We start from the raw sequence: 56,981 nt of genomic DNA on the forward strand, positions 1-56,981 counted from the left end.
AGTGAAACGCAGCTGCGCCGATGGTAGTGTGGCCTAAGCCATGCGAGAGTAGGTCATCGCCAGGGTTTTTACCCCGAAAACCCCGCTGCTCACGCAGCGGGGTTTTCTTTTATTGCAGGCACCTGGTTTTTGCAGGTATCTGTTTCTCGGAAGAGACCTCTGCTGAGCTGGCGCAACGCGCTGCTCCAACCGTCTCCCTGGTGAAATTAGCGCTGTGGCACCACCCGATCCCATCCCGAACTCGGAAGTGAAACGCAGCTGCGCCGATGGTAGTGTGGCCTAAGCCATGCGAGAGTAGGTCATCGCCAGGGTTTACACCCAAAACCCCGCTCCTCACGCAGCGGGGTTTTTTTTGTCCTTCTCCCAACGGAGGAGAGCGTCTCATTTCACGTGCCACAGCAGATGAGCACGGTCATGCGTATGCGGCCAGTGCGGCGGTAGGTTCTGTGTTTTGGGAATGGTGGCGTCTCCGCTTACATCCTCCGCGAGCGTGAGGACCCCGCAGCGTTCGGTAGGCTCCTCGGCAAATGTCCCCCGGCCGACGCCTGCAGGCGACGCCCTCCTCCTCGATTTTGCCCAGGAGCCTACCGGCCGCTACGGGGCTGCGCGTGCGGTACGCGCACCGCTGACCGGAGCTCGCTTTGCGGCGCCAGTGGTCTGCACACGTGGGTCGCGATGCCCTTGTGGGCGAAATCAAGGAGGAGGCCGTCGCCGCAAGGCGGCGGCCGGGGGGACATTCGCCGGCAAGGGTATCGCGGCCCACCGCCCGGCCAACCTAGCCGCCGCCGCACTTGGAAAGCTGCCGCGCTTCATGCTCGTCACGCGGAGGGGAAAAGAACCAAAAAAAACGGCGCCCCGAAAGGCGCCGTTTTCATGAAGCAAAGATCACGTCACAGCAACCAACCGCTTAGCGCGCAGACTCCGGGGCCGGCGTCTCAGCGCCCTTGCCCTTCATCATCGCATCGCGTGCCGCCTTGAACGGATTGCCTTCGTACCAGTTCGGCCAACGATCGCCGCCAGCCAGTTCCTTGCCAACCCCATACAGCAGCTGCAGATCCTCAACCGTGCCATCCAGCTTCCAGGTGGCCGGATCGAACTCGTCCTTCGGGCCGTGGTACCGGTGGCTGCCGTAGTCCTCGGCGGCCTTGCGGCCCGCTTCGACACCGCCGTCACGCAGATCCTCACCCCCGTCTGCATACAGCGCTGGCACCCCCGCCTTGGCGAAGTTGAAGTGATCCGAACGGAAGTAGAAACCGCTCTGCACTGCGGTCTCGCCGTGCAGGGTACGCCCCTGGTTAGCGGCCAACGGCTTGAGGATGTCTTCCAGCTCGGAGCTGCCGAAGCCGGTCACGGTCATGTCCTTGGCACGGCCCGCCACCGACATCGCATCGATGTTGATCACACCGGCGATCTTGTCCAGCGGGAAGGTCGGGTGGCTGACGTAGTACTTCGAGCCCAGCAGGCCGGACTCTTCCAGCGTCACTGCAAGGAACACCACCGAACGCTCCGGTGCCGGCTGCTGGTGCACCATCGCATCGGCGACTTCCAGGATGCCGGCCACGCCGGTCGCGTTGTCGACGGCACCGTTGTAGATGGTGTCGCCCTGCTCACCCTCGTGCTTGCCCAGGTGATCCCAGTGCGCCATGTAGAGCACGGCTTCATCGGCCCGCTTGCTGCCCGGCAGGACGCCGACCACGTTGCGCGACTTCTTCTCGGCGATGGTGCTCTTCAGATCGAAGGACACCTTGGCCTTCAGCGGCACCGGCTTGAAGCCGCGCTTGCTGGCGTCCTTGTAGGCCTTGTCCAGATCCAGGCCGGCCTCGGCGAACAGCTGGCGTGCCGCCTCGGCGCTCAGCCAGCCCTGTGCGGGCAGACGCGCTTCCGGGTCATCCTTGGCCGGCAGGTCGTACTGCGGGCCGGCCCACGAGTTCTTGACCACGTCCCAACCGTACGATGCACCGGCGGTGTCATGCACGATCAGCGCGGCGGCGGCGCCCTTGCGTGCGGCCTCTTCGAACTTGTACGTCCAGCGCCCGTAATAGGTCATGCGCTTGCCGTCGAACAGCGTCTCGTCGTTGACGTGGAAGCCGGGATCGTTGACGAACATCACGACCGTCTTGCCCTTCCAGTCCTGGCCGGCATAGTCGTTCCACTTCTGCTCCGGCGCATCCACGCCGTAGCCGACGAAGACCAGGTCGCTGGCCTCGACCTTCACGTCCGGCTGGCCGCTGCGGGTACCGATCACCATGTCGGTGCCGAACTTCAGCTCGCGGGTCTTGCCGGCCTGGTCCAGCGTCAACACGGTCGACTCATCGGCCGTGGTCTCGGTCATCGCCACGTCCTGGAACCAGCTGTCGCCGTTGCCGGGCTGCAGGCCGATGCGCTGCATCTGGTCGCGGATGTAATTGACGGTCAGCTCTTCGCCCTTGCTGCCCGGCGAGCGGCCTTCGAATTCATCCGAGGCCAGGGTCTTGACCAGCTCGGCGAAGTCGCCGGCGTTGATCTCGGGCGAGAAGGCATGGCCCGGCGCGGTCGGTGCCGCGTCAGTGGCGGGTGCCGCGGTGGGCGCGGCGGATTCGCCCTTGCACGCGGTCAACGCAGCGGCAGCGGCAAGGCACAACAGAAGTTTGCGGGGCATCATCGGTTCCTGGAACGGGAAAGGCGGGTGCGCACGGCACCAGTCACCACCATATCAATCCTGCGGTGCGGTGTCGGTATCGAAGGGCACGGCCACGGCGCCGCTGACCGGGCCGATGCGGGCAGTGCGGTGTACATACAGGGTGACCTCGCGCTCGAACTGCAGCGACCCGTTGACTGCCGCGTTCGGTCCGATGATCACGCGCGGCTTGCGGCCGGGGGTCAGCGACAGGTTGAAGTTCGGCTTCTTGACCTCGATCCCGCCTTCGACCTGCGAACCCACGCCCACGGTGATGTCGCCGTTGACGGTTTCGATGCCGCGCGCCACGCGCGTTTCGACCAGCCCGATGCTGCCGTTGACCGTTTCCAGCCCGCCGTCGATCTGGGTGCCGCGATCCAGGAAGATGCCGCCGTTGACGGTGTCCACGCCGCCACTGGCAACCACTTCGCGCCCGACCCGCACGCTGCCATTGACCGTGGAAATGCCGCCGGTGCGCGCGCGATCCGCCACGCGGATGCCGCCGTTGACGGTTTCGATGCGACCGGTGACCGCACCTTCGGCGACCTTGATGCCGCCGTTGACCGTCTCCAGATTGCCGTAGCTTTGGCCGGCCTCGGCAGAGATGCTGCCGTTGACCTTGCTGATGTTGTCGCTTGCGAAGGCCGGCGCACAGGGCAGCGTCAGGGCCAGCAGCAGCGGAAGCAGGGAGCGTTTCATGGGAACCTCGATGGTGGAGCGCGGCTGGCAGGCCGCCTGCAGGAATGTCACCATGCATCGTTGCAATCCGCATCTGCCTGAAGTCACTGGAAAGCCCTTGCGCCACAACGCCTTTTCCTCACGCCGGGATAACAATCCGACCGACGGACGCGGTCGCACGCAGTGGCTGACCCCGGCGTTGCGTGCGCTGCTGCTGGCCGTGGCCGTTCTCGGCGCCAGCCCGCTGGCTGCGCAATCCTCCAAGGAAGCCGAACGCAAGCTGCAGAAACTGCGCAGCGAGCTCAAGGGCGTGGCCCAGGAGCGGCGGAATCTGGAAGGTCAGCGCGGGCAGGCGTCGCGCCAGCTGCGCGATGCCGATGAGAAGGTCGCCCGCACCGGGCGCGTGCTGGCCCAGACCGAAACCGCACTGCAGCGCGAAACCCGCGCCATGAACGAACTGCAGGCCAAGCGCGATGCGCTGCAGGCCGGCCTGCAGCAGCAGCGCGCGGAACTGGCCTCGCTGCTGCGCGCGGCGTACCGCATCGGCAACAACGCACCGTTGAAGCTGCTGCTGTCGCAGGACCGTGTCGCCGATGCGAACCGCAGCCTGGCCTATCACCGGTATCTGCAGCGCGAGCGCGCGCAGCGTATCCAGTCACTGACGGCTGATCTCACCGAACTGCAGCGCGTGGAGACGGAAATCGTCGAACGACGCAAGGCACTGGAAGGCACCCGCCAGCAGCAGAAACAGCAGGTTGCCACGCTGGCCGACGATCGTCGCGAGCGGGCGGCCACGGTCGCCTCGCTGGACGAGCGGTACAAAGACCGCAGCGAGCGCGAAAAAGCCCTGGGCCAGGATGCCAAGGCATTGGAAACACTGCTCGCGAATCTGCGTGCGGCCGCCGCCCGTGCCGAGGCCGAGCGCCGTGCTGCCGCGCGACGTGCCGCCGCGGAGAAGGCGGCCGCCGAGAAGGCTGATCGCGCCGCTGCTGCGAGCGGCACGCGCCCGCCGCCGCGCGCGACCAAGACGCCCCCTGCGGTTGCCTCCGCGCCCGCGCCCAAGGTGGGCGGTCTGGGCTGGCCGTTGTCGGGCAATCTGCTCGCCCGCTATGGCGGCAAGCTGCCCGATGGCCGCACCAGCAGTGGCGTGCTGATCGGCGCGCCCGCCGGCAGCACCATCACCGCCGTGGCAGATGGCACGGTGGTGTTTTCCGATTGGATGACCGGTTACGGCATGATCCTGATCGTGGATCACGGCAACGGCTACATGAGCCTCTATGCGCACAACGACACGCTGCTGCGTGATGCCGGCGCCACGGTGAAGAAGGGCGAGGCCGTGGCCAAGGTCGGCAATTCTGGTGGCCAGGGCGTGACCGCGCTGTACTTCGAACTGCGCCGCAATGGACAGCCGGTGGACCCGGGCAGCTGGCTGCAGCGGCGATAAACCGCGCCCAACACGGGGGCACCGCCAGGCACGGGGTTCAACGGGAATTTATCGTCGCTTCGCGCATAATCGGGCGACGCACCCCCGTGCGTGGTCAACCGTCCCCCGCTCATCCTGGAGTGCTTCATGCGTGTAGCCCGTTCCGCCACCTTGCTGCTGGCCCTGTTGCCCGCGGTGTCCTGGGCGCAGCAGACCGCCGAAGCGCCGGCACGCGGGGCCGATGCGGCCACCACGGAAGAAGCGGTGACCTCACGGGTTCCGTTGGAAGAGATCCGCCGCTACGTCGCCGTCTACAACGCGGTGCGCGCCGCCTATGTGGATCCGGTCGACGACAAGAAGCTGATGCAGTCCGCCATCCGTGGCCTGCTGCTGGACCTGGATCCGCACAGCACCTACTTCGACAAGGAAGACGCCGAAGCCTTCGATGAGCAGGCCAACGGCGCCTACGACGGCATCGGCGTGGAGCTGCAGCAGCAGCCCGACAACAGCAGCCTCAAAGTCATTTCGCCGATCGACGATACCCCGGCCGCACGCGCGGGCATTCTTGCCGGCGATCTGATCATCGCCATCGACGGCAAGCCGATCAGCGCGATCGAAGCCACCGAACCGCTGCGCGGCGTGGCCGGGACCAAGGTCGTGCTCACCCTGGTGCGCGAAGGCAAGCCCAAGCCGTTCGATGTCACCGTCACCCGCGAGACCATCCGCGTCACCAGCGTGCGCAGCAAGATGCTGGAGCCTGGTTATGGCTACATCCGCCTGAGCACCTTCCAGGCCGACACCGGTGCCGATTTCCAGAAGCACGTTGCCCAGCTGCAGCAGCAGGCCGGTGGCAAGCTCAAGGGCCTGGTGCTGGATCTGCGCAGCAACCCGGGTGGCCTGCTCACCGCCGCCGTGCAGGTGGCCGACGATCTGCTCGAGAAGGGCAACATCGTCAGCACCCGCGGCCGCATCTCGATCAGCGATGCCCGTTTCGATGCGACCCCGGGCGATCTGCTCAAGGGCGCGCCGGTCGTGGTGCTGGCCGACGCCGGCTCGGCCAGTGCCTCCGAAGTACTGGCCGGCGCGTTGCGCGACAACGGCCGCGCGCGCGTGGTCGGCAGCCGCACCTTCGGCAAGGGCTCGGTGCAGACCGTACTGCCGCTGGACAACGGTGACTCGGTGAAGCTCACCACCGCGCGATATTTCACCCCGAGCGGCAAGTCGATCCAGGCCACGGGCATCATCCCCGACGTGCTGCTGCAGCCGGAGAAGCGCGCCGGCGATGACGACCTGCCGGCCAGCCTGACCGATTACAGCGAAGCCACGTTGCCCGGCCACCTGCGCGGTGACGAAGAAGGCACCGAAGGCTACAAGGCCGGTGACGTGCTGCCGGGCGATGGCCCGATCAATGACGCGCTGGCCGAGTTGAAGCAGCCCGGTTCGGTGCTGGCCCGGCAGAAGGCAGAGGCCGCGAAGAAGCCGGCGGCCAAGCCGGCGGCGGCAGCGGCAGCGGTGGAAAAGCCTGCCGATGCAACGGTCAAGCCGGCAGAAACGAAGCCTGCAGAGACCAAGCCGGCAGAGACCAAGCCGGCCGAACAGCCTGCGGCTGCACCGGCTACGCCCGCACCGGCCAAGCCGGAAGCCCCGGCCTCGACGGCACCGATCAAGCCCTGACCGGTAGTGCCGGCCGCTGGCCGGCTCTACTCGAATCCAACCCTGCGTGGAGCCGGCCAGCGGCCGGCACTACCCGTTGGCCGATCTGTCGGCCGACCCGCTCCCGGTCATGCCCTCAAAACCCATGCCGCTTGCGCAGCCGCCGCGCGATCGCCGCGCGCACATACACGCCATAGCCGAGCCCGAACACGAAGCCGGCGATATGCGCCCACCAGGCCACCATGCCGAAGGTCGGGCCGATGTAGGCGAACACCACCTGCAGCGCCGCCCAGACCCCGATCAGCAGATAGGCGGGGGCGCGGACGAATTCCAGGAACAGGCCCAGCGGGATCACCACGCCCAGCCGCGCGCCTGGGAACAGGGCCAGGTAGGCGCCGATCAAGGCCGACACCGCGCCGCTGGCACCGATGATGATCTGGTCCGGGTTGCCCATGGTGTAGATGGCGGTCAGATTCGAGATCGCCCCGCCCACCAGGAACAGCAGCATCAGCCGCCACGGCCCCAGCACGCGTTCGGCCGGCAGCCCGAAGATCAGCAGGAACACCAGGTTGCCCAGCAGGTGCGACCAGTCCGCGTGCAGGAACAGCGCGGTGAACAGCCGCAGCACGCTGCCGTCCTGCAGGGTCGCCCACCAATCCAGCGGATGGGTCAGGCCGGTCGAGAGGGCGCCCCAGTCCATCCACAGGCTGCGCCGCGCATCGTCCGGCCGGGAGATCGACCAGAGGAAGGCCACCCACAGCGCGGCGAACAGCAGGGGGGTGGCCCAGCGGTAGGCGGCTTTCTTGCGGGAGGGGGTCGACACGAACATGCGGGCACTAGCCTAGCGCGGAGGCTGACCTGAGGGGGATATGTCGCGTTCAGCATGAATAGCCACAAGGGCGACTTACGTTATTGTTTCATTAACCGCTCTCGGTATACTCGCATACGGCGTCGTATGTCGGGAGGGGAATCCGGCGCGTTGTCCTGACCCATCAAGGGGAGGGGCGGCGCAGGCGCGCGTTGCCAACATCACCGCTTTCCGGAGAGAACCAACAATGCATACCGCTTCCACTCTTGCCCGCGTCACCGCCCTGGCCGTCGGCATCGCCGGTGTCCTGGCCGTGGGCCACGTCAACGCTGCCGCCTTCCAGTTGAAGGAAAACAGCGCCAAGGGCCTCGGCCGCGCCTTTGCCGGTTCCGGCAGCGCCGCCGGCGACGCCTCGATCATGGCCGTCAACCCGGCCGGCATGCGCCAGCTCGAGGGCATGCAGGTCCAGGGCGACCTGAGCGCGATCAGCTTCTCGGCCAAGTACAAGGGCACCGGCCGCAACGGCGCAGGTCAGCCGCAGACGGGCGGTAACGGCGGCGACGCCGGCATGATCGCCCCGGTTCCGGCCGCGTACTTCCACATGCCGATCGGCGAGCAGGCCCACTTCGGCGTCTCGCTGACCGCCCCGTTCGGCTTCAAGACCGATTATGACAATGGCTGGGTCGGCCGTTACAGCGGTCTGAAGACCGATATGAAGGCCATCGACCTGGGCTTTGCCGCGTCCTACGACGTCAACCCGTACGTGTCCTTCGGCGCGTCCGTGTTCGTCGAGCACCTGACCATCGAGCTGAGCCAGGCTGTCGACTTCGGCGCCCTCTTCGCCGGTCGCGTGCCGGGCTACGCGCCGGGCAGCGCCGATGGCAAGTCGACCGTGAAGGGTGACAACAACGCCGTGGGCTGGACCGTCGGCGGTTTGTTCAGCCCGGACGAGAACACCCACATCGGCATCAGCTACCGCTCCAAGGTCGAGCACAAGATCACCGGCGGCGATGCCAACTTTGATCTGCCCAACGATGGTGGCCGTACGGCGACGATTCTGGCAGCGACCCAGCCGGGCGTGTTCGTCAACACCAGCGGCAAGGCCACGCTGACCCTGCCGGCCTCGGCCACCCTGAGCGTCACCCACAACATCAATGACCGCTGGACCGTCATGGGTGATGTGACCCGCACCGCGTGGTCGACCGCGTTCGACACGGTCACCATCGACTTCGCCTCCAACCAGCCGAACTCGGAGCTGAACTTCGCGTACCGCGACACGACCTTCGTCTCGCTGGGTACCGATTACAAGCTGAGCGACACCGTGACCCTGCGTGGTGGTGTGGCGCTGGACCAGACCCCGACCACCGACGCGCACCGCGACGTCCGCGTGCCGGATACCAGCCGCAAGTGGCTGTCGCTGGGCGTGGGCTGGACCCCGTCGGCGAACACCGAATACAACTTCGGTTACACCCACCTGTTCACCAGCGAGCCGAACATCCTGGTCAAGCCGACCCAGGGCAACCAGGGCAACTCGCTCAACGGCAAGTACAAGGTCCGTGGCGACGTGCTGGCCGCTTCGTTCAACTACAAGTTCTGATCAACGCCTGATCGGTTGAACGCAGCAGCAGAAAACCCCGCGAAAGCGGGGTTTTTTGTTGCCTGCAGAGAATGCGGACCGGATCAGCGCAACTGCCGCGGCGTGGCGTTGAGGCGCTTGCGCATCAGCCGGCGCAGCGCGGTGGGATCGCGGTAGCCCACTCGCTCGGCCACGGTCTCCACCGAGTAGCGGCTGTTCTCGAGCAGGGCGCGCGCCTGGTTCAACTGCACGCTGCGGATCAGGTGCAGCGGCCCTTGCCCGGTCGCCTTGCCCACCTGTCGCGACAGCGTGCGCGTGGACATGCCGGCATGCGCGGCGAGCGCGCCGACGCTGACCGTGGCCGGCAGGGTAGCTTCGATATGCGCGGTGAGCGAGGCGATCAGCGCGTTGCCCTGCGCCATCATCGCCGGGACCATGAACGGCGATTGCAGCTGCCGACGATCCAGCAGCAGTGCCCTCGCCACCGCATCGGGAAGCGCCGGGCCAAAGCGATGCCGGAGCAGGTACAGCATCAGATCGGTGTGCCCGAGCGCAGCACCGGCCGTGATCAGCGGCGCGTCGTCGATCACCATGCGGTCTGGATCGACCTGGCACTCCGGAGCTTGCCGCTGCAACGCGCCGGCCAGCCACCAGGTGGTGGTCACGCTGCGCCCGGTCAGCAGCCCGGCGTTGTGCAGCAGGAAGACAGAGGCACAAGAGGCCGCGACACGCCCGCCCGCCGCCACGTGCGCGCGCAGCGCCCGCACCACCCCCGGGATGTCGGGCGCACCCAGCCGCTGTGCGATGGCGTCGGGATCCTCCACGCCCAGCCCTGGCACGATCCAGCACGCCTGCGCATCGGCCACGCGTGGCATCGGCGCGGCACGCAGCTGCAGGTGCGTTCCCAGGCGGACAGCGCTGCGCGCTGGGCTGCAGACCTGCCAGCGCGGCACCGGCAGCCCCAGGCGCGGGGCGAGGGTGGCGGCCGTGGTGAGGATGTCCAAGGTAAGCGCGACGCTGGAGGCGAACGCACCCGGCAGGACGATGACAGTGAAATCATGCATTGGCTGATTGTGCACGAAAGATGTCGGATCGGCCGATGTCGCGCGGTGTGGCGTTCGGCTCCAATGGAGGCCCCTTACGCAACCGGTCGATCCGCATGCCCAACATCACCCTCACCCTTCCCGCCAACGCGTTCGACGCCGCTACCCGGCAACGCCTGCTGCAGGCGGTGCATGACGCCGCCGTCCGCGCCAGCGGCCTGGGTGCCGAACCAGCTCAGCAGCGGCTGTGCTGGGTGATGCTGCAGGAACTCGCGGCCGGCCACTGGCTGTGTGGCGGCCTGGATATCGGCGCACGCGGCATTCCCTGCCAGGTCGAGGTGCGGATTCCGCAGGGCGTGCTGGATGCGCAGCAACGCGCCGACTACGCGCTGCACCTGCACGACGCCATCGCCGGTTGCGTGGCACCGGGCGATCCGCGCGTGCTGCTGAGTTCGATCGTGATGACCGATATCGCCGATGGCCACTGGGCGGCCAACGGCCGACTGTGGCACTTGAACGACTTCGTGCAGGCGGCCGGTTACGCGCATCTGCAATCGCAGGTCGCATCGACATGATCACGCGCGCCGCGCGGCCGGAACGATGAACACTGGAATGACATCCAGCACGACGTACAATCCCCGCCCGGACTGCGCCCTGCCGTCCCGTGCTTACTGACAAGGATCTGTATATGTCGTCTCTGCTGCTGCGCTCCACGCTCGCCATTGGTCTGGCCGGTCTCTCGCTGCCTGCCATTGCCGCGCCGGAGTTCGCTGCCTGTTTCACGTTGACCCCGGGCCTGTCCTGGTCCAACGCCGATGAAACGCTGACCATCGAAAAAGTCACCTTCGCCGGCCAGACTGCCCTCAAGGTGCACAGTGCCGGTGGTGGCATCGGGATGGCCACGTTCCATGACATCAGCGGCCGCCAGCTGCTGGGCCAGGAGCGTTACAGCATGTCCAGCGACGGCCCCACGCGGACCGACACCTTCAAGCCGGCGCCGACGTTCCCGCAGAGCGCCAAGCCGGGCGATCGTTTCGAGCTCACCGGCGCGGGCGAGCGCACCAACCATGTCGACGAAACCGTCGAGCCGATCGACTACGACGGTTTTTCCGATTACACCTTCGTCGGTTTCGAGAACATTGAAGCGGATGTCGACAGCCAGCCGCGCACGTTCAAGGACACCTGCCACGTCACCGCGACCTTCGAAGACGGCCGTATCGAGGCGTGGTACGCCGCCGGTTTCGGCCGCATAAAGTTCGAGCGTTACATGGGTAACGAGCTGCTGATGCAGGACCAGATCGAGTCCATCGAAAGCCCGTGATCCGGGCCGCTGGCCGGCAACGCCAAGCGCGTGCCGGGCCCCACAAAAAACCCCGCTTTCGCGGGGTTTTTCGTTTGCTGCATGACGCCGGAGATCAGTCGCCCAGGGTCAGCAGCGAGGCATTGCCACCGGCCGCCGTGGTATTCACGGTGACGGTCTTTTCGGTGGCGAAGCGCAGCAGGTAGTGCGGGCCGCCGGCCTTGGGGCCGGTGCCGGACAGGCCCTGGCCGCCGAACGGCTGCACGCCGACCACCGCGCCGATCTGGTTGCGGTTGACGTACACGTTGCCGACGTTGATGCGCGAGGAAATGCGGTCGACGGTTTCATCGATGCGCGAATGCACGCCCAGGGTGAGGCCGTAGCCAGTGGCGTTGATCTGGTCGATCACCGCATCGAGCTGGTCGCCCTTCCAGCGGATCACGTGCAGCACCGGCCCGAAGATTTCCTTGTGCAGCTGGTCCAGGGTCTTCAGTTCGTACGCACGCGGCGCGAAGAAGGTACCGTGCGCGGCTTCGTCGCTGAGCGTGGCAGCGGCGATCAGGCGCGCCTCCTTCTCCATGCGCACGGCATGGTCCTTGAGGATCTGCAGCGCGTCGGCATCGATCACCGGGCCGACATCGGTCGACAGCAGCCCCGGGTCACCGACCTTCAGTTCGGCCATCGCGCCGGACAGCATGGTCATCACCTTGTCGGCGATGTCGTCCTGCACGAACAGCACGCGCGCGGCCGAGCAGCGCTGGCCGGCCGAGGTGAAGGCCGAACCGATCGCATCCTTGACCAGCTGTTCCGGCAGCGCCGAGGAGTCGGCGATGAAGGCGTTCTGGCCGCCGGTTTCGGCGATCAGCACACCGATGGCGGCGTCGCGGGCGGCCATCGCGCGGTTGATCGCACGGGCGGTGTCGGTGGAGCCGGTGAAGGCCACGCCGGCCACGCGCGGGTCGGCGGTCAATGCGGCACCGACGGTCGCGCCGTCGCCCGGCAGGAACTGCAGCACGCCTTCGGGCACGCCGGCGTCGAGCAGCAGCTTCACCGCGTAGTAGCCGATCAGGTTGGTCTGCTCGGCCGGCTTGGCGATCACGCTGTTGCCGGCGGCGAGCGCGGCGCTGACCTGGCCCAGGAAGATCGCCAGCGGGAAGTTCCACGGGCTGATGCAGACGAACACACCGCGGCCATGCAGCTGCAGTTCGTTGGATTCACCGGTCGGGCTGGGCAGCTTTTCGGCGTGGCCGAACTGCTCGCGCGCCTGCTTGGCGTAGTAGCGCAGGAAGTCGACCGCTTCGCGCACTTCGGCGATGCCGTCGGGCAGGCTCTTGCCGGCTTCCTTGACACACAGCGCCATGAACTCGGGCATGCGCGCTTCCAGCTGGTCGGCGGCGTGTTCCAGGATCGCGGCGCGGCTGGCGGCCGGGGTGCGGTTCCAGGCCGGCTGCGCGGCGACGGCATTGGCCAGCGCCTTCTCGACGGTGGCGCTGTCGGCCGGTTGCCACTGGCCCACTACCTGGCGCGTGTCGGCCGGGTTGGTCACGTTCAACAGTGCGCCGGTCGGGTTGGCACCCGGCACCAGCGGCGCGGCGTGCCACGGCTTCACGGCGGCGTTGAGCTGCTCGGCCAGGGCGCGCAGATCGTTGTCGTTGGCGAGATTGACGCCCATGGAGTTCTTCCTGTCATGGTTCTGGCTGCGCAGCAGATCGACCGGCAGCGGGATTTTCGGATGCGGGATGGACGCGAACGAGGAGACCACTTCGACCGGATCGCGGATCAGGTCGTCGATGGCCACGTTCTCGTCGGTGATGCGGTTGACGAAGCTGGAATTGGCGCCGTTCTCGAGCAGGCGACGCACCAGGTACGGCAGCAGGTCTTCGTGCGAACCGACCGGCGCATACACGCGGCATGGCACGTTCAGACGGTCGGCCGGCACCACTTCGGCATACAGGTCATCGCCCATGCCGTGCAGCTTCTGGTGCTCGTACTGGCCGCCCCTGGCGATCGCCTGCACCGCCGCGATGGTGTGCGCGTTGTGCGTGGCGAACATCGGGTAGATCGCATCGCTGTGCGTGAACAGACGCTTGGCGCAGGCCAGGTAGGAGACGTCGGTGTTCTGCTTGCGGGTGAACACCGGGTAGGCCGGCAGGCCGTCGATCTGCGCGCGCTTGATCTCCGCATCCCAGTACGCGCCCTTGACCAGGCGCACCTGCAGGCGGCGACCGATGCGACGGGCCAGGTCGGCCAGGTAGTCGATCGTGTACGGGGTGCGCTTCTGGTAGGACTGCACGACCACACCGAAGCCTTCCCAGCCGGCCAGCGAGGCATCGCTGACCACGGCTTCAATGATGTCCAGCGACAGTTCCAGGCGGTCGGTTTCTTCGGCGTCGACGGTGCAGCCGATGCCGTACGACTTGGCCAGCTGCGCCAGTTCCAGCACGCCCGGCACCAGGTCGGCCATGACGCGTGCGCGCTTGGCGTGCTCGTAGCGCGGGTACAGCGCGGAGAGCTTGATCGAGATGCCCGGTGCCGAATTGACGTCGCCATCGGGACGGCCGCCGCGTGCCTTGTGGTCGCCGCCGATCGAGTGGATCGCGCGACGGTAGTCTTCCAGGTAACGCTTGGCGTCCTTCATGGTCAGCGCACCTTCGCCGAGCATGTCGAACGAATAGCGGTAGCTGGAGTTGTCGCCCTTGTGCGAGCGCGACAGCGCTTCGTCGATGGTGCGGCCCATGACGAACTGGTGGCCCATGATCTTCATCGCCTGGCGCACGGCCAGGCGGATCACCGGCTCACCCACGCGGCCGATCAGGCGCTTGAACGCGCCCGGCACATCGGCGCGGGTGGCATCGTTGATCTGGACCAGGCGGCCGGTCAGCATCAGGCCCCAGGTGGAGGCGTTGACCAGCACCGAGTCGCTGCCGCCCATGTGCTTCTTCCAGTCGGCATCGCCGAGCTTGTCGCGGATCAGCTTGTCGGCGGTCTCCTGGTCCGGAATGCGCAGCAGTGCTTCGGCCACGCACATCAGCAGCACGCCTTCTTCGCTGCCCAGATCGTACTGGCGCATGAAGGCTTCGATCGCGCCCTGGTCCTGGGCACGCACGCGCACGCGCTTGACCAGGTCGGCAGCAGTGGCCTGCACCTTGGCCTGCTCGGCGGCCGGCAGGCGTGCCTGCTCGAGCAGCTCGCGCACATGGGTGGCCTCGTCCTTCAGCCAGGCATCGGTGATCGCCTGGCGGAACGCGTTGGGGACGGCCGGCAGCTCGGGGGACAGCAGCGGCGGGCGGGCGGCGCCGGACGATGCCGGGGCAGGGGGAAGGACAGAGGATGCAGTCATGCCGGTCGGCTCGTGGAGAACTTGACCATTTTAATCGTTTTCTGGGGGAGTCAAGGGCTTTTCGTGGTCGCGCCCATGCGGCGCATCGCCTTTCATACAGGGGGATTCGGCGGATTCGACCCGCCCGCCATTTATTGTGCTGTTTTCGTCAAAACGGCCGCCGCAGGCAATGCTGTATTGCAACATTCCTGAAACTGTGAATGGACCCTTGCTACTCGCTGGAGAGCGGGGCTACCATCGAGACGTTTCCCGCGGCAGGAAAAAACGCGGTTGCGACATGATCGAGGTGCTCATCGCTCCGGACGGATCAGGGACGCAACTGCGGCTGCGCCCCCCACGGGCGCTCGATGCCCGGCAGTTCGTCCTGTTGTTTGCGGTGTTGGCGGGGGTGATGTGGCTGGCGGCTGGCCTGGGCTGGTTCACCGGCAATGTATTCGCCCCCGTGTTTGCTCTGCTGTACAGCGTGTTGCTGGCAGTGGCGCTGCGCACGGTGTGGCGCAGTGGAGAACGGCAGGAAGAGATCCGGGTAGTGCCGGCGTGTGTGGAAGTGATTCCCGCACCCGGGCATTCGCCGGTGTTCAGCGCCCACCCGCACTGGGTGAGGCTGATCGCCGACGAGCGCAGAGTCCGGCTGGCATCCAGCGGTCGGCAGGTGGACGTGGGGAGTTTCCTCGCACCGGCCGAACGCCAGGTACTGGCTCAGAAACTAGAAGGCTTGCTCGCGGCCAATGACGGCCGCAACCGACGACGCTAAGGGTCTAGGCAATGAAGCAATGCAGAAAGTGGGGCAGGACGTTCGGGAAGTCAGTGTTGAGCGGGGTCGCGCTGCTGGCGCCGGCCATGGCGTGGGCCCAGGCGGCCGACCCCAAACCGTGGCAATTGAACATGGGCAAGGGCGTGACCCAGAGCTCGCGGTTGGCGTGGGAGTCCAACCTGTTCTCGCTGTGGGTCTGTACCGTGATCGGGGTGCTGGTGTTCGGCGCGCTGTTCTACGCGATCTTCAAATTCCGCAAATCCAAGGGCGCGGTGGCCGCCACCTTCAGCCACAACACCAAGGCCGAGGTCATCTGGACGGTGATCCCGGTGATCATCCTGGTGGTGATGGCCTGGCCGGCCACGGCCAATCTGATCAAGTTCTACGACACCCGCGATTCGGAAATGACCGTCAAGGTCACCGGGTATCAGTGGATGTGGAAGTACGAATACCTCGGCGAGAACGTCAGCTTCACCAGCCGCCTGGACCGTGAGTCCGACCGGGTCCGCCAGAGTGGCGTGGTGCCGACCCGGGACAGCCATCCGCATTACCTGCTGGATGTCGACAACCGCCTGGTGCTGCCGGTCGATACCAAGGTGCGCTTCGTGATCACCTCCGACGACGTCATCCACGCATGGTGGGTGCCGGCGCTGGGCTGGAAGCAGGATGCGATTCCCGGCTTCATCAACGAAGCCTGGACCAACATCGAACAGGTCGGCGTGTACCGCGGCCAGTGCGCCGAGCTGTGTGGCAAGGACCATGGCTTCATGCCGATCGTGGTCGAGGCGGTCTCCAAGGAGGATTACCAGACATGGCTGGCCTCCAAGAAGCCTGCGCCGGCCCCTGCGCCGGAGGCCGCTCCGGCGCCCGCGCCGGCTGCCCCGGCCGAGGCCACCCCGGCACCGGCACCGGCACCGGCCAGCGAGCCTGCCGCGGCAGCAACAGACAGCAACGCCTGAAATCGAGCCGCGTCCGCCAGCCGGCGGATGCGGGTACCACCGGATACAGTGAGGTGTAGTTGCGATGGCGCATTCCGCAGTTGACCACGACGGGCATCACGGGCATCAGCAGGGGTTCTTCGAGCGTTGGTTCTTCTCGACCAACCACAAGGACATCGGCACGCTCTACCTGCTTTTCAGCTTCATCATGTTCATCATCGGTGCGGCGATGAGCGTGATCATCCGCGCTGAGCTGGCGCAACCGGGCCTGCAGTTCGTCAAGCCCGAGTTCTTCAACCAGATGACCACCGTGCATGCGCTGGTGATGATCTTCGGTGGCGTGATGCCGGCCTTCGTCGGCCTGGCCAACTGGATGATCCCGCTGCAGATCGGCGCGCCGGACATGGCGCTGCCGCGCATGAACAACTGGTCGTTCTGGCTGCTGCCGGTGGCCTTCAGCCTGCTGCTGCTGACCCTGTTCCTGCCCGGCGGTGCACCGGCCGGTGGCTGGACGCTGTACCCGCCGCTGTCGCTGCAGGGTGGCTACAACGTGGCCTTCAGCGTGTTCGCCATCCACGTGGCCGGCATCAGCTCGATCATGGGCGCGATCAACATCATCGCCACCGTGCTCAACATGCGTGCGCCCGGCATCGATCTGCTGAAGATGCCGATCTTCTGCTGGGCCTGGCTGATCACCGCCTTCCTGCTGATCGCGGTGATGCCGGTGCTGGCCGGTGCGGTGACGATGCTGCTCACCGACAAGTTCTTCGGCACCAGCTTCTTCAACGCCGCAGGTGGCGGTGACCCGGTGATGTACCAGCACATCTTCTGGTTCTTCGGGCACCCGGAGGTCTACATCATGATCCTGCCGGCGTTCGGCGTGGTCAGCGAGATCATCCCCACCTTCAGCCGCAAGCCGCTGTTCGGTTACCAGGCCATGGTCTACGCGATCGCCGCGATCGCCTTCCTGTCCTTCATCGTCTGGGCCCACCACATGTTCACCGTGGGCATGCCGCTGGGCGGCGAGATCTACTTCATGTTCGCCACGATGCTCATCTCCATCCCGACCGGGGTGAAGGTGTTCAACTGGGTCAGCACCATGTGGCGCGGCTCGCTCACCTTTGAAGCGCCGATGCTGTGGGCGGTGGCCTTCGTGATCCTGTTCACCATCGGCGGGTTCTCCGGCCTGATGCTGGCGATCGTGGTGGCCGATTTCCAATACCACGACACTTACTTCGTGGTCGCCCATTTCCACTACGTACTGGTCACCGGCGCGGTGTTCGGGTTGATCGCCGCGGTGTATTACTGGTGGCCGAAATGGACCGGCCGCATGTACAGCGAGACCTGGGCCAAGGTGCACTTCTGGTGGTCGATCGTGTTCGTGAACCTGCTGTTCTTCCCGCAGCACTTCCTCGGCCTGGCCGGCATGCCGCGACGCATCCCGGATTACAGCGTGGCCTTCGCGGACTGGAACCTGATCAGCTCGATCGGCGCGTTCGGCATGTTCGTCACGCCCTTCATGATGGCCGCGATCCTGTGGCACTCGCTGCGTCACGGCGCGAAGGCCGCCGACCGCTGCTGGGAAGGCGCACGGGGCCTGGAGTGGACGATTCCCTCGCCCGCACCGGCGCATACCTTCACCACGCCGCCGACCATCCGTCCGGGTGATCTGGCCCATGACGACATCACCCATTGAGGCCGCTCATGACCAGCACAACCCGCACGCCGGATGAGCAGGCCCTGCAACGTCGCCGCGCGCATCGCACCGCGTGGGCGGTCGGGATCGTCGCGCTGATGGTCTATGGCGGCTTCATCCTCAGCGGGGTGATCGGGCGATGAGCGATCCGCGCCCGGCACCCGCGCGTCATGCGGGCCTGCCCCGCCTGATCGGGGTGGCGCTGGCGGTGTTCGTGCTGACCTTCTCGCTGGTGCCTCTGTACCGCATCGCCTGCGAGAAGGTGTTCGGTGTGCGCCTGGAGCGTGGCCCCGGCGCGGCGGCAGGCACTGCAGCCGCCACCGGCAAGCGCACGGTGCGGGTGGAGTTCGATGGCGGAGTGAATTCCAAGTTGCCGTGGGCGTTCCATCCCGAACAGCTGACGATGGACGTGGTGCCCGGCGAGCTCAACGAGGCGCTCTATTACGCGCGTAACGACAGCGATCGCGCGCTGGTCGGCAGCGCCGTGCCGTCGGTGGCACCGGCCAAGGCATCGGGCTACTTCAGCAAGACCGAATGCTTCTGCTTCACCGCGCAGACCCTGCAGGCCGGCGAGAAACGCGACATGCCGGTGCGCTTCATCGTCGATCCCGACCTGCCGGCCAACATCACCACGATCACCCTGTCCTACACCTTCTACAAGAACGACGCCTTGTCCGCGCAGCTGGCTCCGGCCAGCCTGCCGACCGGCGCGCGTGCAGCTCCCTGATCCGGACCGGACCCAAGACCATGGCCCAGCAAAGCCCCGATGCGAACGTGTACTTCGTGCCCACGCACAGCAAATGGCCGTTCATCGGTTCCATTGCGATGATGGTGACCATGGTCGGCGTGGCCAGCTGGCTCAACGATTCCGGCTGGGGCAAGTGGACCTTCTACGCCGGCATCGCGATGCTGGTGCTGACCCTGTTCTGGTGGTTCAGCGACGTGGTGCGCGAATCGCAGGCCGGCAGCTACAACCGCCAGGTGGATGGCTCGTTCCGGATGGGGATGGTGTGGTTCATCTTCTCCGAAGTGATGTTCTTCGGCGCGTTCTTCGGGGCGCTGTTCTACACCCGCAACCTGGGCCTGCCGTGGCTGGGCGGCGCGGGCGACGGCGTGATGACCAATGAGCTGCTGTGGGACGGCTATTCGGCGGCGTGGCCGACCAATGGCCCGGGTGCGATCGGCGGCCATTTCCAGACCATCCCGGCCTGGGGCCTGCCGCTGATCAATACGCTGATCCTGCTCACCTCCGGCGTCACCCTCACCATCGCGCACCACGCGCTCAAGGCCGGTCACCGCCGCCAACTCCTGGTCTGGCTGGGCATCACCGTGCTGCTCGGCGTGGGCTTCCTCACCCTGCAGGCGGAGGAGTACATCCACGCCTACAAGGAACTCAACCTCACCCTGGGTTCGGGCATCTACGGCTCGACCTTCTTCATGCTCACTGGTTTCCACGGCGTGCACGTGCTGCTGGGCACGGTCATGTTGGCGGTGATGTGGCTGCGCTCGTCGAAGGGGCATTTCACCCGCGACAACCACTTCGGTTTCGAAGCGGCCGCGTGGTACTGGCACTTCGTCGACGTGGTGTGGCTGATGCTGTTCCTGTTCGTGTACGTGCTGTAGCGTCGGTGCGACCTCCTGCCGCATCGACGCCGGTGCGGCCTCAGCCGCCGATGCCGTGGGGCTTGATCCAACCGCTGTAGATGCCGATGACCACCAGCACGATCAGCGCCACCGATACCGCGATGCGGCGGGTGAGGGCATTGACGGTGCGCTTGGTCTGGCCGCGATCGACCAGCAGGTAATACAGCCCGGCGCCCAGATTCCAGACGATGACGATCAGAAACGCGATTACCAGCAGGGTCTTCAACGAATCATTCATGCGCGGCTCGATGGCGTGGCGGGTGCGCCTATATCACCGCGTTTTGCCGGCGTTGTCATGATGCGCAAGCACACACGCCTGATCGGCTGGATTGCCGCGGTGCTGGTCATCCTCGCGTTCTGCCAGCTGGGCCGCTGGCAACTGCAGCGCATGCACGACAAAGAGGCGTTGCTGGCCCAGCAGGTGCCCGCCCGCGCGCAGTCGCTCACGCTGCGCCAGGCCCAGGCCGCCCCGCCGCTGCTGCGCTGGGTGGACGACCACGGCCGCGTCCTGCCGGGCACGATCCTGCTCGACAACCAGACCCGCGAAGGCCGCGCCGGCCTCAAGGTGTATCAGCCGTTCCAGAGTGATGACGGCGTACGCGTGCTGGTCGATCTGGGCTGGCTGCCGATGCCGCCGGATCGTGTCATCCCATCGATCACACCGCTTACCGGCCATACGGCCATCCGCGGCCTGCTGGCGCCGTCACCGGCCACCGGGCTGGCCCTGGGGCCGGCGCTGTCGCCCGCGCCACAGCCGCACGTGTGGCTGGCCAGCCGGATGCCACCTGACGACATGGCGCGCGCGCTGTCGCTGCCGCCGGGCAGCCTTGGCGCGCGCGTGCTGCGGTTGGATCCGGCGCTGCCAAGCGGCTACGCGCGCGATCTGGAGCTGCTCCCCAATACCCTGCCGCCCAGTCGCCATCTGGGCTACGCCGTGCAATGGTTCGGACTGGCGTTGACCGTGCTGGTGGTCGCGCTGGTCCTGGAATTCCGTCGCCATCGCCGCCGGCGTGGCACTCCCCGGCGCTGACCGGCTCAACATGAGAAAATGCCGCCCATGAATGCCACTTCCCCGGCCCGGCTGCCGTCCCGTTCACGCGGCCGCTGGACCCTGATCGCGTTGTTCGGCGTGTTCTTCGGCGCCATGGCGCTGGCGGGCGTGCTGCGCTTCTCCGGCTGGCAGCCGACCTCGCACCGCAATACCGGGGAGTTGCTGCAGCCGCCGGCCGATCTGCGCGCGCTGCCGCCCACCTTGGCCAATGGTCAGCCATACCCGTGGAACCCCAACGATCGCACCTGGCGGATCCTGGTGGCCCCGTCTGCCAGCTGTACCAGCGAGTGCGTCACTTTGTCGCAGGGATTGGGCAAGGTGTGGCAGCTGTTCGGCCATAACGCCGATAATGTCGAGATCCTGTGGCTGGGCACGCCGCCGGCCGAGGTCCAGGGCATGCCCGCACTGCGCGCGCTGCGCGCCCAACCGGACCTGCGTGCTGCGTTGCCCGCCGTGGATGACGCCGCCGGCACGCCTGTGTATGTGATCGATCCCAATGGATTCGTGATCATGCGGTACGCGCCGGGATTCGATATGGCCGGTCTGCGCAAAGACCTGGCCACGCTGCTGAAACTGAAGTGAGTTCCGTTTAGATGAGCCTCTCCGCACGCCCGGTGCTGCACCGCAATTTCCACCGTCTGGCGTGGTTTGCGCTGATCATGACCGCCAGTACGATCATGTTCGGTTCGTTCGTGCGTCTGTCCGATGCGGGCCTGAGCTGCCCGGACTGGCCGACCTGCTATGGCCGTGTCACCTGGCCGCAGCACGCCGAGGAAGTGATCGGCCACGAGGCCGCCAAGATCCGCCCGCTGGAAACGCACAAGGCGTGGCGCGAGCAGGTGCACCGTTTCCTGGCCGGTGCACTCGGCATCGAGATCCTCACCCTGGCGCTGCTGGCCACGCGCCGCCGTCGCTGGGGCAGCACCGCGGTGATCACCGCCTGTGTGCTGGTGGCGACCGGCATACCGCTGTACATGATGGGGATGCACGTCCCCGCGAGCATCATCGCCTTGATCGGCGAGGCGATCCTGCTGATCGCCGCACTGCGCTGGACCAACATCGACCTGGCCCGCGCCGCATTGCTGACGCTGGCGGTGGTGATCTTCCAGGCGCTGCTCGGCATGTGGACTGTCACCTGGCTGCTCAAGCCGATCGTGGTGATGGGCCATCTGCTCGGCGGCATGCTGATGTTCGGCCTGCTGGTGTGGATGGCGTGGCGTGCCACGCACATGCCGATCACCCTGGCCGAAGCGCCCAAGCTGAAGTGGCTGATCCGCGCCGGCGTGGCCGTGCTGGTCGCACAGATCGCCCTCGGCGGCTGGGTCAGCGCCAACTACGCCGCACTCGCCTGCGGTGGCGGCAGCGCCTCGCTGGACAACTTCCCGCGCTGCGTCAGCCAGTGGTGGCCGACGCATGACTTCAAGGAAGGCTTCACCCTGTGGCGCGGCATCGGCGTGGATTACGAAGGCGGGGTGCTCGATGGCGCCTCGCGCATTGCGATCCAGATGGCGCACCGCATGATGGCGATCGTGGTCGCCGTGTACCTGCTGTGGCTGTCGGTGCGCCTGTTCCGACTGCCGAGCATGCGCGGCTGGGCGAGCGCCCTGGGTCTGCTGGTGGTGCTGCAGATCACCCTGGGCATCCTCAACGTGAAGCTGGCGGTGCCGCTGGAAGTGGCCGTCGCGCACAGCGGGGGCGCCGTGGCGCTGCTGTTCGTGCTGGTGACGTTGCTGGCGCGCCTGCGCGCGCCGGATGCCGAGGGCGGCAAGGCCAGCGCGGCCTCCCCTGCCGTGCAGGCGGGCTGACGGCATGGCCAGTTACCGTCAGTACTGGGATCTGACCAAGCCCAAGGTCGTCGCGCTGATCGTGTTCACCGCGCTCGTCGGCATGTTCCTGGCCATCCCCGGGGTGCCGACCGCGCAGCAGGCGCTGGACGGCGCACTCGGCTTCCTCGGCATCTGGCTGGCCGCCTCGGCTGCTGCGGCGATCAACCAGCTGCTGGATGCGCGCATCGATGCACAGATGGCGCGCACCTCGTGGCGCCCGCTGGTGGTGGGCAAGGTCAAGCCATGGCAGGTACTGGTCTTCGCCGGCCTGCTGATCGCGCTGTCGATGACGATCCTGGTGGTCTGGGTCAACGTGATCACTGCCGTGCTGACCTTCGCCTCGCTGATCGGGTACGCGGTGATCTACACCGTGTACCTCAAGCGCGCGACCTCGCAGAACATCGTCATCGGCGGCCTCGCCGGCGCCACCCCGCCGATGCTCGGCTGGGCGGCGATCACCGGTATGCAGGGCCCATGGGACTGGGCCTACGCGTCGCTGCTGGTGCTGATCATCTTCATCTGGACCCCGCCGCACTTCTGGGCGTTGGCGATCTTCCGCCGCGAGGATTACGCCAAGGCGGAAATCCCGATGCTGCCGGTGACCCATGGTGTGGCGTACACCCGCAAGTCGATCATGGTCTATTCGATCGCCCTGGCCATCGTCAGCATCCTGCCGGTCGTGTTCGGCATGAGCGGCATGTTCTACCTCGGCGGTGCGATCGTGCTCAACGCGGTCTTCCTCTGGTATGCGTGGCGCATGCTGAATCCGCCGGACGAACTGTTCTCGATGAAGATGTTCGGCTATTCCATCGTCTACCTGATGGCGCTGTTCGCCTTCCTGATGGTGGATCACTGGATGCTGCCCTGGTTGGCATAGCTGCCTTGAATCGGTGATTCGCCGCCGCCATTGCCTCTGTACCGAACAGGGAGTGACGGCATGAAGCGATGGCGCTGGATGGCAGGCGTGGTGATCGGGATGGCGTTGGGTGCGGCGAATGCCGCACCGGCAGCGTCCGCAGAGGACAAGGCCGCGCAGATCATGCGGCAGGCAGGCGCAAGCCAACTCGTGGTCCTGGGCGAACTGCACGGTACGCGTGAGATGCCGCAGCTCGTGCAGGAACTGGTCCAGGCCTATGTCGCACAGGGCACCCCCGTGCACCTTGGGCTGGAACTGCCGGCCACCGAGAACGCCCGGCTGGCCACCTATCTGGCCTCCAACGGTGACGCCGCAGCACGCCAGGCGGTGCGCACCACCTCCTACTGGCGCACCGCCGGTAAGCCGCACGACGGCCGTCGCAATGAAGACACGCTGTCGCTGATCGAGGCGGTGCGGGTCCTGCGCGTGCAGGGCCACGATGTGCAGGTCGTTGGGTTCGACCAGGTGCTGCCGGCGGCACAGGCCGGTACCGGCGCGCGTGATGCGGCGATGGCCGATGCACTGCGCGCGCACCACGCAACGTTGCCTTCCGATGGGCGGCTGCTGGTACTCACCGGGAATGTGCATGCCATGCGCACTCAGCCGGAGGGGCTGCCGTGGCCGCCGATGACCGCCTTGCTGCTCGATCTCCAGCCGTACGCGGTGCGGGTCGATGCGCGCAGCGGCGAGGCGTGGGGCTGCACACAGCATCGGCAATGCGGCGCGCGATCACTGCCGGCATACACCGGGCCTTCGCCGCTGCAGAGAACGGGCTCGGACCAGTCATACGATCTGCAGATCTGGCTACCGCGCTTCAGCGTGGCGCGGTGGGTGGAATAGCCGCTTGCGATTGGGGATGTTCCGCTATGCCGCGTAGGGCGAGGCTCTACGCGGCAGGAGGTCGAGCGCGCTCAACTACCTCCCTCACCCGTCGCCGGCTCCACCGGATCACGCGCATACCGCTGCGCGATCATCGCGCAGACGATCAACTGGATCTGGTGGTAGATCATGATCGGCAGCACGATCGCACCGAGACTGCCGCCGGCGAACAGGACCTTGGCGATCGGCACGCCGGTGGCCAGGCTCTTCTTCGAGCCGCAGAACAGGATGGTGATCTCGTCTTCGCGGTTGAAGCCCAGCCGGCGCGCGATGAAGCGGATCAGCGGCATCGCGATGCCGAGCAGCACGGCTGCCACCACCGCCACGCTGAGCAGCGACAACAGCGGCGTCTTGCTCCACAGCCCCTCACTGACGGCTTCGCCGAAGGCGGAGTAGACCACCAGCAGGATCGTGCCCTGGTCGGTATAGCGCAGCAGCGCGCGCTGCTTCTCTACCCAGCGGGCGATCCACGGGCGCAGCAGATGGCCGGCCACGAACGGCACCAGCAGCTGCAGCATGATGCTGACGATGGCTTGGCCGGGGTTGTGCATGCCGCCTTCGGTGCCGGCCAGCAGGGCCAGCAGCAGCGGGGTCAGGAAGACGCCGAGGATGCTCGACAGCGAGGCGCTGCACACGGCCGCCGGGACGTTGCCACGGGCAATCGAGGTGAACGCGATCGAGGACTGCACAGTGGACGGCAGCGCGCACAGGAACAGCACGCCGATGTACAGCTCGGGCGTGAGCAGCCAGCCATCCAGCGGTTTGAACATCAGGCCCAGCAGCGGGAACATCACGAAGGTGCAGGCCAGGATGGTCAGGTGCAGGCGCCAGTGCAGCAGGCCGGCGACGATCGACTCCCGTGGCAGGCGCGCGCCGTGCAGGAAGAACAGCGCGGCAATGGCGACGTCGGTGACATCGTCGAGCACCATCGCGGCGGCGCCATGCATCGGCAGGAAGGACGCCAGCAGCACGGTGCAGAGCAGGGCGAGGGTGAAGTTGTCCGGTCGCAGGCGCGACCACCAGCGGGTCATGGTGGGCAGGCTCCTGTAGAGCAGGGAAGTAAGCGGGGGAAGAAGAGCAGGGTCAACGCGCGGCGTCCTGCTCCAGCAGGGCACGGGTCGGTGCTTCCAGCGAGGTCATGCCGGCCTCGCGGCCGAACTGCAGGGCCTGGTCCACCGAGGCACCGTCACGCGCCTCCAGCAGTGCCAGCAGCGCACCGGCGCGATTGCCGGAGGCGCAGTGCAGCAGCACCGGGCCCTGGCTCTGTGCCAGCGCGGTACGCAGGGCCTGCGCATTGGCGTCGGTCAGGCCGGCGGCACCGGCGACCGGGATGCGCACATAGCGCAGCCCCAGGCGTTCGGCCGCGGCGGTTTCATCGAAGCCGCGCGCTTCGTCAGGCTGGCGCAGGTCGATCACGGTGGTGATCCCGGCCGCGGCCGCTTGCTGCAGCTCGGCAGCGCTGGGCTGCCCGGCGGTGTACAACTCCGGCCGTGGCTGTGCGAAGGGCAGTTCCGCCGCCCAGGTGGGCAGGCACGGCGCGAACAGCGCGGCCATGACGCCAGCGCGGAGCCAGCGGAGGATCGATGCAGCGGGGTTCGCGAGGTGGGATGCCACGGCGGCTCCGTTGGTCAGAAGCGGAGGGTGCTGCGCGCCTTGAGCAGTTCGCGCAGCTCGTACTTGTCAGTATCGTCCAGACCCTGCTGGCTCTGCTTTGCCTGAAGCTCATCCAGACGTTGCATCAGCAGCTGTTTTTCCAGCTGGGCCACTGCGTCATGCAGTTCCTGGGTCCACATCGCCTCATCACCAGGCAGGGTCTGCGCGGCCAGCTTGTGCAGCGATTCCTGTTCCTCGCGGCCTTCGAAGTGCTCCAGCAGCGCGCCGGTGCTGATGTCCGGGCGCTGCTCGACCAGGGTCAGCAGTTCGGTCAGCAGTTCGATGCCGGGCAGGCGCAGGCCGGTGAAGTGATGGCCTTCCAGGGTCATCGCCAGCGAGGGCTGCTGCAGCAGGATCGCGATGGCCGCGCGCACCAGGCTGCGGCGCTGTGCCGGTGCCACCGCGCGCTGCGGTTGGCGTGAGGGCTGCGCGGACGCACTGGGCTTGGCGCCCAAGCCGGTCAGCGTGGTCAGCTGCTGCTTCATCAGGTCGCCGAAGGCGCCATCGGGAATCTGCGCCAGCATCGGCTTGGCCCGTTCGGCCAGGCGTGCCTTGCCGTCGAGCGTGCCCATGTTGACCTCACGGGTGAGCTCGTCGAAGAAGAACTGCGACAGCGGCGTGGCCTGCTGCAGCCGGGCATCGAAGCCCTCGCGGCCTTCCTTGCGCACGATGGTGTCCGGGTCTTCGCCATCGGGCAGGAACAGGAAGAAGGCCTGGCGGCCGTCCTTCATGCGCGGCAGCACCGACTCCAGCGCGCGCCAGCCGGCGCGACGGCCGGCGGCATCGCCATCGAAGCAGAAGAACACGTCCGGCGCGTTGCGGAACAGCAGCTCGGCGTGGTCCGGCGTGGTCGCCGTGCCCAGGGTCGCCACCGCCTGGGTGACGCCGAACTGGAACAGCGAGACCACGTCCATGTAGCCCTCGACCACGATCAGCCGCTCGATCTTCTGGTTGGCCTGGCGCACCTGCCACAGGCCGTACAGCTCGCGGCCCTTGTGGAACAGCGCGGTCTCGGGCGAGTTGAGGTACTTCGGGCCGTCGTCTTTCTCCATCACCCGGCCGCCGTAAGCGATCACGCGCCCGCGGCGGTCGAAGATCGGGAACATGACCCGATCGCGGAACTTGTCGTAGACGTGGCCGCGGTCGTTCTTGGAAAACAGGCCGGCGCGGTCGAGCAGCTTCATGCGCCGCTCGTCCTTGCCCAGTGCATCCTTCAACGCGCTGTAGCCGTCCGGTGCGTAACCGATGGCGAAGCGCTCGCGGTTCTCCTCATCGACGCCGCGCTGGTCCAGGTAGGCGCGTGCCTTGTCGCTGCCTTTCAGCGCGGTCTGGAAGAAGCGCGTGGCCGCGTCCAGCGCCGAGTACAGATCGCGGCTGTCGTCCTGCTGCTGGGCGGTGCGCGGCTGGGTATCGCGCGGCACTTCCATGCCCACGCGCTTGGCCAGCTCATCGACCGCGTCGAGAAACTCGAGGCGGTCGTAATTCATCAGGAAGCTGATCGCCGTGCCATGCGCGCCGCAGCCGAAGCAGTGATAGAACTGCTTGGTCGGTGAGACCGTGAACGAGGCCGAGCGCTCGTCATGGAAGGGGCAGCGCGCGGCGTATTCCTTGCCCTGGCGCTTCAGCGGCACGCGACTGCCCACCACCTCGACGATGTCGGAGCGGGCCAGCAGGTCGTCGATGAATGCGTCGGGGATACGGGCCATGGGCAGCAGGCGGGGGCATGGCCGGTCACGGCCACGCGCGGAAGCGGGGGTACCGCTAGTCTACTAGCTGCCGGCCGGTTCGCCCGGTTTCGGTGGCTCCACCCCAGCCTCGGCGAGCACGGCATGGGCGCGCAGGCGCTCATCGATCACCGAGGTCATCAGTGCACCGACGAAGAACACCACCGTGGCGTAGTAGATCCACACCAGCGAGATCACCAGGGCGCCCATCGAGCCATACGCGCTGCCCGGTGCGACGGTGGCGATGTACAGGCCGATGCCATAGCGGCCCAGTGCGAACAGGGCCGAGGTGATCGCACCGCCGATGAAGGCCTGGCGCCACGCCACGCGGCGGTCGGGCAGGTAGTGGTAAAGGAAGGCGAAGCCCACGGTGTACAGCGCCAGGCTGGTCAGATAGCCGATCGCCGGCAGCACCGAGGGCAGGTGCGCGAACACGACCTGCAGCATCGTGGTGGCGGTCATCGAGAGGATCAGCAGGAAGCCCAGCGCCAGCACCACGCCGAACGAAAACACCCGCTTGCGCAACCAGGCCACGATGCCATCCAGGCGCTCGCCGCTGGTGTTGAAGATCAGGTTCAGGGCGTTCTGCAGCTGGGCGAACACCGCCGTGGCACCAATGAACAGCAGCAGGGTGCTCCATACGCCGGCCAGCGTGCCGATGTCCGGCTGGTTGTTGGCGTTGCTGAGCACGGTCTCCGCCACCGAGGCGGCGCTGGTGCCGGCCACATCATTGATCTGGCCCAGCAACGCCTGCTGCGCCGGGGGGTACAGCGAGGCGGTCAGCCACAACAGCAGCACCAGCAGCGGCGCCATCGAGAGCAGGGCGTAGAAGGCCAGCGCAGCGGCCTGGGTCATCACGTCCGCATCGATGAAGCGGCGCAGCAGCACGGCGGGGAAGCTCTGCTCCAGCCGCGCCATGTGCTTGCGGATCCTGGAGAGGGAGTGGCTCGGCGGGTGCATGGACGGCATCAGGTCGGAAGCGAGGCCCCCGTTCTAGCAAATCGACGGATTGCACCGGGTGAAGTGGTCCGGTCACGTCAGGATCTTGACGGATATCGCGCTATCCTTTTGCCCGGTTTTCCACCTTCACAGCAGAAAGGACGCTTCATGAAAGGAATGGTCTACACGACGATGGCGCTGTTGGCGGCCGCAGGTCCGGCGATGGCTTCCGGGGCCTGCGACAAGGCTTTCAAGACGGTAGGGGATGCGCGCAACGGTGCGCTGTACATGGCCGATGTCACGGTGCCGGGCCTGAAGGTGCAGAGCGCACTGGACCAGCTGCGCAAGATCGGCGGCGATGACAAGTTCGAAGTCGCGGGGCAGCTGGTGGAGGGCGATACCGGCGACCAGTACCTGATCCAGCGCACAGGGCTGCGCGTCCCGCTGGTCCTGGTGGGCACCGCCGATCGCACCGGTCGCGTCACCCTGGCGACCAAGCTGGCCCGCGGTCAGTCGGTCGAGCCGGCGGCGGCCAAGCAGTCCATGTGCGGAATGCTGGACAAGCTCAAGGCGGGCAGCCAGGGCGACGCGGTCGCCGCCGCGGGGCGCACCCAGTACCCGATGCCGGCCGTCGAGGCGGTGGCAGCGCCGGATCTGTCCAAGATGATGGGCAAGGAAGTGAAAGACACGATGGCGTTGTACCGCAGTGCCGGTGCCTTCAAGGATCTGATGCTGGGGACCAACACGAACAAGGAAGACAAGGGCGATCGCTCGGCCACGTTCCTGCCGCTGTACGCGAAGTACGTGGGGCGGCGCTATCAGATCGACGGCCAGATCTATACGGTCAACTCCAACCGGTATTCGACCAAGCCCGGTGACATCGGCTCGATCAATTACCTGGTCACGCCGACCCGCGGCCTGCTGCGCGTCCGCCAGAACGACACCTTCAACAACAACAACTACACCATCCGCTGTGAATTCGCGTCGGATCAGGCCGCCAACTTCACCATGCTGCGCGAGCGCGACTGGGCCAAGCTGGAAGGCGAGATCAGTTCGATCGAGGAAAGCTCGATGACGCTGCGCAACTGCCGCCAGGCCTCGTAACAACGGACCTGCTGAAACGGAAAAGGCCCGCGAGAGCGGGCCTTTTCACTGCAGCGTGGCGGCGGGATCAGCCGGCCAGCTGCTGCTTGACCAGCTTGGACACCACGCCCATGTCGGCCTGACCGGCCAGGCGCGGCTTGAGCGCACCCATCAGCTTGCCGATGTCGGCCGGGGTGGTCGCGCCGGTTTCGGCGATGGCGGCCTGGATGGCGGCCGCGATCTCGGCCTCGCCCAGCTTGGCCGGCAGGTACTGGTCGATCACCACGATTTCCTCGCGCTCGATCACGGCCAGGTCTTCGCGGTTGGCGGCTTCGAACTGGGTGACCGAGTCCTTGCGCTGCTTGACCATCTTTTCCAGCACGGCGAGCACGGCGGCGTCGTCCAGCTCGATGCGCTCGTCGACTTCGCGCTGCTTGATCGCGGCGTTCATCAGGCGGATCACGCCCAGGCGGTGCTTCTCGCCGGCCTTCATGGCGGCCTTCATGTCATCGGTGAGCTGCTGCTTCAGGCTCATGGGAACACCTCGTGTCGGTGGAAAAGGAAAGCGGGGCGCCGAAGCGCTGGAACGCAAAAAGCCGGTAACGCTCGCGCGTTCCGGCTTCGGCTCCGTCACGACAGGCCAAGGCCTGCCGTATCGAAGTTGCGTCCGATCAGTACAGGCGCTGACGCTTGGTAACGTCGCGCGACGAACGGCGCAGCTGACGCTTCACAGCAGCGGCAGCCTTACGCTTACGCTCCTGGGTCGGCTTTTCATAGAACTCGCGCTTGCGGGTTTCGGCCAGCACGCCGGCCTTTTCGCAGGTGCGCTTGAAGCGACGGAGCGCAAACTCGAAGGGCTCGTTCTCGCGGACTTTAACGCTGGGCATGGAATCTCCGGGACACAGTAGAACCGGGTCACGCCCGGTGAGAGCCGCACATTATAGCGGCGAGAAAAGAAGTTGCAACCCACCCCGGCGAACTTCTTGGCCACGGGTGATGCAGAGACAGGCCAGCGTACGTCTGCCGGGGCCTGAAGAGGTCCATAATACCCGTTATGCGAGTCCTTGGTATCGAATCTTCCTGCGATGAGACCGGCGTGGCGGTGTATGACACCTCCCTGTCCGGGATCGACGCCCTGCGCGCCCATGCGGTCTACAGCCAGATCGCCCTCCACGCTGAATACGGCGGGGTGGTGCCCGAGCTGGCCAGCCGTGACCACGTGCGCAAACTGCTGCCGCTGATCCGGCAGACCCTGGCCGAGGCCGACATGACCGTGGCCGACATCGACGGGGTGGCCTATACGGCCGGCCCCGGGCTGGTTGGCGCGCTGCTGGTGGGGGCGGGCGTGGCCCGTTCGCTGGCCTGGGCGCTGGAGGTGCCGGCGGTCGGTGTACATCATATGGAAGGCCACTTGCTGGCCCCGCTGATGGAAGACGACCCGCCGCAGGCGCCCTTCGTGGCCCTGCTGGTGTCCGGTGGGCATACCCAGCTGGTCGCCGTGGACCGGATCGGCCAGTACCGCCTGCTCGGCGAGACCCTGGACGACGCCGCCGGCGAGGCCTTCGACAAGACCGCCAAGCTGATGGGCCTGCCGTACCCCGGTGGCCCACAGCTGGCCGCCCTGGCCGAGCGCGGCACGCCGGGCCGGTTCAAGTTCACCCGCCCGATGACCGATCGCCCCGGGCTGGATTTCAGCTTCTCCGGGTTGAAGACCCAGGTCCTGCTGGCCTGGCGCGACAGCGATCAGAGCGAGCAGACCCGCGCCGACATCGCGCGCGGCTTTGAAGATGCCGTGGTCGACACCCTGGCGATCAAGTGCGAACGCGCGCTGGATGCGGCGGGCACCGATGTGATCGTGGTGGCCGGCGGGGTAGGGGCCAACAAGCGCCTGCGCGCCAAGCTGCAGCAGATGGCCGCCCGCCGCGGTGGCCGCGCCTGCTTCCCGCGCCCGGCGCTGTGCACCGACAACGGCGCGATGATCGCCTTCGCCGGCGCGCTGCGTCTGGAAGCGGGCCAGCACACTCCGCCCCAGGTGCAGGTGACGCCGCGCTGGGACATGGCGACGCTGCCGGCGGTGTAGGGCGCGCCCACTCACCCCGGTTCCCGGCACATTCCGGACAGCCCCGTTACCATGGTCGCCATCTTCCACGTGGCATGGCTATGGACAAGGTATTCATCGAAGGGCTCGAGATCGATGCCCTGATCGGGATCTACGATTGGGAACGGCGGATCCGCCAGACCCTGCGTTTCGATCTGGAAATGGGCTTCGACAACCGCCGCCCGGCGGCCAGCGACGACATCGCCGATACCCTCAATTACAAAGCCGTGAGCAAGCGCATCGAGCAGTTCGTGCGTGACTCGGATTACGGCCTGGTCGAAACCCTGGCCGAGCGCATCGCCGAGATCGTGCTGCGTGAATTCAACGTGCAATGGCTGCGCCTGAAGCTCAGCAAGCCCGGCGCGGTACGCGGCGCGCGCGCGGTCGGCGTGATCATCGAGCGCAGCGCGCAGGACCTGGCAACGCCCTGATACCCCTGATAGGAGAGCGATACACGATGTTGGATGCGGTAGTGGCAACCCGATGGCTGGACAGTGTCCAGCGGACCCTCGAGCCCTGGCCCTGGGCCTACACCCTGCTGGTGCTGGCAGCGCTGGCCCTGGCGGCCTGGCTGGCCAACTTCGTCACCAAGAAGATCCTGCTGCGCGGCCTGCGCAAGCTGGTCAACCGCTTGCCTGGCCACAGCGCGGGCAATGAAGGCGGCAACAACCTGCGGGTGATCTCGCGGCTGTCCAACGTGGTGCCGAGCATGGTCATCGCCGCCGGCATCCGGATCGTGCCGGACCTCCCGCCGGAGCTGGTGGAGTTCGTGATCGGGGCGTGCCGGGCGTGGGCGGTGCTGACCGTGGCGCTGGCCGTCTCGCATGCGCTGGACGCCGCCAACGATCTGTACGAGCGCCGCCCGGATGCGCGCAACAAGCCGATCAAGGGTTACCTGCAGGTCGTGAAGATCGTTGTCTTCGTGATCGCCGGCCTGTCGATCGTGGCGACCCTGCTGGGGGTGAAGCTCGGCCCGCTGGTCACCGGCCTCGGCGCAGCCACCGCGGTACTCATGCTGATCTTCCAGGACACGATCCTGTCGCTGGTGGCCAGCGTGCAGATCAGCGGCGATGGCCGGGTGCGGCTGGGCGACTGGATCGAGATGCCCAGCCAGAACGCCGATGGCGACGTGATCGACATCGCTCTGCACACCATCACCGTGCAGAACTTCGACAAGACCATCACCACCATCCCGACCAAGAAGCTGGTGACCGAGTCGTTCAAGAACTGGCGCGGCATGCAGGAAGCGGGCGGGCGCCGGATCAAGCGCTCGTTGTATCTGGACCAGCACAGCGTCGGCTTCGTCGATGCGCCGATACTGGCCGAGCTGGAGCAGTTCGCGGTGCTGGGCGATTACCTGCGCGGCAAGCAGGCCGAGCTGCAGCAGTACAACGCCGAACTCCAGGCCAAGGGCGTGGCGGCCGTCAATGCGCGCCGGGTCACCAACCTGGGTACCTTCCGGGCCTACGTGGAGCGCTACCTGCAGCACCATCCGGGCATCCATACGGAGATGACCCTGCTGGTACGGCAGCTGCAGCCCACGACCCAGGGCCTGCCGCTGGAGATCTACTGCTTCACGCGCAGCACGGCGTGGGGTGAGTACGAGGGGGTGCAGTCGGACGTGTTCGATCATCTGCTGGCGATCCTTCCGGCCTTCGGGCTGCGGGTTTTCCAGGAATCCAGCGACGCCATGTTGATGGCGGGGCAGCAGCGCCTGGCCGCCGCGGAGTAAGCTCCTGTGCCTCCGTCGCCGCCTGCGCGGCGGCGGGGGTCTCCCTCCGGGGAAGAAAAATGAACGCAAAAGTCATTCACAACGGCTTCGGGAACGCTAGAATCCCGGGCTTGTAAACGTTTTCATAAGGACAGCCGGTGGCCGCCGATCGTATCGAAACCCTCATTGCCCAGATGACCGTCGAAGAAAAAGTCGGCCAGCTGGGTGTGTTCGCCGACATGGTCCGCCCGTTCGCGCCGGATGTGAATCCGGAAGCCAACGTCAGCAACGCCGACCAGGTGCTGCAGCAGGTGCGCGAGGGCAAGGTGGGCTCGCTGTTCAATGGCGTCGGCGTGGAAGCCGGCCGCCGCATCCAGCAGGTCGCGCTGGAAGAAAGCCGCCTGAAGATCCCGGTGATCCTGGCTGCGGACGTGATCCATGGCATGCGCACCGTGTTTCCGATCCCGCTGGGCGAGGCCGCGAGCTTCGAGCCGGACCTGGCCGAGCGCACCGCCCGTGCCACCGCGGTGGAAGCCACCGCTGCCGGCCTGCACTGGACCTATGCACCGGCCGTGGATATCGCCCGCGACCAGCGCTGGGGCCGGGGTGCCGAGGGCGCCGGTGAAGACGTGGTGCTGGGCTGTGCGTTCGCCGCCGCCCGTGTGCGCGGCTTCCAGGGCCCGGACCTGCGTGCCGACGATGCCCTGCTGGCCACCCCGAAGCATTTCGCCGCCTACGGCGCGGTGATGGCCGGCATGGAATACAACATGGTCGACATCTCCCCGCAGACCCTGCGCGACGTCCACCTGCCGCCGTTCAAGGCCGCCTTCGAAGCCGGCGCCCTGACCGTGATGTCCTCCTTCAACGACATCAACGGCGTGCCGGCCAGCGCCAACGCCGAGCTGCTGACCGACATCCTGCGCGGGGAGTGGAACTTCCCGGGCGTGGTGATCTCCGATTACACCGCCGACATGGAGCTGGTCGCGCACGGCTACGCTGCCGATGACCGCGACGCGACCGCCAAGGCCTTCACCGCCGGCCTGGACCTGAGCATGCAGAGCGGCTTCTACGCCGAGCACCTGCCGGGCCTGATCGAGAGCGGCGAAGTGCCGATGGCCACGCTGGACGAATCGGTGCGCCGCATCCTGCGCCTGAAGGAGGCGATCGGGCTGTTCGACGATCCGTACCGCTCGCTGGATCTGGCGCGTGAAGCGGACACCTCGCACATCGCCGCGCATGACGAACTCTCGCGCGATGCCGCGCGCCGCTCGATCGTGCTGCTGAAGAATGCGGAGTCGGTGCTGCCGCTGAAGAAGGCCGGGCAGAAGATCGCGCTGATCGGGCCGTTCGTGCAGGACCGCGAGAACATCGAAGGCTGCTGGACGCTGTTCGGCGACAAGTCGCGCTACGTCACCCTGGAAGCCGGCGTCCGCGCGGCGATCAGCGATGAAGCGCTGCTGGAGATCGTGCCGGGCTGCGATCTGGAAGCGGCCGTGCAGGATGGCATCGAACAGGCCGTGGCCGCCGCGCTGCGTGCCGACGTGGTGGTGCTCGCCCTGGGCGAACCGCAGCGGTACAGCGGTGAAGCACAGTCGCGCGTGGAGATCACCCTGCCGCCCGCGCAGCAGGCATTGGCTGAAGCGGTGGCGATGACCGGCAAGCCGCTGGTGGTGCTGCTGCGCAACGGTCGCGCGCTGGCCCTGCAGGGCGCCGTGCGCAATGCGCATGCCGTGGCGATCACCTGGTACCTCGGCACCCAGACCGGGCACGCCGTGGCCGATGTCCTGTTCGGTGACTACAACCCGTCCGGCCGCCTGCCGGTCAGCTTCCCGCAGGTCTCCGGCCAGCAGCCGTACTTCTACAACCACGCGCGTACCGGTCGCCCGGAACTGCCGACCATGTCCGAGTTCAAGGCACGTTGGCGCGAGATTCCGAACGAGCCGGCGTACGCCTTCGGCCACGGCATCGGCTACACCACGTTCGCCTATGGCGTGCCGCAGCTGAGCAGCGCGCAGCTGGGCTGGGACGACACCCTGACCATCACCACGACGCTGACCAATACCGGTGCGGTGGCGGGTGAGGAAGTGGTGCAGCTGTACATCCACGATCGTGTGGCCAGCCGCGTGCGGCCGGTGCGCGAGCTGAAGGGCTTCGACAAGATCGCCCTGCAGCCGGGTGAGAGCACCGAGGTGCAGTTCACGCTGGACCGCCATGCGCTGGGCTTCACCGGTCGCGATGGCGTGTTCCGCGCCGAGCCGGGTCAGTTCGAGCTGTGGGTGTGCGCATCGTCGATCAGCGGCGAGCCGGTGATCTTCGAGCTGCTGGCTGCCTGAGGCGGCATCGCCTCACCAGTAGTGGCCGCCCCGGGGCGGCCCCCCGGAAACAAGATGGCAAACCGCGGCGCCCGCCCCCCCCCCCCACTACCGTGGATCCATCATCGGCGGCTGACGTTTCGGCGGGTACGCTGGCTCTCTCGTGAAACCGATGGAGCCACCCATGCGCCTGTCCCGTACCCCGTTGCTGTTGGCCTTGGCCAGCCCGTTGTGGTTGGCCGCCTGCAGTCCGTCGGCGCCGCCGCCGGCCGATACCGCTGCCGCGGACCCTGCCCAGGGCCCGGCCACCGCCATTCCTGAAGGCCGCCCGACGCCAGGTGACACCGTGCCGTCCTCGGGCCTGTCGCCGGATGCGGTCACTGCCGGCAGCCCCGCGCCAGATGCCGCTGCGCCTGCTGCGGGCGGTGCCACGACACCTGCCACGGAACCCACCGCGCCGACCAGCGCTGGCACCAGCGACGTCCGTCAGCGCATCGACCAGGTCCTCGGCGACGCTGCCCAGTACGAAGCGGTCTTCAATGCCTTCCAGAAAGCCGTCAATGGCGGCGATCGCGCGGCCGTGGTCGAGGAGGTCCGCTTCCCGTTGAACATCGCCAACGGGGCCAAGATCACCGGCCCCGGCGAGTTCCAGCGCAACTACGAGCGCATCCTGACCCCGGCCGTGCGCAAGGCGATCGCGGCGCAGAAATTCGACGACGTCATGGTCAACCAGCAGGGCGTGATGATCGGCGACGGCCAGGTCTGGCTCAACGGCACGTGCCTGGACGCGGCCTGCAGCCGCACCGAGGTCAAGGTCGTGACCATCCAGTAAGCCGATGTAGCGCCAGAGCGCGCGTGAGTTGTGCAGGCTGCCGGCGATGCGCCGGCAGCCTGCCAGGGCTCAGGCCTTCGGCGTGAGCTTGAGCAGCTTGCCGTTGCTGCCGTCTTCCAGCAGCCAGATGGCGCCATCCGGACCCTGTTCGATCTCGCGGATGCGCTCGCCCATGTCGAAGCGCTCGGCCTCGCGGGCGGTGTCGCCGTCGAAGGCCACGCGGACCAGCGCCTTGGACGACAGGCCGCCGATGAAGCCGCTGCCCTTCCACGCCGGGAACTGCGTCCCGTTGTAGATGATGAAACCGGCCGGGGAGATCACCGGGGTCCAGGTCACCTTGGGGGCAGCGAACTCCGGACGGGTGTCATGGTCGGGGATGTCGCGGCCGTCGTAGTGGCTGCCGTTGGAGACGATCGGGTAGCCGTAGTTGGCACCGCGTTCGATCAGGTTCAACTCGTCACCGCCGGCCGGGCCCATTTCATGCACCCACAGCTTGCCGCGCGCATCGAAGGCGATACCCAGTGCATTGCGATGGCCCAGCGACCACACCTGCGCGGCAACGCCGCCCTGCGAGGCGAACGGATTGTCGGCCGGCACGCTGCCGTCGTCGTTGAGGCGGATCAGCTTGCCGAGGTTGCCGCTCATCTCCTGGGCCGGATCGAACTTCTGGCGCTCGCTGGAGGTGATCCACAGTTTGCCGTCCGGACCGAAGGCGAGACGGTGGCCGTAGTGGCCCTTGCCGCTGACTTTCGGTGTCTGGCGCCAGATCACCTTGAGGTCTTCCAGCGTGCCGCTGCCATCGGCGGCCAGTGCCAGGCGCGCGCGCGCCACCGCAGCACCGCGGGTATCGCCGTCGCCTTCCTCGGCGTAGCTGAGATAGATCAGCTGGTTCTTCGCGAAGTCAGGATGCGGCAGCACGTCACCGAAGCCCCCCTGGCCGCCGTAGGCCACCTCGGGCACACCGGTGATGGTCGCGGTCTTGCGGGTCTGCACGTTGAAGTGCTTCAGCGCGCCTTTCTTCTCGGTGACCAGCAGGCTGCCGTCGGGCAGGAAGCTCATCGCCCATGGCTCGTCGAAGCGGGCGAACTCGGTGGCCGCGAACGGCCACTGGGCCTTCTTGAGCACGGGCGCGCTGGGGCTGGCCGTGTCTGCCGCGACGCAGGCGGTGGTGAACAGGGCGGGGGTGAGGCTGATAGCGAGGGTGAGCAACAGCTTGCGGGTCATGGAAGTCTCCGTCGGGGAGGCGATGGCCAGCCCCTGTTGTACACCATGGCCATCAACGTCGCGTGGACCAAAGGTCCTGCGGACATGACAACGGCGACCCGAAGGCCGCCGCTGTCGTTTGCGCTGTCGCCGTGAGGGCAGGCGCGATCAGGTACCGCGCGGCACGCCTTTGTCCAGGTGTGCCTGGCGCAGCGCGGTGGATTCATCCCAGCCGCGGCGCACCGCATTGCGGGCCTGTTCCCAGCTCAGCTTGCTCTGGCCGTGTTCCTGCGCCCAGCGGGTCTGCAGCTCGGCCTCCACTTCTTCATACGCGCGGATCATGTCGTCGGCACGGGTGCGATGACCGAGCTGATACGCGGGCTCGTAATCATCGAAGAACTGGTTGTTGTCGTAGTACGGTTCGCTCGGGAAGCGCTCACGCCAATAGTCCGATACGGCCTGGCGCGGGACACCGTCTTCCGGCACCCGGCCGGGGATCTGATAGTCAGTGCTCATGTGTTGGCTCCGGTTGGGTGAAGCTTCACCGTACCCAAAGCCGGGTTAACGTCATGGACCCGCGAGGTGAATGACACATCAAGCGCCATTCACCTGCGCATCGGCTCAGCCCGGGTGATCGCGGCGCGGGAATTTGTAGATCACCGCACCCACGGCAAACGCGATGCCTGCCGCGGCGATGTTCTGCCAGCTCGCACTGGCGAACAGGGCCAGGCACAGCACCAGCGCGAGGATCGGAATCAGCGGGCCACCCGGCAGTTTCAGCGCACCCGGGCGATCACGGAAACGACGCGCCAGCACCAGCACCGCGGCGGCCGTGCCGATGTAGGCGAACAGGCGCGTGGTCATCGACAGCAGTGCCAGCTGCACGAACGAACCGGACAACGCCAGCGCCAGCGCGATCAGGCCCTGCGCGATGATCGCCGCCGCCGGGGTGCGGAAGCGCGGGTGCACCTGGGCCAGGATCTTCGGCCCGTAGCCATCGCGCGCCAACGCGAACAGGAAGCGCGGCCCCATCATCATCGTGTTGCTGTTGGTGCCGAGGATGGAGATCGTCGCGCCGACGGTCAGGATCAAGGCGAGCGTCAGACCACCGAAGCTGGCGGCGGCATCGGCCAGCGGCGTCGGCGAGCTGGCCAATCCGGCCAGCGTGCCCTGCGCGATGAACTGCACCGCGCCATAGATCACGGTGACGGTGATGATCATGGTGATCAACGCGAACGGAATATCGCGGCGCGGGTTCTTGTACTCGCCGGCGGCGGCCGGGATGTTCTCGAAGCCGGCGTAGGCATACAGCAGCAGGAGTGCGGCTTCGCCCATGCGCTGCAGATCGTGCGGGTCCGGGCGCACGCCGGAGAAGGCCAGATCGGTATCGACGTAGAACACGCCGATCGCCACGAACAGCAGCAGCGGCAGCAGCTTGCCGATCACCAGGATCACCCCGGTGCGCGCCGCCGAGCGCACGCCGGCCACGTTCACCGCGGTGAGGAAACCGAGCGAGACCACGATGATCGCGACGCGGCCGATGTCATGCCCGGCCCAGGGCCAGAAGCGCGCCACCGCATCGGCCAGTGCATTGCTGAGCGCCGCCGCGGAGCTGATCCGGGTCAGCCAGATCATCCAGCCGATCTCGAACCCGGCAAACCGGCCGAACGCCTCACGCGCATACAGATAGCTGCCGCCGGGCTCGTCGAAGTAGCTGGCCGCCTGCGCGTAGCAGAGCACCAGCAGCGCGACCACGATGCCGGCGGCGACCACGCCCCACAGACTGAAGGGACCGAGCAGGGCAACGGTGGCGGCCGGCAGCAGGTAGATGCCACTGCCGATCACATCGTTGATCGAGAGCCCCACGATCTGCCAGCGGCTGACCGCGCGTTCGAGCTGCGGATCCGGCGGTGCGGTACTCACGGTACGCTCCCCGCCAGCACGGGCAGCTGCCACTCGGCCTGCAGGCGCTGGTACTCCGCGCGCGGCAACAGCACGAAGCGCGGCCGCGCGCTGGCCTGCAACCAGGCCAGCAGCGTGGTCATCGGTGCGGGCGCCATCGCGGTGCAGCCGGCGGTGGCCTCACCGGGCGCGCGCCACAGGTGGGCGAAGATGCAGCTGCCACGCCCGGGCGTGGCCTTGGGGTTGTGCTCGATGACGAAGCCCTCGCGGTAGCGCACGTCGCCCTTGTTGTGCAGGTCCAGCCGCATCGGCTCGGTCGAGCCTTCCACTGCCTCGGCCCCGACCACCTCGGCATCGACGATGCGGTTGTAATACGGCGAATCCGGCACATCCATGCAGTAGCTGGTGTCGCGCATCGGCTGGTAGGGCAGGCCGCTGGTGACGCCGGGAGCATAGCCGAAGGCCGGCCCGATCGCAAAGATACCGGCCGGGCTGCGCCCGTCGCCTTCCTGCTTCTGCGGCGTTCCGGCCTGGGCCGGATGCAGACCTTCGCCCCAGGCGCTGCCGCTGCGGCCCACGGCGACATCGACGGCGGCGCCGTGCGGCTGCCAGCCCTGCGCAGTGCGCTCAAAGGCCTGGAGATTGCCCTGGGTGGCGTCCCAGCCTTCGGTGGTGACCACGACCAGCTGCGTGCTGCCGTCCAGTGGGGTGGCCAAGACGGGAGCGGTGGCGAGCAGCAGCACCGCGGCGGTGACGGAACGGAACAGCGACATCATCGTGGCGGACTCCAGGGATCAGCTGTCGATCAGGTGTTCGATCCGTTCCAGGTTCACCCCGAGCTGGCGGTGGCGGTCCGGGTTGGCGTGGCACAGCAGGACGAAGACAACATCCAGCAGGGACTGCAATGAGGAACGGTACAGCAGTTGTGCCACGTGCGGCGCCGGGTCGTGGGCGCACAGCACCAGGCTGGCATCGGCGTGCGCGCGCAGCGGGTTGGCGCTGTGGCGGGTGATCGAGACCACCTTGCCGCCCATGTCCTGGAACTGGCGCGACAGCTGGAACAACTGCGGCAGCTTGCCGAATTCGGAGAACACCAGCATCGCATCTCCGGGCCGCGCGGCCGAGAGGTTGGCCATCATCAGGATCGGGTCGGCGTGGTGCACGGTGAGCATGCCGAGCAGCGACAGCCGCATGGCGAACTCGCGCGCGTACAGGCCGTCATCGCCCAACCCGTAGACGAATACCTTGGGCGCCCCATCGATCAGCTGCACGATGGCTTCGATGTCGGCTTGGGGATTGGCCAGCCAGGTCTCTTCTTCGGCCGCGGCTTTGCTTGCGCGCAGGCGCTCGGCGATCTGGGTGAAACCGTCGGCCGCCTCGGGCGCCGGTGGCCGGCTGTGCGGGTCGTTGCCGGCGCGCGCGACGGCCTCGCCGATGGAGTACTTGAGATCGGGGTAGCCCTTGAAGCCCAGCTTCTGGCTGAACTTGACCACGCTGGACTGGCTGATCCCCAATGCACTGGCCAACTGCTGGGAGGAGTAATCGCGCAGGAGGTGGGCGTTGTCGAGGATGAAGTCGGCGATGCGACGTTCGATCGCCGACATGTGGTCACGCTCGGAGCGGATTTTCACCAGAGGGGGCATGGGTGGGGCATCAGGTCCGGAAAGGAGAGAATACGCAAAGCACCGGGTAGAGCCGACCGTTGGTCGGCTGCGCAAGGCGGAATCGCGCGAAGTAGAGCCGACCGTTGGTCGGCTACGCACGCCGGAATCGCGCGAACAGCAGCCACCCATGGGGTGGCTCTACCCGCAGGTGGTGCAGGCAGTGTCACCACCGCCGCGGCGTGATCATCTCCAGCCCACGTACCTCGGTGATGCCCAGCCCGGGCGCATCGCTGATGGTGATTTCCGATTCGTTGAAGTTGACCCCACCGGTGACCGGGTTGAACTGGCCCAGTGACGGCCCGTCCAGATCCACCTTGGTGATGATGTCGCTCTTGGCGACGGCCAGGTGCACGGCGGCGGCCACGGAGATGCTCGATTCGATCATGCAGCCGATCATGCACGGCACGCCGTAGATCGCGGCGATGTCGGCGATGCGGATCGCGTTGGACAACCCGCCGGTCTTCATCAGCTTGATGTTGATGATGTCGGCGGCGCGCTGCTGGATCAGGTCGAATACCTGGCCGGGGTTGAACACGCTTTCATCGGCCATGACCGGGGTGTTGACGCGGTCGGTGACGTATTTCAGGCCACTGATGTCGGCGGCCTTGACCGGCTGCTCGAGCAGTTCCAGCACCACGCCGGCTTCTTCCAGCGCGCGCATCGCGTGCACGGCCTGCTTGGCGGTCCAGCCCTGGTTGGCATCCAGACGCAGCAGGGCGCGGCCCTGCACCGCGGCGTGGATCGCCTTGACCCGCTCGATGTCCAGGCCGATGTCCTTGCCGACCTTGATCTTCAGCGATTCGAACCCGCGTTCGATCGCCGAGAGCGAGTCGGCCACCATCTTGTCGATGTAGTCCACGCTGATGGTGATGTCGGTGGTGATCACCGGATCGCCACCGCCGAGCATGCGGTACAGCGGTGCGTTGTGCAGCTGGGCCCACAGATCGTAGACCGCGATCTCCACCGCCGCCTTGGCGCTGGTGTTGCGCTCCATCGAGGTCTGGATCAGCCCGCAGAGCCGGTTGAGGTTGGCCACGTCCTCGCCGATCAGGCGTGGTTTGATGAAGCTGTCGATGGCCTCGATGATCGAGCCGTGGGTGTCCCCCGTGATCACCGCGGTGGCCGGCGCTTCACCGTAGCCGGTGTGGCCGCTGTCGGTGCGGACCAGCACCACCACGTCTTCGACGGTGTCCACGGTGCGCAGCGCGGTCTTGAACGGGGTCTTCAGCGGCACGCGCAGCATGCCGAGTTCGATGTCGGTGATCTTCATTCAGGGGGTCTGTGGCCGAAGGCGCTGGATGTTGGTGATGCGGTCGATGTAGCTCACGGTATCGCTGGCCATCATCGGCTCCAGTGGAGTGACCGACACGCCGTTGAGATGGGCCTGCACGCGCTTGCCGTCCGCGCCGATCCAGCCGCCGCCGGCGGTGTCATGGATCAGCCAGGTACGGCCGTCGATGTGGCCGATCGCCATCATCACGTGCCCGGGGATGTAGACCAGATCGCCGACCTGCAGTGCTTTTACGGCGGCATCGCGCGTGGGGGTGCCGTCCTTCGCGGTGAAGGCGATGCGGTCCAGCGCGGGGCTGATCGCCTGCGCGCTGGTGTTGCGTGGCATCAGCACGCCGACACTGCGGTAGATCTCCGAGACGAAGCCGCTGCAGTCGCGGGTGTCGTAATCGTGGCCCCAGCCGTAGCGTTCGCCGAGGAACTTGAAGGCCTGGGTCAGCAACGTGCGCGGGGTCAGCGGCAGGTAGTCGTCCGCGGTGTCCTGCGAACGCGGCAGCAATGCCGGGATCAGCGCCAGGCGGCCCTCGGCATCGCGCACCGGCAGCTGCACCACATGCGCGGCGTGGGCCTGTTGGCCATTGACGGTCTTCTCCAGCGGCCAGTCGGCGATCACCGGCAGGCGCACGCCCATGTCCAGTTGGAGCCGCGACACGCGCGGTTCCTCGGGGGTGTAGGCGGTGAACGCCGTGGCGCCGGTGACCACGCGGTAAGGACCGTGCTGACCGTAGCCGAGCACGGTGTCCGCGTCACCGATACCCACGAAGCGCTTCTCGATCCACGCCGAATAACGTTCGCTGGTAATGAACAGCCAGCGCCCGTCGGCGCTTTCATGCAGCACCGCGACGGCGTCGCCGGGGAACAGCGCCGACTCCTGGAAGCGGTCGATGTCGGTGTCGCCTTGGCTGCTGAACACCCGCAGCGCGGTCGGGAACGCCCGCAGCGCGGCACGATGGGTGACCAGGCCGTACTGGAGGGGGCGCTGCGCCGGTATCGCCTCCAGCGCGAGATTGGCCAAGGTGTCAGTGCGCTGCCGGTCGCTGATGGTCTTGCCGTCCTGGCCATACAGCGTGCGCTCCGGCCATTTGGACAGCGACTGGATGCTGCCCAGCACGTGAGCGCGGGGCAGCTGCGCCGGCAGCGCGCGCAGGTCATGGATCGAGGCATCCTCGGCCCGCATCCGGGCGTTCTGCGCTGCGATACCGGCGCGATCGAGGATCACGCGGTCCGGATCGGGCAGGCGATCGGCCCAGAAGCCGGGGCTGAGGTAGGCCTCGCGCAGCGCGATGACCCCGCCGAAATCAGCGCTGGGCGCGGCACGCGGCGCCTCGGCCCACACTGGCGCGACGCTGGTGGCCAGCAGTGCAGCCACCACGGCGCGCGACAGCCAGCGGGACCGCACGGGGCGGTGGGGGGAAGCCTGGATCATCACGCGGTCACCCTCCTCGGAAGCATCAGGAATATTTATTCCTTTTTTCGGCGAAAGCAAGAATAAATTATTGACCGGCTATCAGGCGCGTGTTACACAGCGATTACCCCACCCGCACCTTGGGAAGTGTCGCCGTGGATCCTGTGATGCGCAAACCGCGATTGCCTCTGCCCGCTGTCTGGTGCCTGTGCGCTGGTCTGCTGGCAACGCCGTGGGGAGTGGCCGCTGCGCCGGCCGCACTGCCGACGGTGATCGCCGGGATCGACCGCGGTGCGTTTGCGCAGGCCGAGGCGGACATCGCGATGGCATTGGAGGATCCGAGCCTGTCGGCAGCCGATCGTCAGGCCTATGCCTTCGAGCGCGAACGCATGCGTCGCATGCGACTGGACTTCACCCTGGATGCGGCGGCTGCCAAGGCGCAGCTGCGCAAGCAGATCCCCGACCTTCGCGAGGACGACTTCGCGCGCTGGGACGCGGCCGGCCTGATCGAACATCTGGATATCGATGGCCAGCGCCGCTACTTCAAACGCGCGCCGTCCAATCTGTTCCGGATCAGCGCGGAGGCACGCGCGCGGCGGGCACCCGATGCCACGGCGCCGAAGGAGGGCCCTTACGAGCATCTGCACCCGCATCACGAGGAGATCGTCGCCGCCGCCCGCGCGACGGGCGCGACCAGCCTGGTGCCGCGTCGCATCGAGGTGACCCAGTCGCTGGTGGTCCAGCCCGACGCCGTGCCTGCCGGGCAAACCCTCCGCGCGTGGATTCCGTACCCGCGCGCCATCCCCGGCCAGCAGGAAGACATCACCTGGATCGCCAGTACACCGGCCAGCGCGCAGGTGGCGCCTGAAGCCACCCTGCAGCGGACCGCCTACCTGGAGCGCAAGGCGGTGGCCGGCACGCCCACGGAGTTCCAGATCCGCTATGCAGTGACTGTGTACGCCCGGCATATCGCGATCGATCCAGCCAGGGTCCAACCCACGCCGGAAGATCCTGCGCTGACGCCGTACCTCGCCGAGCAGGCGCCGCACATCGTGTTTACCCCGGCGCTGCGCGCGTTCTCGACGAAGGTCGTCGGGACGGAGACCGATCCATACCGGATCGTACAGAAGCTGTTCGACGCGGTGGACGCCATTCCGTGGGCCGGTGCGCGCGAGTACGCGACGATCTCCAACATCAGCGATTACGCCCTGCACGCCGGTCATGCCGATTGCGGGCAGCAGACGCTGCTGCTGATCGCCCTGTTGCGCTTGAACGGTATTCCCGCGCGCTGGCAGTCCGGCATGGTCTATTCGGATGATGCGGTCGGCTACAACAACCTGCATGACTGGGGCGCGGTGTATCTGGCGCCCTATGGCTGGGTACCGATGGATGTCACCACCGGGCGGCTGGAGAGCCCGCAGCCGGCGCTGCGCGATTTCTATCTGGGCGGGCTGGATGCCTATCGCATCGCCTTCAACGACGACTACGGCCAGCCGCTGGTGCCAGCCAAGCAGCACGTCCGCTCGGACACGGTGGATTCCCAGCGCGGTGAGGTCGAGTGGTCCGGCGGCAACCTGTACTTCGATCAATGGAATTACGACGTCCAGTCGCACGTGGTGCCACTGGAGGCAAAGCGGTAAACGGCGGTATCCACGATTCCACATCTGCAGGAGAGAGCAGGGAATGAATGCAAAGCGATTGAAGCGTGCGGCGTTGTACGCCGCACTCGGCGTGTGTCTGGGCGGCCTGGTGCCGATGGGCGCTTCGGCACAGAACGTCAGTGGTGCCGTGGCCGGCCGTGCGACTGCCGGTGACCAGGTGACGGTCGTCAGCAACGGCACCGGCCTGACCCGTACGGTCACCGCCAGTGCCGATGGCAGCTACCGCCTGGGTCAGTTGCCGGTCGGCGATTACCAGCTGCAGCTCAGCCGTGATGGCCAGACGCTGGGCGAGCCGTTCGCGGTGAGCGTGGCCGTCGGCGGCACCACCACGGTCAACCTGGCCAGCAGCGGCGATGTGGTCAACCTCGATGCGCTGCAGGTGATCGGTGCCCGCGTGGTCAACCGCGTGGATGTGTACTCCACCGAGACCTCGTTCAACGTCAACCGCCAGGAGCTGTCGCGCCTGCCGGTGGCGCAGGATCTATCGGCGGTGGCATTGCTGGCACCCGGTGTGGTCGGTGGCAATTCCTCGTTCGGGGGGCTGTCCTTCGCCGGTTCCTCGGTGGCTGAGAACGCGGTCTTCATCAACGGCCTGAACGTCACCGACATGTACACCCGTCGTGGCTTCTCCAGCGCGCCGTTCGGCTTCTTCAACGAATTCCAGGTCAAGACCGGCGGCTACTCGGTGGAGTTCGGGCGTTCCACCGGCGGCGTGATCAATGCGGTGACACGCTCGGGCACCAATGAGTTCCAGGGCGGCGTGGAAGTCACTGCCGAACCGAGCGCGCTGCGCTCCAGCCCGCGTGACCACTTCCACCGCGACGGCACGCCGCATTCCTATGCCAGCCGCGACAACAGCTCGTTCCTGAAGACCAACGTCTGGGGCTCCGGCCCGATCATCAAGGACAAGCTGTTCCTGTTCGCGATGTATGAAGATCGCGACGACACCGGCCACAACACCTCCTCCGATGCGCTGAGCTGGTTCAAGAACAAGAGCGACAACGGCTTCTGGGGCGCCAAGCTGGATTGGAACATCAACGACAACCACAGCCTGGCGCTGCTGGCGTTCTCCGATGAGGGCGAAATCACCAACGGCGCGTACAACTACGATTGGGATGACGATCAGATCGGTGCGTGGGGCGGCGATTCGGTCACCGAGACCGGTGGCAAGAACTGGTCGGCGACCTATACCGGCCACTTCGGCGAGACCTTCACCGCACGTGCCATGGTGGGCGAGAACAACCAGCGCGCCTTCACCAACTCCTCGCTGGATGAAGCGTGCAGCCCGGTGTTCACCGACGCCAGCTATGCATCACGTCTGGGCAAGCTCAACGGCCTGCGCCCGGGCTGCCATCCCACCGGCGCCGCCATTGCCGAACGCGACGACACGCGTGAAGTCGCGCGGTTGGACTTCGAATGGCAGCTGGGCACGCACCTGCTGCGCTTCGGTGTCGACCGCGAGCTGATGACCACCAAACAGTCCACGCGTTACCCGGGGCCGACCCAGCTCAGCTACACCGCCTACGTCGCCCGGCCCGGCGATGAAGTGTGGGACGGCGCCAACGCCTATGTGCCGGCCGGTGTGACCGAGATGCTGCGCGCACGCAACCGCGTGTCCGGCGGCACCTTCGAGACGGAGGCCAACGCGTTCTACCTGGAAGACATCTGGAACATCACCCCGAACCTGATGTTGAACCTCGGCGTGCGCTGGGACCGCTTCGAGAACCGCACCGCCGATGGTGACGCCTTCATCAAGATGGACGACCTGATCGCGCCGCGCTTCGGCTTCTCGTGGGACATGAAGGGCGACGGCAGCACCAAGCTGTTCGGCAACGCCGGCCGCTATTACCTGCCGGTGACCAACAACATCAACGTCAACTTCGCCGGCGGCCTCACCGACGAGTACTCCTACTACGTGCTCAACGGCTGGCAGCAGCAGGCCAACCCGGTCACCGGTGCGCCGTACATGGCCCCGGTCATCGGCCAGCAGATCGGCCCGGTCGATACCCGCATGAACACCGGCGCGGCCGACCTGCGCCAGAGCGTGGACAAGGACCTGAAGGCGGTCTACCAGGACGAGTACATCCTCGGCTTCCAGACCATGATCAACCAGGCCTGGTCGTGGGGCGTCAACGCGACCTACCGCAAGATGGACCGCGCGCTGGATGACATGCGCATCAACCACACCCCGTGCGGCCCGACGGGCACCACGCTGTGGCCGATCGCCAACCCGGGCGAGAGCCTGACGATTTGGGGCGACTCCAGCATCGGCTGCGCCACCGAGGGCTGGATCACCATCGACACCTCCAAGGATGGCTACCGCAAGGGCGGCAGCCTGGAGGTGGTTGGCTATTCCAAGCCCAAGCGCACCTACAAGGCGCTGGAATTCCAGATCGACCGCGCGTGGGATGAGAAGTGGCTGTTCAACGCGTCCTACCTGTGGTCGCGCAGCGATGGCAACTTCGAAGGTCCGGTCAATTCGGATACCAACTACGGCGACACCGGCATGGTCCAGCACTGGGATCATCCGTCCAACAACCAGCGCTATGGCCCGCTGTTCAACGACTTCCGCCATCAGTTCAAGTTCCGCGCCGCCTACGCGCTGAACGAGCAGTGGTCGTTCGGCACCACGCTGCAGGTGTTGTCCGGTGGCCCGATCACCGCCTTCGGCGTGATGTGGCCCAACGACACCGTGGCCGGCGGCAGCACCTCCAGTGAAGGCAGCGGCGGCGGTACCGGCTGGCTGTGCGTGGCCAACTGCTCGGGTCCATACAACCAGCGCCAGTTCGAGTACAGCCCGCGCGGCGCCTTCGGTCGCCTGCCGTGGACCTGGACCATGGGCGCCAACGTCACCTGGCGGCTGCCGGTGGAGGGCATCGACCTGAGCGCGCGCCTGTCGGTCTACAACCTGTTCAACAACCAGACCGTCATCAACGTGCACCAGCGTTATGAAGCCCAGCCGGGCCAGGTGCGTGAGAACACCTTCAACACCGGCACCCGCTGGCAGGCACCGCGCTACACGCAGCTGATGGTGACCTGGAACTTCTGATCCGTTCCGTGCGTGGCAGGTGCCGACAGTGGGTCGGCACCTGCCTTCACCACCGTGTCGCGTGCACGCGCGCAACCGACCGCGGAACGGCTCCACCGCCATCCGGTAGGTACCGACCGTTGGTCGGTACGTGCCTCATGCACCCACCGGTAGGTACCGACCGTTGGTCGGTACAGCTTTCAACCGGCGGCCAGAAAAGCACGCCCTCCGGCCATGACGAGGGAATCCATGCCGTCACGCACCTCACCGCGCATCCCATCGCGCCTTCTCACGCTTGGCCTGTCCTGCACCCTGGCCCTCGCGCCCAGCGCACGGGCAGCCGACCCGGCCGACACCTTCAATCGCCTGCTCGATCAGACCGTCGCCCACGAACACCTGCCGGGCATCGCCATGGCCGTCGTCGACGATGGCAACCCCGTCTTCATCGGCACCCGTGGCGAGCGCCGCGTCGGGCTGGGCGAGGCCATCGATCCGGATACCCTGTTCAAGATCGCCTCGAACAGCAAGGCGATGACCGCCGCACTGCTCGCCCGGCTGGTCGACCGCGGTCTCCTGCGCTGGGACGATCCGGTCATCACGTACCTGCCGCAGTTCCGCATGCGTGACCCATGGGTCACGCAGCAGATACAGGTCCGCGATCTGCTGATCCACAACAGCGGCCTGGGCCTGGGCGCGGGCGATCTGATGCTGTGGCCCGAGCCCAACAGCTTCACCCGCCAGGACATCATCGCCGGGCTCGCCCACCTCAAGCCGGTCACCAGCTTCCGTAGCGGCTATGCCTACGACAACCTGATGTATGTGGTCGCCGGTGAAGTGGCCGCCGCCGCCGGTGGCAAACCTTACGATCAACTGCTGCGCGAGGAAGTCTTCTCGCCGCTGGGCATGGATCGCTGCCAGGTCGGCGCGTGGTCGGTCGCGGCGGTTGGCAACGTCGCCCAGCCACACACGCGGAAAGACGGCCGCAACGTGGTGCGCGGTGCCGATGGTGAGACCAGCGCCGATCTCACCTCGATGGCTGCCGGCGGCATCCGCTGCAGCCTGCGCGACATGACCCGCTGGATGCAGGTGCTGCTCGATCCGGCGCTCGTGCCCGGTTGGCTGAGCACGGCGCAGCGCCGCGCGCTCTGGACCGCGCACATGCTGATGCCGCTGGGCGAGCGCCAACGTCGCTGGGACAATGCACATGTGTCCGCCTATGGCTACGGCTGGCGCGTGTCGGACATGGACGGCCAGTGGAAGGTGGCCCACACCGGCACGCTGTCGGGCATGTATTCCTCGCTGGCGCTGCTGCCGGACCGCAAGGTCGGCGTGGTGATCCTGATCAACAGCGACGCCGAGGATGCACGCACCGCGCTGATGCAGGCCGCATTGAAGACCTACACCGCACCGGACGCCACGGCCGACGCGAGCCATTATCTGGCCCTGCTGGACCAGGAGCGCACCGGCCGCCGCGATGCCGGGCAGGTGCGCCCGGATACCGGCGCGCGCCGGGCCGCCTCGCTTCGCACCACCGCTGCCGCGCACGGCCGTTATCGCGATCCGTGGCTGGGCGAGGCGCTGCTCTGCCCGGAGCAGGGCGCGCTGCGTTTCAGCGTCGCCAAGTCGCCGATGCTGCGCGGCCAGGTCATGCAGCTCGGTGAGCGCTGGCTGGTGCAGTGGGATACGCTCGGGGCCGATGCCGAGCCGTGGTTGCAGTTGCAGCCCGGCGCGACGCCCGCCCTGACCTTGGCCGCGATCGATCCGGAGATCGACTTCAGTTATGACTACCAGGACCTGCACTTCACCCGCACCGGCGATTGCCCGTAGCGCGCTGCTGCTGGCGTTGCTGGCCGGCAGTGCCCACGCGGCAGCGCCAGCGGTCACGATCTCGTCCGCGCGCGATGTGGCCGAGGCCGGACTGGTCGACATCCGCACGCTGGCACCGGCGATCGAACAGGACATCCGCTACGCCAGCCCCGACAACTTCACCGGCCAGCGTGTGCCCGGCTATGACGCGCCCAAGTGCTATCTGCTTGCCCCGGCGGCCAACGCGCTCGCACAGGTGGAGGCCGACCTGCGCGCAGAGGGCTACGCGCTGCGTCTCTACGATTGCTACCGCCCGGCTCACGCGGTGACGGCCTTCGTCGCCTGGGCACAGGATCCCAAGGAGCAGTCGCGCAAGGCCCTGCAGTACCCGGACCTCGACAAGCCGGCCCTGCTCGGCGACTACATCGCCGAGACCTCCGGCCACAGCCGGGCTGCCACGGTCGACCTGACCCTGCTCGATTGCCGCACCGGCCCCTGCGCGCCGGTGGACATGGGCACCGACTTCGATTTCTTCGGCCCGCGCGCGCATACCGAAGCGCCGGAGATCAGCGCGGCCCAACGCAGCCACCGCCAGCACCTGCGCCAGGCGATGGCCCGGCATGGCTTTGCCAACTACCCGATGGAGTGGTGGCATTTCACCCTGCAGCCCGAGCCGGCGCCGACCACGGCCTACGATGTGCCGGTCCGCTGAGGCGCACCGCTACACTGTGCGCTGACCGCCGGATCGGACTACGATGAACCTGCCGCTGCACGTTGGATTGTTGGGAACGCTGGAGGCAGGGCTGATCGCGCTGTTGGTCGGGCTGCTGGTGTATGCGCTGTGGCATCGCCTGTGCCGCTGGGCAGGCTGGACCGACGGGCATGCGATCGGCTGGGCCTGCGTGATCGCGGTGGTGGCCTCGGCCGGCATCGATGCGTGGAATCTCTTCTATATGGGCATGATGCGGCTGGAGTCGCCGCTGTATGCGCGGTTGTTCCTCGCCGGTATCCATGATCCGAACGAGCTGGGCTCGCGCGTGGTGCTCGAAGTGGCCGGCGCGATCGGCGGTGTGGCACTGGGGTGGCTTCTGTTCAGTTCCCGCTCAGGCGAAAAAAACAGCAACACCGCGTGAGATTGCGTTCGTATCCGGTTAAATTCAGGGCCAATGAATGGGCGTGTTACCAACTGCTCACCTGCGGCTAACCACTGCGGTAATGCACGCGTTCGCGCAGGTGGTTAAGGCCGCGTGCGCAGCGCGGTCGAGGCGCAATATCGATTCACAAACGGGGTGGCAGTGTGGGGCCGTGCGGAAACAACAGGCCGCGCAATACCTACCAAGGAGACCACCCCAATGACTATTCGCAACCGCAAGCCCCTGATCGCCCTGATCGTCGCCGCAGGCAGTGTGCTGGCCATTCCGGCGATGGCCCAGTCGGCACAGCAGAGTGCCGCGCAGGCGCAGAATCAGGCCGCCCAGGCACAGCAGGCGGCAGCGCAGGCGGGCGACGCAGCAGATACCGCTGCCAACGCCGCCGCACAGGCCTCCGCGCAGGCCGGTGGTGGCGGTGGTGGCGGTGGCCAGACGTGGGCCAGCGTCGATACCGACGGCAACGGCACCATCAGCAAGGCCGAGGCACAGGTGAACGCGGGCCTTGCCCAGGTGTTCGACCAGGCCGACACCAACAAGGACGGCGAGCTCTCGCCGGATGAATACAAGGCGTACGTGGCCGCCCAGCAGGGCAAGGCCGCCGGCAACGGCGCCCAGCAGAGCAAGTAAGGACCGGGGACACCGGTAGCGCAGTGAGGGGGAAAGGGCGGCTTCGGCCGCCCTTTCTTTATGCGCCGCCGGGGTGGGGTCGCTGGGCCGCTGTTGGTATCCTTGGCCGATGATGACTTCCCTGCCCACGCCGCAAGGCGCTATCGGCCTGGTTGGTTTTGACGGTGATGACACGCTGTGGAAGAGCGAGGATTTCTACCGCAAGGCCGAGCAGGACTATCTGGATATCCTGTCGCGCTACATCGACGTGCACGACACGCAGACCGCGCGCCACCTGCTGGAAGTGCAGCAGCGCAATCTCGGTGTGTTCGGCTATGGCGTGAAGGGCATGACCCTGTCGATGGTGGAAGCCGCCATCGAGATCACCAACCAGACCATCAGTGCCCGCGACCTGCAGCAGATGCTGGACATCGGCCACGACACCCTGCGCCACCCGGTCGAGCTGATCGACGGCGTGCGTGAGTCGGTCACCGAGATCGCCCGCGATTACCCGGTCGTGCTGATCACCAAGGGCGACCTGTTCCATCAGGAGGCCAAGATCAAGGTGGCCAACCTTCGCGACCTGTTCCCGCGTATCGAGATCGTCTCCGAGAAGGACCCGGAAACCTATGCCCGCGTGCTGGAGGAGTTCGATCTGCCGATCAAGCGCTTCGTGATGGTCGGCAATTCGCTGCGCTCGGACATCGAACCGGTGATCACCCTCGGTGGCTGGGGCATCCACACTCCCTACGCGGTGACCTGGGCGCACGAGACCCAGCACGGCGTGGCCGATGACGAACCGCGCATGTTCGACGCGCCGACCGCCTTCGACTGGCCGCAGGCCCTGCGGACGATCGAAGCCAAGGCCGTACAGGCCGGATGATGCGCGCCGGCCTGCTCGCGCTGCTGCTGATGCTGCCCTGGGCAACCGCGGCCGAGCAGACCCCGGAGCAGTCCGCCGCCTACGTGGTGGACACCGGCGATGCCTGGGTGGACACCCAGCTGCAGGACATCAACCACTACGCCGAGCGCTACCCGGACAGCTTCCTGGATGAAGTCTCGCGCTATGCCGGCGTCTCGCGCGGCTACATCGCCGCGCTGATGCACACTCACGGTTGGCAGGCGGGCGACATCTACTTCGCCTGTTTCTGGGCGCATGTGATCGAACGTTCCTGCCGCGAGAGCGTGCAGGCGTGGTCGCGCGCAGTGCCGCAGGAGGGCGAGGCCAAACGCTGGGAAGCGGTGGTGACCGAGCTGCCGGTCACGCCGACCAACCTGCACTGGCGCGCCTTGCGCCACGCCATCGTCGCCAGCCATGACCACTGGGACCGCCCGGTGAAGCTCGACGCCACGCTGCAGCGCCAGCTGGGCAACCGCGAGCAGCGCCAGCGTGCGGCGAGCAGTCCCACGCCACCCGCGCGCTGAGTTGCCGCGCACGCATCCACCGGGTGCCATCGGGTAGAGCCACCCCATGGGTGGCTGCCCTTTGCGACCATTGCATTCCGTGCAGCCACCCATGGGGTGGCCCTACCCGGTTGTCCCTTTGTTGCTGTGCAGATCGCGGTAACCCACGCCCTCGGCGACAATGCAGCGCTTGCTGCACCTTCCCCCGTGATCCGTTGCCGAGTACGTCATGAGCACCGACCGTTTCGTTTCACCCGACGATATCCGCAGCCTGTTCGCGCAGGCGATGTCCACGATGTACCGCACCGAGGTGCCGCTCTACGGCACGCTGGTCGACCTGGTGGCTGAGATCAACGACGCCGTGCTGACCGCCAATCCGGCGCTGGCCGAGCAGCTGGACCGCACTGACGAACGTGCCCGCCTCGACCAGGAACGCCACGGCGCGATCCGGGTCGGCACGGCGGAAGAACTGGCCACGCTGGGCCGCCTGTTCGCGCTGATGGGCATGTACCCGGTGGGTTACTACGATCTCTCGGTGGCCGGCGTGCCGGTGCATTCCACCGCGTTCCGGCCGCGTACCGCGCAGGCGCTGGCACGCAATCCGTTCCGGGTGTTCACCTCGCTGCTGCGGCTGGAGCTGATCGAGAACGCCGCGCTGCGCGAGCAGTCCGCTGCCATTCTCGCCCAGCGCCGGATCTTCACCGATACCGCGCTGGCCCTGATTGCGCAGGCCGAACGCGAGGGCGGCCTCGACGAGGCCGATGCGCGCCGCTTCGTCATCGAGGCGCTGGAGACCTTCCGTTGGCACGGCGATGCCACGGTATCGCTGGACACCTATCACGCGCTGCATGACGCGCACCGGCTGATCGCCGACGTGGTCAGCTTCCGTGGTCCGCACATCAATCACCTGACCCCGCGCACGCTGGATATCGACGCCGCGCAGGCCGGCATGCTCGCCCGTGGCATCGACGCCAAGGCGGTGATCGAAGGTCCGCCACCGCGGCGGTGCCCGATCCTGCTGCGCCAGACCAGCTTCAAGGCGCTGGAAGAAACCGTGCACTTCCCCTCGGGGGAGGCTGGGGATGCCGGCACGCATACCGCGCGTTTCGGTGAGATCGAACAGCGGGGCCTCGCCCTGACGCCCAAGGGCCGTGCGCTGTATGACCAGCTGCTTGCGCAGGCGCGCGACAGCGGTGGCGCCGGGAGTACCGGTCAGGATTACCCGACGCGTCTGGCCGCGGCATTCACTGCCTTCCCGGACGACCACGACACCCTGCGCCGCGAGGGTCTGGGGTACTACCGCTACGCCCTGACCGACGCCGGTCGCGCCAACCCGGCGGCCGTTGCGGATCTCCCGGCCGAAGCGCTGATTGCCGCCGGTCTGGCCAGCGCCGACCCGATCGTCTACGAGGATTTCCTGCCGGTCAGCGCCGCGGGCATTTTCCAGTCCAATCTCGGCGGCGACGAACAACGCGCCTACGCTGCGCATGCCAACCGCGATGCTTTCGAGCAGGCGCTGGGCATGAAGGTGGAGGACGAGTTCGCCATCTACGCGCGGCTGCAGACCGAATCGCTGGCGAGCCTGCGGGGCCGCTGACGGCGAGCGATCGCTGACCGCGCGGGGACCGCCCTGCGGACGGGATCCTGAACCACGCGGGGGCCGCTCCCCGGGTAGTGCCGGCCGCTGGCCGGCTCTTCATGTACCAAACGCGCATCCGGGCTTGCGGACGGTAATGCGTGGAGCCGGCCAGCGGCCGGCACTACCACGAAACAGAACGCCCCGGTCCGTGCATCGCAACACGGAAACAGAACGCCCCGGTCCGTGCATCGCGACACGGAAACAGAACGCCCCGGTAGGTACCGACCGTTGGTCGGTACCGTGCACCATCAGGCCTTCATCGTCCCGGTATCCAGCCACCGCTGGTGCCACGACAGCGCTTCCGGCAGCAGGTGCGGAGTGTGCTTGCCGTAACTCTCACGGCTCGCACGGTCGAAGTAGTCATTCAACTGATCGCGGAAATCCGGATGCGCGCAGTTGTCGATCACCACCCGCGCACGCTTGCGCGGGGTCAGGCCGCGCAGATCGGCCAGGCCCTGTTCGGTGACGATGACCGACACATCGTGCTCGGTGTGATCCACGTGGCTGACCATCGGCACGATCGCCGAGATGCTGCCGTTCTTCGCCGTCGAAGGACTCAGGAACGCAGACAGGAAACCGTTGCGCGCGAAGTCGCCCGAGCCGCCGATGCCGTTCATGATCCGGCTGCCCATCACGTGCGTCGAATTGACGTTGCCGTACAGGTCGGCCTCGATCATGCCGTTCATGCCGATGCAGCCCAGGCGGCGCACCAGTTCCGGATGGTTCGAGATTTCCTGCGTGCGCATGATGATGCGCTCGCGGTAGAAATCGATGTGTTCCTTGAAGGTCTCGTTCGCCTGCGGGCTCAGCGCGAAGCCGGTGCAGGAGGCGTAGCTCAGCACGCCATCGCGCAGCAGATCGAGCATGCCGTCCTGGATCACCTCGGTGAACGCACTCAGATCGCGGAAGCCGCTCTTGGCCAGCCCGGCCAGCACCGCGTTGGGAATGTTGCCGACGCCGCTCTGCAGCGGCAGCAGGTTGGCCGGCAGGCGGCCCTTGGCCACCTCGTGCTTGAGGAACTCGATCAGGTATTGCGCGATCTGCTCGCTGGTGGTGTCGATCGGGCTGAACGGGCTGTTGCGGTCCGGGCCGTTGGTGCGCACGACGGCAACGATCTTGTCCGGGTCGCAGCGCAGCGCGGTCTCGCCGATGCGGTCGTTGGCGTGCACCAGCGGAATCGGCTTGCGGTGCGGCGGCAGCGCGGTGCCGTAGTAGATGTCGTGCATGCCGTCCACGCCGGCCGGCTGCCATTCGTTGACCTCGACGATCACCTTCTTGGCCAGGTCCAGCCAGGTCTTGTTGTTGCCGACCGAAGTGGAGGGCACCAGCGAGCCATCCTCGCGGATCGCCGAGACCTCGATCACCGCGGTATCGATATCGCCATAGAAGCCGAACCACACGTGCTGGGCGACATGGCTGAGGTGGATATCGATGTAATCCAGCTTGCCCTCGTTGATGCGGTTGCGCGCATCCGGGTCGCTCTGGAAGGGCATGCGCATCGCGATGCCATCGGCCTTGGCCAGCGCGCCATCCAGCTCCGGCGCGGTCGAGGCGCCGGTCATCAGGCTGATCTGGAAGGGCAGGCCCTGGGCGTGCACCGCTTCGATGCGCTGCGCCAGCGCGACCGGCACCGCCTTGGGATAACCTGAACCGGTAAAGCCGCTCATGGCGACGGTTTCACCCGGCTGG

Annotated in this window: 52 protein-coding genes and 1 rRNA gene (1 of these 53 running past the window's edge); 33 read left to right on the forward strand and 20 right to left on the reverse strand. The window is 66.8% G+C overall.

Going from position 1 to position 56,981, the window contains the following annotated elements; translation table 11 throughout:
* The first annotated feature begins 196 nt into the window (after positions 1–196).
* Positions 197–311: ribosomal RNA gene (rrf, locus tag ABE472_RS15795) — 5S ribosomal RNA — on the forward strand.
* Positions 312–907: 596 nt separating this feature from the next.
* Here the strand turns inward: rrf and ABE472_RS15800 are convergent.
* A complete protein-coding gene (locus ABE472_RS15800; RefSeq protein ID WP_346466594.1) occupies positions 908–2,638 on the reverse strand; it encodes a M28 family metallopeptidase in 1,731 nt (576 codons plus the stop codon).
* A gap of 54 nt (positions 2,639–2,692) precedes the next feature.
* The gene (locus tag ABE472_RS15805) at positions 2,693–3,355 is read right to left on the reverse strand and encodes a hypothetical protein (protein WP_313212752.1); all 663 of its coding nucleotides are present in this window, start codon (positions 3,353–3,355) and stop codon (positions 2,693–2,695) included.
* Between ABE472_RS15805 and ABE472_RS15810 the strand changes: the two genes are divergently transcribed.
* Positions 3,354–4,778, forward strand: coding sequence for a peptidoglycan DD-metalloendopeptidase family protein (locus tag ABE472_RS15810; RefSeq protein ID WP_313212751.1), 1,425 nt, complete (start codon positions 3,354–3,356; stop codon positions 4,776–4,778). The two genes, ABE472_RS15805 and ABE472_RS15810, sit on opposite strands and share 2 nt — an antisense overlap.
* A 126-nt stretch (positions 4,779–4,904) precedes the next feature.
* A complete protein-coding gene (locus ABE472_RS15815) occupies positions 4,905–6,431 on the forward strand; it encodes a S41 family peptidase (RefSeq protein WP_346466595.1) in 1,527 nt (508 codons plus the stop codon).
* Between the two features lie 115 nt (positions 6,432–6,546).
* Here the strand turns inward: ABE472_RS15815 and ABE472_RS15820 are convergent, their stop codons facing one another.
* On the reverse strand, positions 6,547–7,239 hold the full coding sequence (locus ABE472_RS15820) for a rhomboid family intramembrane serine protease (RefSeq protein ID WP_313212749.1): 693 nt from the start codon (positions 7,237–7,239) through the stop codon (positions 6,547–6,549).
* 226 nt (positions 7,240–7,465) lie between these two features.
* Here ABE472_RS15820 and ABE472_RS15825 point away from each other — a divergent pair, with 226 nt between their 5' ends.
* Positions 7,466–8,815: an outer membrane protein transport protein gene (locus tag ABE472_RS15825; protein WP_346466596.1), complete on the forward strand. Its 1,350-nt coding sequence runs from the start codon at positions 7,466–7,468 to the stop codon at positions 8,813–8,815.
* A gap of 83 nt (positions 8,816–8,898) precedes the next feature.
* Here the strand turns inward: ABE472_RS15825 and ABE472_RS15830 are convergent, their stop codons facing one another.
* On the reverse strand, positions 8,899–9,858 hold the full coding sequence (locus ABE472_RS15830) for a helix-turn-helix domain-containing protein (protein WP_346466597.1): 960 nt from the start codon (positions 9,856–9,858) through the stop codon (positions 8,899–8,901).
* A gap of 95 nt (positions 9,859–9,953) precedes the next feature.
* Between ABE472_RS15830 and ABE472_RS15835 the strand changes: the two genes are divergently transcribed.
* Together ABE472_RS15835 and ABE472_RS15840 are read left to right on the forward strand one after the other, a co-directional pair.
* Entirely contained in the window at positions 9,954–10,412 is a 459-nt protein-coding gene (locus tag ABE472_RS15835) for a hypothetical protein (RefSeq protein WP_313212746.1), read from the forward strand.
* 113 nt (positions 10,413–10,525) lie between these two features.
* Positions 10,526–11,158: a hypothetical protein gene (locus ABE472_RS15840; RefSeq protein WP_313212745.1), complete on the forward strand. Its 633-nt coding sequence runs from the start codon at positions 10,526–10,528 to the stop codon at positions 11,156–11,158.
* Between the two features lie 94 nt (positions 11,159–11,252).
* On the opposite strand, the gene putA is transcribed toward ABE472_RS15840, so the two are convergent.
* Positions 11,253–14,477, reverse strand: coding sequence for a bifunctional proline dehydrogenase/L-glutamate gamma-semialdehyde dehydrogenase PutA (gene putA / locus ABE472_RS15845; RefSeq protein ID WP_346466598.1), 3,225 nt, complete (start codon positions 14,475–14,477; stop codon positions 11,253–11,255).
* Between the two features lie 12 nt (positions 14,478–14,489).
* Between putA and ABE472_RS15850 the strand changes: the two genes are divergently transcribed.
* From ABE472_RS15850 to ABE472_RS15880, 7 genes are all read left to right on the forward strand, one after another.
* On the forward strand, positions 14,490–14,669 hold the full coding sequence (locus tag ABE472_RS15850; RefSeq protein WP_313212743.1) for a hypothetical protein: 180 nt from the start codon (positions 14,490–14,492) through the stop codon (positions 14,667–14,669).
* Between the two features lie 85 nt (positions 14,670–14,754).
* Positions 14,755–15,231 carry a DUF2244 domain-containing protein gene (locus ABE472_RS15855; protein ID WP_070426473.1) on the forward strand — a complete coding sequence of 159 codons (477 nt, stop codon included), beginning with the start codon at positions 14,755–14,757 and terminating at the stop codon, positions 15,229–15,231.
* A gap of 11 nt (positions 15,232–15,242) precedes the next feature.
* Entirely contained in the window at positions 15,243–16,190 is a 948-nt protein-coding gene (coxB, locus tag ABE472_RS15860; RefSeq protein ID WP_346466599.1) for a cytochrome c oxidase subunit II, read from the forward strand.
* Between the two features lie 64 nt (positions 16,191–16,254).
* On the forward strand, positions 16,255–17,865 hold the full coding sequence (gene ctaD, locus ABE472_RS15865) for a cytochrome c oxidase subunit I (RefSeq protein ID WP_019185997.1): 1,611 nt from the start codon (positions 16,255–16,257) through the stop codon (positions 17,863–17,865).
* 8 nt (positions 17,866–17,873) lie between these two features.
* The gene (locus ABE472_RS15870; protein WP_259462181.1) at positions 17,874–18,008 is read left to right on the forward strand and encodes a hypothetical protein; all 135 of its coding nucleotides are present in this window, start codon (positions 17,874–17,876) and stop codon (positions 18,006–18,008) included.
* Positions 18,005–18,592: a cytochrome c oxidase assembly protein gene (locus ABE472_RS15875; protein ID WP_121042251.1), complete on the forward strand. Its 588-nt coding sequence runs from the start codon at positions 18,005–18,007 to the stop codon at positions 18,590–18,592. The genes ABE472_RS15870 and ABE472_RS15875 overlap by 4 nt, the downstream gene beginning before the upstream one ends.
* A 20-nt stretch (positions 18,593–18,612) precedes the next feature.
* A complete protein-coding gene (locus ABE472_RS15880) occupies positions 18,613–19,488 on the forward strand; it encodes a cytochrome c oxidase subunit 3 (protein WP_152153731.1) in 876 nt (291 codons plus the stop codon).
* A 40-nt stretch (positions 19,489–19,528) separates the two neighbouring features.
* On the opposite strand, the gene ABE472_RS15885 is transcribed toward ABE472_RS15880, so the two are convergent.
* The gene (locus ABE472_RS15885) at positions 19,529–19,747 is read right to left on the reverse strand and encodes a twin transmembrane helix small protein (protein ID WP_019185993.1); all 219 of its coding nucleotides are present in this window, start codon (positions 19,745–19,747) and stop codon (positions 19,529–19,531) included.
* Between the two features lie 57 nt (positions 19,748–19,804).
* Between ABE472_RS15885 and ABE472_RS15890 the strand changes: the two genes are divergently transcribed.
* The 5 genes from ABE472_RS15890 to ABE472_RS15910 are packed head-to-tail and all read left to right on the forward strand — an operon-like array spanning position 19,805 to position 24,142.
* The gene (locus ABE472_RS15890; protein WP_346466600.1) at positions 19,805–20,539 is read left to right on the forward strand and encodes an SURF1 family protein; all 735 of its coding nucleotides are present in this window, start codon (positions 19,805–19,807) and stop codon (positions 20,537–20,539) included.
* Positions 20,540–20,566: 27 nt separating this feature from the next.
* Entirely contained in the window at positions 20,567–21,142 is a 576-nt protein-coding gene (locus ABE472_RS15895; protein WP_346464581.1) for a hypothetical protein, read from the forward strand.
* 11 nt (positions 21,143–21,153) lie between these two features.
* Positions 21,154–22,365: a COX15/CtaA family protein gene (locus ABE472_RS15900; protein ID WP_313220124.1), complete on the forward strand. Its 1,212-nt coding sequence runs from the start codon at positions 21,154–21,156 to the stop codon at positions 22,363–22,365.
* A 4-nt stretch (positions 22,366–22,369) separates the two neighbouring features.
* Complete coding sequence (gene cyoE / locus ABE472_RS15905; RefSeq protein ID WP_313212955.1) at positions 22,370–23,263, forward strand: heme o synthase; 894 nt, start codon at positions 22,370–22,372, stop codon at positions 23,261–23,263.
* Positions 23,264–23,323: 60 nt separating this feature from the next.
* Positions 23,324–24,142 carry a calcium-binding protein gene (locus ABE472_RS15910; protein ID WP_346466601.1) on the forward strand — a complete coding sequence of 273 codons (819 nt, stop codon included), beginning with the start codon at positions 23,324–23,326 and terminating at the stop codon, positions 24,140–24,142.
* A gap of 71 nt (positions 24,143–24,213) precedes the next feature.
* Here the strand turns inward: ABE472_RS15910 and ABE472_RS15915 are convergent, their stop codons facing one another.
* The 4 genes from ABE472_RS15915 to ABE472_RS15930 form a co-directional block, all read right to left on the reverse strand.
* Positions 24,214–25,212, reverse strand: coding sequence for a bile acid:sodium symporter family protein (locus tag ABE472_RS15915; protein WP_346466602.1), 999 nt, complete (start codon positions 25,210–25,212; stop codon positions 24,214–24,216).
* Between the two features lie 52 nt (positions 25,213–25,264).
* Entirely contained in the window at positions 25,265–25,735 is a 471-nt protein-coding gene (locus tag ABE472_RS15920) for a sulfur transferase domain-containing protein (protein ID WP_346466616.1), read from the reverse strand.
* A 74-nt stretch (positions 25,736–25,809) separates the two neighbouring features.
* Positions 25,810–27,540, reverse strand: coding sequence for a DNA primase (dnaG, locus tag ABE472_RS15925; RefSeq protein WP_346464577.1), 1,731 nt, complete (start codon positions 27,538–27,540; stop codon positions 25,810–25,812).
* A gap of 63 nt (positions 27,541–27,603) precedes the next feature.
* Positions 27,604–28,527 (reverse strand): YihY/virulence factor BrkB family protein, encoded by a 924-nt coding sequence (locus ABE472_RS15930; RefSeq protein ID WP_313212962.1) that lies wholly within the window; start codon positions 28,525–28,527, stop codon positions 27,604–27,606.
* Between the two features lie 138 nt (positions 28,528–28,665).
* On the opposite strand from ABE472_RS15930, the gene ABE472_RS15935 reads away from it, so the two are divergent.
* Positions 28,666–29,601: a hypothetical protein gene (locus ABE472_RS15935; RefSeq protein WP_313212964.1), complete on the forward strand. Its 936-nt coding sequence runs from the start codon at positions 28,666–28,668 to the stop codon at positions 29,599–29,601.
* Positions 29,602–29,668: 67 nt separating this feature from the next.
* Here ABE472_RS15935 and ABE472_RS15940 read toward each other — a convergent pair whose 3' ends face one another.
* Together ABE472_RS15940 and rpsU are read right to left on the reverse strand one after the other, a co-directional pair.
* Positions 29,669–30,115 (reverse strand): GatB/YqeY domain-containing protein, encoded by a 447-nt coding sequence (locus tag ABE472_RS15940; RefSeq protein WP_346466603.1) that lies wholly within the window; start codon positions 30,113–30,115, stop codon positions 29,669–29,671.
* 136 nt (positions 30,116–30,251) lie between these two features.
* On the reverse strand, positions 30,252–30,467 hold the full coding sequence (gene rpsU, locus ABE472_RS15945) for a 30S ribosomal protein S21 (RefSeq protein WP_002808376.1): 216 nt from the start codon (positions 30,465–30,467) through the stop codon (positions 30,252–30,254).
* Positions 30,468–30,634: 167 nt separating this feature from the next.
* Here rpsU and tsaD point away from each other — a divergent pair, with 167 nt between their 5' ends.
* The 5 genes from tsaD to ABE472_RS15970 all read left to right on the forward strand — a co-directional run bounded on the left by tsaD (position 30,635) and on the right by ABE472_RS15970 (position 36,533).
* Positions 30,635–31,660, forward strand: coding sequence for a tRNA (adenosine(37)-N6)-threonylcarbamoyltransferase complex transferase subunit TsaD (gene tsaD, locus ABE472_RS15950; protein WP_259262101.1), 1,026 nt, complete (start codon positions 30,635–30,637; stop codon positions 31,658–31,660).
* An 80-nt stretch (positions 31,661–31,740) separates the two neighbouring features.
* A complete protein-coding gene (gene folB / locus ABE472_RS15955; RefSeq protein ID WP_088434566.1) occupies positions 31,741–32,109 on the forward strand; it encodes a dihydroneopterin aldolase in 369 nt (122 codons plus the stop codon).
* 26 nt (positions 32,110–32,135) lie between these two features.
* On the forward strand, positions 32,136–33,410 hold the full coding sequence (locus tag ABE472_RS15960; RefSeq protein WP_346466604.1) for a mechanosensitive ion channel domain-containing protein: 1,275 nt from the start codon (positions 32,136–32,138) through the stop codon (positions 33,408–33,410).
* Between the two features lie 137 nt (positions 33,411–33,547).
* Positions 33,548–35,722 carry a glycoside hydrolase family 3 N-terminal domain-containing protein gene (locus ABE472_RS15965; protein WP_313220117.1) on the forward strand — a complete coding sequence of 725 codons (2,175 nt, stop codon included), beginning with the start codon at positions 33,548–33,550 and terminating at the stop codon, positions 35,720–35,722.
* 163 nt (positions 35,723–35,885) lie between these two features.
* Complete coding sequence (locus tag ABE472_RS15970) at positions 35,886–36,533, forward strand: hypothetical protein (protein WP_346466605.1); 648 nt, start codon at positions 35,886–35,888, stop codon at positions 36,531–36,533.
* Positions 36,534–36,602: 69 nt separating this feature from the next.
* On the opposite strand, the gene ABE472_RS15975 is transcribed toward ABE472_RS15970, so the two are convergent.
* From ABE472_RS15975 to ABE472_RS16005, 7 genes are all read right to left on the reverse strand, one after another.
* Entirely contained in the window at positions 36,603–37,757 is a 1,155-nt protein-coding gene (locus ABE472_RS15975) for a PQQ-dependent sugar dehydrogenase (protein WP_313220116.1), read from the reverse strand.
* Between the two features lie 147 nt (positions 37,758–37,904).
* A complete protein-coding gene (locus ABE472_RS15980; protein WP_070471533.1) occupies positions 37,905–38,252 on the reverse strand; it encodes a hypothetical protein in 348 nt (115 codons plus the stop codon).
* Between the two features lie 105 nt (positions 38,253–38,357).
* Entirely contained in the window at positions 38,358–39,659 is a 1,302-nt protein-coding gene (locus ABE472_RS15985; RefSeq protein WP_346466606.1) for an amino acid permease, read from the reverse strand.
* Positions 39,656–40,414: a hypothetical protein gene (locus ABE472_RS15990; protein ID WP_346464101.1), complete on the reverse strand. Its 759-nt coding sequence runs from the start codon at positions 40,412–40,414 to the stop codon at positions 39,656–39,658. Before ABE472_RS15990 ends, ABE472_RS15985 begins: the two co-directional genes overlap by 4 nt.
* Before the next feature lie 18 nt (positions 40,415–40,432).
* On the reverse strand, positions 40,433–41,281 hold the full coding sequence (locus tag ABE472_RS15995) for a MurR/RpiR family transcriptional regulator (RefSeq protein ID WP_121042293.1): 849 nt from the start codon (positions 41,279–41,281) through the stop codon (positions 40,433–40,435).
* A 184-nt stretch (positions 41,282–41,465) separates the two neighbouring features.
* Positions 41,466–42,572 (reverse strand): dipeptide epimerase, encoded by a 1,107-nt coding sequence (locus ABE472_RS16000; protein WP_313220114.1) that lies wholly within the window; start codon positions 42,570–42,572, stop codon positions 41,466–41,468.
* Positions 42,573–43,928, reverse strand: coding sequence for an SH3 domain-containing protein (locus tag ABE472_RS16005; RefSeq protein ID WP_346466617.1), 1,356 nt, complete (start codon positions 43,926–43,928; stop codon positions 42,573–42,575).
* A 224-nt stretch (positions 43,929–44,152) separates the two neighbouring features.
* On the opposite strand from ABE472_RS16005, the gene ABE472_RS16010 reads away from it, so the two are divergent.
* The 9 genes from ABE472_RS16010 to ABE472_RS16050 all read left to right on the forward strand — a co-directional run bounded on the left by ABE472_RS16010 (position 44,153) and on the right by ABE472_RS16050 (position 55,250).
* Complete coding sequence (locus tag ABE472_RS16010; protein WP_346466607.1) at positions 44,153–45,637, forward strand: transglutaminase domain-containing protein; 1,485 nt, start codon at positions 44,153–44,155, stop codon at positions 45,635–45,637.
* A gap of 43 nt (positions 45,638–45,680) precedes the next feature.
* On the forward strand, positions 45,681–48,707 hold the full coding sequence (locus ABE472_RS16015) for a TonB-dependent receptor (RefSeq protein WP_346466608.1): 3,027 nt from the start codon (positions 45,681–45,683) through the stop codon (positions 48,705–48,707).
* A 228-nt stretch (positions 48,708–48,935) separates the two neighbouring features.
* On the forward strand, positions 48,936–50,513 hold the full coding sequence (locus tag ABE472_RS16020) for a serine hydrolase domain-containing protein (protein ID WP_346466609.1): 1,578 nt from the start codon (positions 48,936–48,938) through the stop codon (positions 50,511–50,513).
* On the forward strand, positions 50,467–51,204 hold the full coding sequence (locus tag ABE472_RS16025) for a M15 family metallopeptidase (protein WP_346466610.1): 738 nt from the start codon (positions 50,467–50,469) through the stop codon (positions 51,202–51,204). Before ABE472_RS16020 ends, ABE472_RS16025 begins: the two co-directional genes overlap by 47 nt.
* Before the next feature lie 43 nt (positions 51,205–51,247).
* Positions 51,248–51,625: a hypothetical protein gene (locus ABE472_RS16030; protein WP_121042305.1), complete on the forward strand. Its 378-nt coding sequence runs from the start codon at positions 51,248–51,250 to the stop codon at positions 51,623–51,625.
* Between the two features lie 219 nt (positions 51,626–51,844).
* Complete coding sequence (locus tag ABE472_RS16035; protein ID WP_346466611.1) at positions 51,845–52,270, forward strand: EF-hand domain-containing protein; 426 nt, start codon at positions 51,845–51,847, stop codon at positions 52,268–52,270.
* Positions 52,271–52,379: 109 nt separating this feature from the next.
* Positions 52,380–53,132 carry an HAD family hydrolase gene (locus tag ABE472_RS16040; protein ID WP_346466612.1) on the forward strand — a complete coding sequence of 251 codons (753 nt, stop codon included), beginning with the start codon at positions 52,380–52,382 and terminating at the stop codon, positions 53,130–53,132.
* A complete protein-coding gene (locus ABE472_RS16045) occupies positions 53,129–53,674 on the forward strand; it encodes a hypothetical protein (RefSeq protein ID WP_346466613.1) in 546 nt (181 codons plus the stop codon). The genes ABE472_RS16040 and ABE472_RS16045 overlap by 4 nt, the downstream gene beginning before the upstream one ends.
* A 208-nt stretch (positions 53,675–53,882) precedes the next feature.
* Positions 53,883–55,250, forward strand: coding sequence for a VOC family protein (locus ABE472_RS16050; protein WP_346466614.1), 1,368 nt, complete (start codon positions 53,883–53,885; stop codon positions 55,248–55,250).
* A gap of 290 nt (positions 55,251–55,540) precedes the next feature.
* On the opposite strand, the gene ABE472_RS16055 is transcribed toward ABE472_RS16050, so the two are convergent.
* On the reverse strand, positions 55,541–56,981 hold the 3' portion of the coding sequence (locus tag ABE472_RS16055) for an acetyl-CoA hydrolase/transferase family protein (RefSeq protein WP_070471520.1). It continues 74 nt past the right edge of the window; only the last 1,441 of its 1,515 coding nucleotides appear in the window; its start codon lies off the right edge, out of view — the gene reads right to left on this strand; its stop codon occupies positions 55,541–55,543.

This window comes from Stenotrophomonas sp. TWI809, assembly GCF_039673205.1.
In the GTDB taxonomy this organism is placed as follows: domain Bacteria; phylum Pseudomonadota; class Gammaproteobacteria; order Xanthomonadales; family Xanthomonadaceae; genus Stenotrophomonas.

Coding starts and splice junctions, on each gene's coding strand:
- ABE472_RS15900 (WP_313220124.1), top strand. CDS start 21,154: ATGAGCCTCTCCGCACGCCCGGTGCTGCACCGCAATTTCCACCGTCTG.
- ABE472_RS15835 (WP_313212746.1), top strand. CDS start 9,954: ATGCCCAACATCACCCTCACCCTTCCCGCCAACGCGTTCGACGCCGCT.
- ABE472_RS15870 (WP_259462181.1), top strand. CDS start 17,874: ATGACCAGCACAACCCGCACGCCGGATGAGCAGGCCCTGCAACGTCGC.
- ABE472_RS15960 (WP_346466604.1), top strand. CDS start 32,136: ATGTTGGATGCGGTAGTGGCAACCCGATGGCTGGACAGTGTCCAGCGG.
- ABE472_RS15895 (WP_346464581.1), top strand. CDS start 20,567: ATGAATGCCACTTCCCCGGCCCGGCTGCCGTCCCGTTCACGCGGCCGC.
- ABE472_RS15970 (WP_346466605.1), top strand. CDS start 35,886: ATGCGCCTGTCCCGTACCCCGTTGCTGTTGGCCTTGGCCAGCCCGTTG.
- ABE472_RS16040 (WP_346466612.1), top strand. CDS start 52,380: ATGATGACTTCCCTGCCCACGCCGCAAGGCGCTATCGGCCTGGTTGGT.
- ABE472_RS16050 (WP_346466614.1), top strand. CDS start 53,883: ATGAGCACCGACCGTTTCGTTTCACCCGACGATATCCGCAGCCTGTTC.
- ABE472_RS15940 (WP_346466603.1), bottom strand. CDS start 30,115: ATGAGCCTGAAGCAGCAGCTCACCGATGACATGAAGGCCGCCATGAAG.
- coxB (WP_346466599.1), top strand. CDS start 15,243: ATGAAGCAATGCAGAAAGTGGGGCAGGACGTTCGGGAAGTCAGTGTTG.
- ABE472_RS15885 (WP_019185993.1), bottom strand. CDS start 19,747: ATGAATGATTCGTTGAAGACCCTGCTGGTAATCGCGTTTCTGATCGTC.
- ABE472_RS15855 (WP_070426473.1), top strand. CDS start 14,755: ATGATCGAGGTGCTCATCGCTCCGGACGGATCAGGGACGCAACTGCGG.
- putA (WP_346466598.1), bottom strand. CDS start 14,477: ATGACTGCATCCTCTGTCCTTCCCCCTGCCCCGGCATCGTCCGGCGCC.
- ABE472_RS15980 (WP_070471533.1), bottom strand. CDS start 38,252: ATGAGCACTGACTATCAGATCCCCGGCCGGGTGCCGGAAGACGGTGTC.
- ABE472_RS16020 (WP_346466609.1), top strand. CDS start 48,936: ATGCCGTCACGCACCTCACCGCGCATCCCATCGCGCCTTCTCACGCTT.
- ABE472_RS15930 (WP_313212962.1), bottom strand. CDS start 28,527: ATGCCGTCCATGCACCCGCCGAGCCACTCCCTCTCCAGGATCCGCAAG.
- ABE472_RS16000 (WP_313220114.1), bottom strand. CDS start 42,572: ATGAAGATCACCGACATCGAACTCGGCATGCTGCGCGTGCCGCTGAAG.
- ABE472_RS15875 (WP_121042251.1), top strand. CDS start 18,005: ATGAGCGATCCGCGCCCGGCACCCGCGCGTCATGCGGGCCTGCCCCGC.
- cyoE (WP_313212955.1), top strand. CDS start 22,370: ATGGCCAGTTACCGTCAGTACTGGGATCTGACCAAGCCCAAGGTCGTC.
- ABE472_RS15890 (WP_346466600.1), top strand. CDS start 19,805: ATGATGCGCAAGCACACACGCCTGATCGGCTGGATTGCCGCGGTGCTG.
- ABE472_RS16030 (WP_121042305.1), top strand. CDS start 51,248: ATGAACCTGCCGCTGCACGTTGGATTGTTGGGAACGCTGGAGGCAGGG.
- ABE472_RS15810 (WP_313212751.1), top strand. CDS start 3,354: ATGGGAACCTCGATGGTGGAGCGCGGCTGGCAGGCCGCCTGCAGGAAT.
- dnaG (WP_346464577.1), bottom strand. CDS start 27,540: ATGGCCCGTATCCCCGACGCATTCATCGACGACCTGCTGGCCCGCTCC.
- ABE472_RS16015 (WP_346466608.1), top strand. CDS start 45,681: ATGAATGCAAAGCGATTGAAGCGTGCGGCGTTGTACGCCGCACTCGGC.
- ABE472_RS15825 (WP_346466596.1), top strand. CDS start 7,466: ATGCATACCGCTTCCACTCTTGCCCGCGTCACCGCCCTGGCCGTCGGC.
- ABE472_RS16025 (WP_346466610.1), top strand. CDS start 50,467: ATGACTACCAGGACCTGCACTTCACCCGCACCGGCGATTGCCCGTAGC.
- ABE472_RS15830 (WP_346466597.1), bottom strand. CDS start 9,858: ATGCATGATTTCACTGTCATCGTCCTGCCGGGTGCGTTCGCCTCCAGC.
- ABE472_RS15880 (WP_152153731.1), top strand. CDS start 18,613: ATGGCCCAGCAAAGCCCCGATGCGAACGTGTACTTCGTGCCCACGCAC.
- ABE472_RS15995 (WP_121042293.1), bottom strand. CDS start 41,281: ATGCCCCCTCTGGTGAAAATCCGCTCCGAGCGTGACCACATGTCGGCG.
- ABE472_RS15800 (WP_346466594.1), bottom strand. CDS start 2,638: ATGCCCCGCAAACTTCTGTTGTGCCTTGCCGCTGCCGCTGCGTTGACC.
- ABE472_RS15910 (WP_346466601.1), top strand. CDS start 23,324: ATGAAGCGATGGCGCTGGATGGCAGGCGTGGTGATCGGGATGGCGTTG.
- ctaD (WP_019185997.1), top strand. CDS start 16,255: ATGGCGCATTCCGCAGTTGACCACGACGGGCATCACGGGCATCAGCAG.
- tsaD (WP_259262101.1), top strand. CDS start 30,635: ATGCGAGTCCTTGGTATCGAATCTTCCTGCGATGAGACCGGCGTGGCG.
- ABE472_RS15920 (WP_346466616.1), bottom strand. CDS start 25,735: ATGGCCGCGCTGTTCGCGCCGTGCCTGCCCACCTGGGCGGCGGAACTG.
- folB (WP_088434566.1), top strand. CDS start 31,741: ATGGACAAGGTATTCATCGAAGGGCTCGAGATCGATGCCCTGATCGGG.
- rpsU (WP_002808376.1), bottom strand. CDS start 30,467: ATGCCCAGCGTTAAAGTCCGCGAGAACGAGCCCTTCGAGTTTGCGCTC.
- ABE472_RS15840 (WP_313212745.1), top strand. CDS start 10,526: ATGTCGTCTCTGCTGCTGCGCTCCACGCTCGCCATTGGTCTGGCCGGT.
- ABE472_RS15820 (WP_313212749.1), bottom strand. CDS start 7,239: ATGTTCGTGTCGACCCCCTCCCGCAAGAAAGCCGCCTACCGCTGGGCC.
- ABE472_RS15975 (WP_313220116.1), bottom strand. CDS start 37,757: ATGACCCGCAAGCTGTTGCTCACCCTCGCTATCAGCCTCACCCCCGCC.
- ABE472_RS15815 (WP_346466595.1), top strand. CDS start 4,905: ATGCGTGTAGCCCGTTCCGCCACCTTGCTGCTGGCCCTGTTGCCCGCG.
- ABE472_RS15990 (WP_346464101.1), bottom strand. CDS start 40,414: ATGATGTCGCTGTTCCGTTCCGTCACCGCCGCGGTGCTGCTGCTCGCC.
- ABE472_RS16045 (WP_346466613.1), top strand. CDS start 53,129: ATGATGCGCGCCGGCCTGCTCGCGCTGCTGCTGATGCTGCCCTGGGCA.
- ABE472_RS15935 (WP_313212964.1), top strand. CDS start 28,666: ATGAAAGGAATGGTCTACACGACGATGGCGCTGTTGGCGGCCGCAGGT.
- ABE472_RS15805 (WP_313212752.1), bottom strand. CDS start 3,355: ATGAAACGCTCCCTGCTTCCGCTGCTGCTGGCCCTGACGCTGCCCTGT.
- ABE472_RS16035 (WP_346466611.1), top strand. CDS start 51,845: ATGACTATTCGCAACCGCAAGCCCCTGATCGCCCTGATCGTCGCCGCA.
- ABE472_RS15915 (WP_346466602.1), bottom strand. CDS start 25,212: ATGACCCGCTGGTGGTCGCGCCTGCGACCGGACAACTTCACCCTCGCC.